This window comes from Streptomyces sp. NPDC043867, assembly GCF_056435845.1.
This window is the reverse complement of record NZ_JBWKDS010000010.1, coordinates 147,849-205,519: the sequence shown is the minus strand read 5'-3', so window position 1 is coordinate 205,519 and position 57,671 is coordinate 147,849. Positions and strand designations below refer to the sequence as shown.

General features: G+C 72.1%; 45 protein-coding genes and 1 tRNA gene (2 of these 46 cut by a window edge). 18 read left to right on the top strand and 28 right to left on the bottom strand.

Going from position 1 to position 57,671, the window contains the following annotated elements; genetic code table 11:
- Both AC069T_RS13130 and AC069T_RS13125 read left to right on the top strand, forming a co-directional pair.
- Positions 1-1,003, top strand: the 3' portion of a protein-coding gene (locus tag AC069T_RS13130) for a HAMP domain-containing sensor histidine kinase (protein WP_478782802.1). The gene continues 374 nt to the left of window position 1, outside the view; the window shows 1,003 of its 1,377 coding nt (coding positions 375-1,377); the start codon falls outside the window, past its left edge; its stop codon occupies positions 1,001-1,003.
- 225 nt (positions 1,004-1,228) lie between these two features.
- Complete coding sequence (locus tag AC069T_RS13125; protein ID WP_478782801.1) at positions 1,229-2,692, top strand: glycoside hydrolase family 18 protein; 1,464 nt, start codon at positions 1,229-1,231, stop codon at positions 2,690-2,692.
- Positions 2,693-2,855: 163 nt separating this feature from the next.
- Here the strand turns inward: AC069T_RS13125 and AC069T_RS13120 are convergent, their stop codons facing one another.
- The 4 genes from AC069T_RS13120 to AC069T_RS13105 form a co-directional block, all read right to left on the bottom strand.
- The gene (locus tag AC069T_RS13120; RefSeq protein WP_478782800.1) at positions 2,856-4,286 is read right to left on the bottom strand and encodes a GH1 family beta-glucosidase; all 1,431 of its coding nucleotides are present in this window, start codon (positions 4,284-4,286) and stop codon (positions 2,856-2,858) included.
- Between the two features lie 97 nt (positions 4,287-4,383).
- Positions 4,384-5,292, bottom strand: coding sequence for a carbohydrate ABC transporter permease (locus AC069T_RS13115; protein WP_478782799.1), 909 nt, complete (start codon positions 5,290-5,292; stop codon positions 4,384-4,386).
- Between the two features lie 12 nt (positions 5,293-5,304).
- Positions 5,305-6,321: a carbohydrate ABC transporter permease gene (locus tag AC069T_RS13110; protein ID WP_478782829.1), complete on the bottom strand. Its 1,017-nt coding sequence runs from the start codon at positions 6,319-6,321 to the stop codon at positions 5,305-5,307.
- A gap of 5 nt (positions 6,322-6,326) precedes the next feature.
- Entirely contained in the window at positions 6,327-7,646 is a 1,320-nt protein-coding gene (locus AC069T_RS13105) for an ABC transporter substrate-binding protein (RefSeq protein ID WP_478782798.1), read from the bottom strand.
- 327 nt (positions 7,647-7,973) lie between these two features.
- Here AC069T_RS13105 and AC069T_RS13100 point away from each other — a divergent pair, with 327 nt between their 5' ends.
- Positions 7,974-9,029, top strand: a complete 1,056-nt coding sequence (locus AC069T_RS13100; RefSeq protein WP_358849783.1) for a LacI family DNA-binding transcriptional regulator — start codon at positions 7,974-7,976, stop codon at positions 9,027-9,029.
- Between the two features lie 25 nt (positions 9,030-9,054).
- Positions 9,055-9,882 (top strand): protein kinase family protein, encoded by an 828-nt coding sequence (locus tag AC069T_RS13095; protein ID WP_478782797.1) that lies wholly within the window; start codon positions 9,055-9,057, stop codon positions 9,880-9,882.
- Positions 9,883-9,963: 81 nt separating this feature from the next.
- On the opposite strand, the gene AC069T_RS13090 is transcribed toward AC069T_RS13095, so the two are convergent.
- From AC069T_RS13090 to AC069T_RS13075, 4 genes are all read right to left on the bottom strand, one after another.
- Positions 9,964-10,036 (bottom strand) — tRNA-His (locus AC069T_RS13090).
- Positions 10,037-10,142: 106 nt separating this feature from the next.
- Positions 10,143-10,745: an oligoribonuclease gene (gene orn / locus AC069T_RS13085; protein WP_478782796.1), complete on the bottom strand. Its 603-nt coding sequence runs from the start codon at positions 10,743-10,745 to the stop codon at positions 10,143-10,145.
- 115 nt (positions 10,746-10,860) lie between these two features.
- The gene (locus AC069T_RS13080; protein WP_358849786.1) at positions 10,861-12,096 is read right to left on the bottom strand and encodes a helix-turn-helix domain-containing protein; all 1,236 of its coding nucleotides are present in this window, start codon (positions 12,094-12,096) and stop codon (positions 10,861-10,863) included.
- A 378-nt stretch (positions 12,097-12,474) separates the two neighbouring features.
- Positions 12,475-12,945: a hypothetical protein gene (locus tag AC069T_RS13075; protein WP_478782795.1), complete on the bottom strand. Its 471-nt coding sequence runs from the start codon at positions 12,943-12,945 to the stop codon at positions 12,475-12,477.
- 364 nt (positions 12,946-13,309) lie between these two features.
- Here AC069T_RS13075 and AC069T_RS13070 point away from each other — a divergent pair, with 364 nt between their 5' ends.
- Positions 13,310-13,837, top strand: a complete 528-nt coding sequence (locus tag AC069T_RS13070; protein WP_478782794.1) for a universal stress protein — start codon at positions 13,310-13,312, stop codon at positions 13,835-13,837.
- Positions 13,838-14,151: 314 nt separating this feature from the next.
- Here AC069T_RS13070 and glmS read toward each other — a convergent pair whose 3' ends face one another.
- Both glmS and AC069T_RS13060 read right to left on the bottom strand, forming a co-directional pair.
- Positions 14,152-15,969, bottom strand: a complete 1,818-nt coding sequence (gene glmS, locus AC069T_RS13065) for a glutamine--fructose-6-phosphate transaminase (isomerizing) (RefSeq protein WP_478782793.1) — start codon at positions 15,967-15,969, stop codon at positions 14,152-14,154.
- A gap of 78 nt (positions 15,970-16,047) precedes the next feature.
- Positions 16,048-16,305: a hypothetical protein gene (locus tag AC069T_RS13060; protein ID WP_478782828.1), complete on the bottom strand. Its 258-nt coding sequence runs from the start codon at positions 16,303-16,305 to the stop codon at positions 16,048-16,050.
- A 228-nt stretch (positions 16,306-16,533) separates the two neighbouring features.
- Here AC069T_RS13060 and AC069T_RS13055 point away from each other — a divergent pair, with 228 nt between their 5' ends.
- Entirely contained in the window at positions 16,534-18,129 is a 1,596-nt protein-coding gene (locus AC069T_RS13055; protein WP_478782792.1) for a beta-N-acetylhexosaminidase, read from the top strand.
- Positions 18,130-18,184: 55 nt separating this feature from the next.
- Here the strand turns inward: AC069T_RS13055 and AC069T_RS13050 are convergent, their stop codons facing one another.
- The 10 genes from AC069T_RS13050 to AC069T_RS13005 form a co-directional block, all read right to left on the bottom strand.
- Positions 18,185-19,957, bottom strand: a complete 1,773-nt coding sequence (locus AC069T_RS13050) for an IucA/IucC family protein (RefSeq protein WP_478782791.1) — start codon at positions 19,955-19,957, stop codon at positions 18,185-18,187.
- Positions 19,954-20,517 (bottom strand): GNAT family N-acetyltransferase, encoded by a 564-nt coding sequence (locus tag AC069T_RS13045; RefSeq protein ID WP_478782790.1) that lies wholly within the window; start codon positions 20,515-20,517, stop codon positions 19,954-19,956. Before AC069T_RS13045 ends, AC069T_RS13050 begins: the two co-directional genes overlap by 4 nt.
- Complete coding sequence (locus AC069T_RS13040) at positions 20,514-21,794, bottom strand: lysine N(6)-hydroxylase/L-ornithine N(5)-oxygenase family protein (protein ID WP_478782789.1); 1,281 nt, start codon at positions 21,792-21,794, stop codon at positions 20,514-20,516. The genes AC069T_RS13045 and AC069T_RS13040 overlap by 4 nt, the downstream gene beginning before the upstream one ends.
- The gene (gene desA / locus AC069T_RS13035; protein ID WP_478782788.1) at positions 21,778-23,220 is read right to left on the bottom strand and encodes a lysine decarboxylase DesA; all 1,443 of its coding nucleotides are present in this window, start codon (positions 23,218-23,220) and stop codon (positions 21,778-21,780) included. Before desA ends, AC069T_RS13040 begins: the two co-directional genes overlap by 17 nt.
- Before the next feature lie 164 nt (positions 23,221-23,384).
- The gene (locus tag AC069T_RS13030) at positions 23,385-24,239 is read right to left on the bottom strand and encodes a siderophore-interacting protein (protein WP_478782787.1); all 855 of its coding nucleotides are present in this window, start codon (positions 24,237-24,239) and stop codon (positions 23,385-23,387) included.
- Positions 24,240-24,312: 73 nt separating this feature from the next.
- Positions 24,313-25,359 (bottom strand): ABC transporter substrate-binding protein, encoded by a 1,047-nt coding sequence (locus AC069T_RS13025; protein WP_478782786.1) that lies wholly within the window; start codon positions 25,357-25,359, stop codon positions 24,313-24,315.
- 180 nt (positions 25,360-25,539) lie between these two features.
- Complete coding sequence (locus tag AC069T_RS13020; RefSeq protein ID WP_478782785.1) at positions 25,540-26,700, bottom strand: acyl-CoA dehydrogenase family protein; 1,161 nt, start codon at positions 26,698-26,700, stop codon at positions 25,540-25,542.
- Between the two features lie 4 nt (positions 26,701-26,704).
- On the bottom strand, positions 26,705-27,652 hold the full coding sequence (locus AC069T_RS13015; RefSeq protein WP_478782784.1) for a hydroxymethylglutaryl-CoA lyase: 948 nt from the start codon (positions 27,650-27,652) through the stop codon (positions 26,705-26,707).
- The gene (locus tag AC069T_RS13010) at positions 27,649-29,721 is read right to left on the bottom strand and encodes an acetyl/propionyl/methylcrotonyl-CoA carboxylase subunit alpha (RefSeq protein ID WP_478782783.1); all 2,073 of its coding nucleotides are present in this window, start codon (positions 29,719-29,721) and stop codon (positions 27,649-27,651) included. The genes AC069T_RS13015 and AC069T_RS13010 overlap by 4 nt, the downstream gene beginning before the upstream one ends.
- Positions 29,722-29,735: 14 nt before the next feature.
- On the bottom strand, positions 29,736-31,352 hold the full coding sequence (locus tag AC069T_RS13005; RefSeq protein ID WP_478782782.1) for a carboxyl transferase domain-containing protein: 1,617 nt from the start codon (positions 31,350-31,352) through the stop codon (positions 29,736-29,738).
- An 86-nt stretch (positions 31,353-31,438) separates the two neighbouring features.
- Here AC069T_RS13005 and AC069T_RS13000 point away from each other — a divergent pair, with 86 nt between their 5' ends.
- The 3 genes from AC069T_RS13000 to AC069T_RS12990 all read left to right on the top strand — a co-directional run bounded on the left by AC069T_RS13000 (position 31,439) and on the right by AC069T_RS12990 (position 34,214).
- Positions 31,439-32,041, top strand: coding sequence for an SACE_7040 family transcriptional regulator (locus AC069T_RS13000; RefSeq protein WP_476751384.1), 603 nt, complete (start codon positions 31,439-31,441; stop codon positions 32,039-32,041).
- A 98-nt stretch (positions 32,042-32,139) separates the two neighbouring features.
- On the top strand, positions 32,140-33,297 hold the full coding sequence (locus tag AC069T_RS12995; protein WP_478782781.1) for an acyl-CoA dehydrogenase family protein: 1,158 nt from the start codon (positions 32,140-32,142) through the stop codon (positions 33,295-33,297).
- 35 nt (positions 33,298-33,332) lie between these two features.
- Entirely contained in the window at positions 33,333-34,214 is an 882-nt protein-coding gene (locus AC069T_RS12990; protein WP_478782780.1) for an acyl-CoA thioesterase, read from the top strand.
- A gap of 152 nt (positions 34,215-34,366) precedes the next feature.
- Here the strand turns inward: AC069T_RS12990 and AC069T_RS12985 are convergent, their stop codons facing one another.
- Positions 34,367-35,155: a phosphatase gene (locus AC069T_RS12985; protein WP_478782779.1), complete on the bottom strand. Its 789-nt coding sequence runs from the start codon at positions 35,153-35,155 to the stop codon at positions 34,367-34,369.
- A 95-nt stretch (positions 35,156-35,250) separates the two neighbouring features.
- Positions 35,251-37,050, bottom strand: coding sequence for a PucR family transcriptional regulator (locus AC069T_RS12980; RefSeq protein ID WP_478782778.1), 1,800 nt, complete (start codon positions 37,048-37,050; stop codon positions 35,251-35,253).
- 277 nt (positions 37,051-37,327) lie between these two features.
- Here AC069T_RS12980 and speB point away from each other — a divergent pair, with 277 nt between their 5' ends.
- Both speB and AC069T_RS12970 read left to right on the top strand, forming a co-directional pair.
- Positions 37,328-38,299 (top strand): agmatinase, encoded by a 972-nt coding sequence (gene speB, locus AC069T_RS12975; protein ID WP_478782777.1) that lies wholly within the window; start codon positions 37,328-37,330, stop codon positions 38,297-38,299.
- On the top strand, positions 38,296-39,987 hold the full coding sequence (locus tag AC069T_RS12970) for a thiamine pyrophosphate-binding protein (protein WP_478782776.1): 1,692 nt from the start codon (positions 38,296-38,298) through the stop codon (positions 39,985-39,987). The genes speB and AC069T_RS12970 overlap by 4 nt, the downstream gene beginning before the upstream one ends.
- Before the next feature lie 87 nt (positions 39,988-40,074).
- Here the strand turns inward: AC069T_RS12970 and AC069T_RS12965 are convergent, their stop codons facing one another.
- Together AC069T_RS12965 and AC069T_RS12960 are read right to left on the bottom strand one after the other, a co-directional pair.
- On the bottom strand, positions 40,075-41,565 hold the full coding sequence (locus AC069T_RS12965; RefSeq protein ID WP_478782775.1) for a hypothetical protein: 1,491 nt from the start codon (positions 41,563-41,565) through the stop codon (positions 40,075-40,077).
- Positions 41,566-41,745: 180 nt separating this feature from the next.
- On the bottom strand, positions 41,746-42,549 hold the full coding sequence (locus AC069T_RS12960) for an endonuclease I family protein (RefSeq protein ID WP_478782774.1): 804 nt from the start codon (positions 42,547-42,549) through the stop codon (positions 41,746-41,748).
- A gap of 240 nt (positions 42,550-42,789) precedes the next feature.
- Between AC069T_RS12960 and AC069T_RS12955 the strand changes: the two genes are divergently transcribed.
- From AC069T_RS12955 to AC069T_RS12940, 4 genes are all read left to right on the top strand, one after another.
- Positions 42,790-43,713, top strand: coding sequence for a serine hydrolase (locus AC069T_RS12955; RefSeq protein ID WP_478782773.1), 924 nt, complete (start codon positions 42,790-42,792; stop codon positions 43,711-43,713).
- Positions 43,714-43,847: 134 nt separating this feature from the next.
- The gene (locus tag AC069T_RS12950) at positions 43,848-47,600 is read left to right on the top strand and encodes an ABC transporter ATP-binding protein (protein WP_478782772.1); all 3,753 of its coding nucleotides are present in this window, start codon (positions 43,848-43,850) and stop codon (positions 47,598-47,600) included.
- 92 nt (positions 47,601-47,692) lie between these two features.
- The gene (locus AC069T_RS12945; RefSeq protein ID WP_478782771.1) at positions 47,693-48,079 is read left to right on the top strand and encodes a hypothetical protein; all 387 of its coding nucleotides are present in this window, start codon (positions 47,693-47,695) and stop codon (positions 48,077-48,079) included.
- A 165-nt stretch (positions 48,080-48,244) separates the two neighbouring features.
- The gene (locus AC069T_RS12940; protein WP_478782770.1) at positions 48,245-49,693 is read left to right on the top strand and encodes a S28 family serine protease; all 1,449 of its coding nucleotides are present in this window, start codon (positions 48,245-48,247) and stop codon (positions 49,691-49,693) included.
- Between the two features lie 258 nt (positions 49,694-49,951).
- Here the strand turns inward: AC069T_RS12940 and AC069T_RS12935 are convergent, their stop codons facing one another.
- The gene (locus AC069T_RS12935) at positions 49,952-50,341 is read right to left on the bottom strand and encodes a MerR family transcriptional regulator (RefSeq protein ID WP_478782769.1); all 390 of its coding nucleotides are present in this window, start codon (positions 50,339-50,341) and stop codon (positions 49,952-49,954) included.
- A 139-nt stretch (positions 50,342-50,480) separates the two neighbouring features.
- On the opposite strand from AC069T_RS12935, the gene AC069T_RS12930 reads away from it, so the two are divergent.
- Positions 50,481-51,146, top strand: a complete 666-nt coding sequence (locus tag AC069T_RS12930) for a class II aldolase/adducin family protein (RefSeq protein ID WP_388783511.1) — start codon at positions 50,481-50,483, stop codon at positions 51,144-51,146.
- The gene (locus AC069T_RS12925; protein ID WP_478782768.1) at positions 51,143-51,598 is read left to right on the top strand and encodes a carboxymuconolactone decarboxylase family protein; all 456 of its coding nucleotides are present in this window, start codon (positions 51,143-51,145) and stop codon (positions 51,596-51,598) included. Before AC069T_RS12930 ends, AC069T_RS12925 begins: the two co-directional genes overlap by 4 nt.
- 331 nt (positions 51,599-51,929) lie before the next feature.
- Here AC069T_RS12925 and AC069T_RS12920 read toward each other — a convergent pair whose 3' ends face one another.
- Positions 51,930-53,780, bottom strand: coding sequence for a glycoside hydrolase family 3 protein (locus AC069T_RS12920; protein ID WP_478782767.1), 1,851 nt, complete (start codon positions 53,778-53,780; stop codon positions 51,930-51,932).
- 271 nt (positions 53,781-54,051) lie between these two features.
- Between AC069T_RS12920 and AC069T_RS12915 the strand changes: the two genes are divergently transcribed.
- The gene (locus AC069T_RS12915) at positions 54,052-56,085 is read left to right on the top strand and encodes a cell wall-binding repeat-containing protein (protein ID WP_478782766.1); all 2,034 of its coding nucleotides are present in this window, start codon (positions 54,052-54,054) and stop codon (positions 56,083-56,085) included.
- A gap of 212 nt (positions 56,086-56,297) precedes the next feature.
- On the opposite strand, the gene AC069T_RS12910 is transcribed toward AC069T_RS12915, so the two are convergent.
- Together AC069T_RS12910 and AC069T_RS12905 are read right to left on the bottom strand one after the other, a co-directional pair.
- Positions 56,298-57,098, bottom strand: coding sequence for a sugar phosphate isomerase/epimerase family protein (locus AC069T_RS12910; protein WP_478782765.1), 801 nt, complete (start codon positions 57,096-57,098; stop codon positions 56,298-56,300).
- Positions 57,099-57,479: 381 nt separating this feature from the next.
- On the bottom strand, positions 57,480-57,671 hold the final stretch of the coding sequence (locus AC069T_RS12905) for a LacI family DNA-binding transcriptional regulator (RefSeq protein ID WP_478782764.1). The gene runs 894 nt beyond the window's last position; 192 of the gene's 1,086 nt are visible here — the last part of the coding sequence; its start codon lies off the right edge, out of view; its stop codon occupies positions 57,480-57,482.

Genomic DNA, 57,671 nt, shown 5'->3' with positions numbered 1-57,671 from the left:
CTCCGGCGAGATAGCGGTCGTCGAGGTGTACGTCCCCGAGTCCGACGTCAGCAACGGCGTGGGGACGGCCTGGGCGGTGCTGGCCGCCGTCGGTGTCGCCCTCGTCATCGGCTCGGTCGCGGTCGCCGACCGCCTCGGAGTACGGATGGTGCAGCCCGCGCAGCGCCTGGTCGAGGGCGCGCACGAGCTCGGGGAGGGGAAGCTCGGCTCCCGGGTGCCGGAGGAAGGACCGACCGAACTGCGGCTGGCCGCCGTCGCGTTCAACTCCATGGCCGACCAGGTCGTCCAGCTCCTGGCGAACGAGCGGGAGCTGGCCGCCGATCTCTCCCACCGGCTGCGTACGCCCCTGACCGTGCTGCGGCTGAACACGGCCTCCCTCGGCGACGGGCCGGCCGCCGACCAGACCCGGGCCGCGGTCGCGCAGCTGGAGCGCGAGGTCGACACGATCATCCGGACGGCCCGGGAGGCCAAGCCGCAGACTGCGGCCATCGGCGCGGGCGCCGGGTGCGACGCGTCCGAGGTCGTCCGCGAGCGGATGGACTTCTGGTCGGCGCTCGCCGAGGACGAGGGCCGCAAGGTCCGGGTCGCGGGCGTCGACCGGCCGGTGCGGATACCGGTGGCCCGGGCCGACCTGGTGGCCGCGCTCGACGCGCTCCTCGGCAACGTCTTCCGGCACACCCCCGAGGGCACGGCCTTCGCGGTCGACGTGCACAACGGCGAGGACGCGGTGATCGTGCTGGTGTCGGACGCGGGCCCGGGGATCGTCGACCCGGAGGCGGCCATGGCGCGCGGCCGGGGCTCCGGCAGCGACGGGTCGACCGGACTCGGCCTCGACATCGTGCGCCGCCTCGCGGAGTCGACCGGCGGGGACGTGCGCATCGGCTCGTCCGTCCTGGGCGGCACCGAGGTGCGGATCTGGATCCAGCTGGACGGACGCGCCCCGGTCAGACGCGGCCACCGCGGCTCCGTACGGCGCCGGAGGCGCGGAGCGGGCGTGAGCTGACGCCCCCGCCGGCCGGGGCCGCCGCATCCTCGGGCGGCACGTCCGGCGGCGCCGACCGCCCCCGAACGGGCATATTGGTCTCGACCTTTAACGGTCCCCCATGCCTTCCTTAAGCGCACCCTAAGATCCCCGACCGCCGTCCGGAACAAGCGGTTTGCCCGATTCCCGATCGCTAGCGTGCTGCTCGCACCCACCCCCCGTGACACCGCGAAAGCAGGCACCACGATGAGCAGCACGCACCGGCGCAAGGTCAGTGGCAGGAACAAGGCGATAGGCGGCGTCGTCGCCGCGGCCGTGGCCGGTGGCGGCGCCTTCCTGTTCACCGGGACCGCGCAGGCTGCAGGCGTCGGCGCCGCGTACACCAGGACCAGCGACTGGACGACCGGCTACACCGCGCAGTACGTCGTCACGAACGACAGCGGCCAGGCCAGGAAGGACTGGACGCTGGAGTTCGACCTGCCCGCCGGTGCCAAGCTCAGTTCCCTGTGGAACGGCCGGTCCGAGGTGAGCGGACAGCACGTCACCGTGACGCCGCCGTCCTGGGACAAGGACGGCCTGGCCGCCGGCAAGTCGGTGACCGTCGGGTTCGTGGTGAACGGCACCGCCGACCCGACCGGCTGCCGCATCGACGACGCGACCTGCTCCGCGGACGGCGGCGCGACCCCCGAGCCCAGCGGCCGCCCGAGCGAGACGGCGACCCCCCGGCCGAGCGCCACGCCCACCAAGGACCCGAGCCCGGGCACCTCGGCCCCCACCGGCCCCGCCCCGACCCAGAGCTCCGGCAGCGGCACCACCACGAACGCCGGCTTCGCGCCCTACGTGGACACGTCCCTCTACCCCGCCTTCGACCTGGTCGCGAGCGCCTCGGCCACCGGCGTGAAGGACTACAACCTCGCCTTCGTCACCGACGGCGGCGGCTGCACCCCCAAGTGGGGCGGCGTCACCGACCTCGGCAGCGACGCGGTCGCCGCACAGATCGGTGCCCTGCGGGCCAAGGGCGGTGACGTCCGCGTCTCCTTCGGCGGCGCCGCCGGCTCGGAGCTCGCGACGACCTGCCCGTCCGCGGACGCGCTCGCGACGGCGTACGGCAAGACCGTGGACGCCTACAAGCTCACCAAGGTCGACTTCGACGTCGAGGGCGGGGCGCTGCCGAACACCGCGGCCAACACCCGCCGCGCGCAGGCCATCGCCAAGCTCCAGAAGGCCCACCCCGGCCTGGACGTCTCCTTCACCCTCCCGGTGATGCCCGAGGGCCTGACCCAGGACGGCGTGAGCCTGCTCTCCAACGCCAGGTCGAACGGCGTGACCGTCGACACCGTCAACATCATGGCGATGGACTACGGACCCGCGTACAGCGGTGACATGGGCGGTTACGCCGAGCAGGCGGCCACCGCGACCCAGGCGCAGGTCAAGGGCGTCCTCGGCCTCTCCGACAGCGCGGCGTGGCAGGCGGTCGCCGTCACCCCGATGATCGGCGTCAACGACGTCGCCGGCGAGATCTTCAAGGTCGACGACGCCACGCAGCTCGTGAACTTCGCCAAGTCGAAGGGCCTCGGCTGGCTCTCCATGTGGTCCGCGACCCGCGACAAGCAGTGTGCGGGCGGCGCGAAGAACGTCGCCGACCCCACGTGCAGCTCGGTCGTCCAGGACCAGAACGCCTTCTCCAAGGCCTTCGGCGCCTACAAGTGAGCCCCCACGCGTAGGCCCTTCCTCCACGGGGGAGAGCGCGCCCCGGCCGGACCTCCCCCCACCCGGCCGGGGCGCGCTCCGCTTCCCCCGTTCCCCCGTTCCCCCCGTTCCCCCCCGTTCCCCCCCGTTCCCCCCCGTTCCCCCGGTTCCCCCGCGGGTCGGTCTACTCGGCGGCCACCGGCGACGGCAGGGTCCCCGTCCGGGCGGCCTCCCCGTACCAGTGGGCGCTCGACTTCGGCGTACGGGCCAGGGTCGCGTAGTCCACGTAGACCGCGCCGAAGCGCTTGCCGTAGCCGTAGGACCACTCGAAGTTGTCCATCAGGGACCAGAGGTAGTAGCCGCGCACGTCGGCGCCGTCGGTGATCGCGTCGCGCACCGCGGCGAGGTGCCCGTGCAGGTAGGCGATCCGCTCGGGGTCGTGCACGCGGCCGTCGGGGTCGGGCTTGTCGTCGTACGCGGCGCCGTTCTCGGTGATGTACAGCGGCAGTCCCGGCGCCTCCCGGGTGTAGCGCATGATCAGCTCGTGCAGGCCCGTCGGGTCGATGGTCCAGCCCATCTCCGTACGCTCGCCCGGCGTCTGGTGGAAGGCGATGTCGTCCGCGGCCGGCCACGGCGAGAAGGGGCTCGCCCCGTGGCCGTCCGCGCGCGGACCGGCCGGCTCCGCCTCGGCGGCCGAGACCAGCGCCGGCGTGTAGTAGTTGAGGCCGAGCGCGTCCAGCGGCTGGTGGATCAGCTGGAGGTCGCCGTCGAGGACGTACGACCAGTCGGTGACCGACGCGGTCGCCTCGAACAGGGTCTGCGGGTAGGCGCCGTGCAGCATCGGCCCGTGGAAGACGCCGTTGGCCAGGTCGTCGATGCGCCGGACCGCGGCCAGGTCCGCCGGGTTCTGCGAAAGCGGCCTGACGACCGAGGAGTTGAGGCTCACCGCGACCGTGTTGCGGGCGGGCATCGACGCGCGAAGCGCCGAAGCGCCGAGCCCGTGCGCCAGGTTGAGGTGGTGGGCCGCCCGCAGGGATGCCGCCGCGTCCGTCCGCCCGGGGGCGTGCACGCCCGAGCCGTACCCGAGGAACGCGCTGCACCAGGGCTCGTTGAGGGTGATCCACTGCTCGACGCGGTCGCCCAGCGCCTCGCCGACGATCTGCGCGTACTCGGCGAACCGCAGCGCCGTGTCCCGCTCGGGCCAGCCGCCCGCGTCCTCCAGGTCCTGGGGAAGGTCCCAGTGGTAGAGGGTGACGGCGGGCTTGATGTCGTGCGCCAGCAGCTCGTCGACCAGCCGCCGGTAGAAGTCGAGGCCGCGCTGCACGGCGGGGCCGCGGCCGGTGGGCTGCACCCGGGACCAGGAGATGGAGAAGCGGTACGCGCTCAGCCCGAGGTCCGCCATCATCGCCACGTCGTCGCGGTAGCGGTGGTAGTGGTCCACCGCCACGTCCCCCGTCTCACCTCCCGCCGTCTTTCCGGGCGTATGGCTGAAGGTGTCCCAGATCGAGGGGGTACGGCCGTCCTCCCGCACCGCCCCCTCGATCTGGTACGCGGAGGTCGCCGCGCCCCAGAGGAAGGCGGGAGGGAAGGACACGGACGTGACGGGCTCAGGCATGGAAGCGCTCCCATAGGAGGTCGGGGAGACCGACGGAGAAGAGAAACGGGAAGGGCGGGGGCCGGGGCGGCGATGACCCGGCCCCCGGAGAGAGGGATCAGCCCTTGACGGCGCCCTGCATGATGCCGCCGACGATCTGCTTGCCGAACAGGGCGAAGACCAGCAGCAGCGGCAGGGTGCCGAGCAGCGCTCCCGCCATGATCAGGGACTGGTCGGGGGTGTAGCCCCGGCCGAGGCCGGCCACCGCGACCTGCACGGTCGGGTTGCCGGTCTGCGTCAGCACCAGGAACGGCCACAGGAAGTCGTTCCACGTCTGCACGAAGATCAGCATGCCGAGGACGGCCATCGCGGGCCGGGCCGCCGGGAACACGATGTGCCAGACCACCCGCCAGCTGCTCGCACCGTCCACCCGGGCCGCCTCGATCAGCTCGTTCGGCAGCGCCTGGATCAGGTACTGCCGCATGAAGAAGACACCGAAGGCGCTCACCAGGGACGGGAAGATCACCGCCTGGAGCTGGTCGGTCCAGTCGAGCTTGGCGACCATCATGTACAGCGGGATCACGCTGAGCTGCGGCGGGACCATCATCGTGCCGATGACGATCAGCATCATGGCGCTGCGGCCCCGGAAGTGCAGCTTGGCGAAGGCGAACCCGGCGATCGTGGACAGGAAGACGACGGTGGCCGCCGAGATGCCCGCCACGAGCGTGGTGTTGAACATGGCCTCGCCGAGATTGGCGTCACCCCAGGCGAGGTCCAGGTTCTTGAAGAGGTTGGAGCCGAACCAGAGCGGCGGCGGTGTCTGCGCCAGCCGGTTGGTGTCGCGCGAGGCGGCGATCGCCGTCCACACCAGCGGGAACAGCGAGCCGATGGTGAACAGGGCGAGGATCAGATAGGCGATCGGGCCGCCGTGCAGCTGTCCGCCCGCCCGTGCGGACTTGGGGCGCCGGGAGCGTTTCGGCTCCGCGGGCACGGCGTCGGCGGGTGGTGTCGTCAGGGTCGTCGTCACGGCCGGTTCTCCTTAACTACTGGCGCGCAGCCGGCGCGAGATGACGTAGTTGACGATCCCGATCACGATGAGGATCAAGAACATGGTCCAGGCGATGGCCGAGGCCCGCCCGAGGTGCTGGTTGACCCAGCCCTGTTCGTACAGATAGAGCCCGAGCGTCTGGAACTGGTGCTCGGCGCCGCCGGAGGCGCCCTTGTTCTGGTCGAACAGCAGCGGTTCGCCGAAGACCTGGCTCGCCCCGATCGTCGACACGACCACGGTGAACAGGATGGTCGGGCGCAGCTGCGGCAGCGTGACGTGCAGGAACTGCTTCCAGCGCGAAGCGCCGTCCAGGGCCGCGGACTCGTACAGGTCCTGCGGGATGGCCTGCATGGCCGCCAGGTAGATCAGCGCGTTGTAGCCGGTCCAGCGCCAGACGATGATCGTCGAGACGGCGATCTGCGAGGGCCACTTGTCGTTCTGCCAGTCGATGCTGTCGATGCCGACGAAGTGCAGCGACCAGTTGATCATGCCGTAGTCGCGGCCGAAGAGCAGGACGAACACCAGGGAGGCCGCGGCGATCGACGTCGCGTACGGCGCGAGCATCGCGACCCGGTAGAAGGTCGAGGCCCGCAGCTTGTAGTTGAGGATGTGGGCCAGGCCCATGGCCATCAGCAGCTGCGGGACGGTGGAGATGATGCCGATGGTCAGGGTGTTCTTCGCCGCGTTCCAGAAGAACTCGTCGTCGAAGATGCGGGTGTAGTTGCGCAGCCCCGCCCACTCCATGTCCGTGGGTGCCGTCAGCTCCACCGTGTGCAGCGACGCCCAGCCCGTGTAGATCAGCGGGAACAGGCCGAAGGCGAGGAAGAGCAGGAAGAACGGGGAGGCGAAGACGTACGGGCTCCAGCGCAGGTCCCGCTGCCAGCGGCGGGAGAGCCGGGCCCGGCGGCGGACCTCCTCCGCCGTGGGCGCACCGGCCGGAACGCGGCCGGCCGGGGCCGCGCCCCCCTCCTTGGTGGGGGGCGCGGCGGTGTCGTGCCGGGTGGCCATACCGGTCACTTCTCCAGGTTGTTGTCGATGGTCTTCGTGGCCGTCTTCCAGGCGTCCGCGGGGGACTTGCCCTTCGTCACGAGGAACACACCGTTGTCGGACAGACCCTGCTGGATGATCTGGTCCTTCGGGCCGATCACCTGGACCGGGCTGTCCTTGGCGGCCGCCGCGAAGATGGTGCCGATCGGGGCGTCACCGAAGAAGTCGTTCTTGGCGCCGGTCACCTCGGGGAGCTCGTACGCGCTCTGGGCACTCGGGAAGCTGCCCCGCTTGGCGAACAGGGTGGCCTGCTGCTTGGGCGCGGTCAGCCAGGCGGCGAGCTTGGACGCCTCCTTCACGTTCTTGCCGGCCTTCGGCACGGCCAGGAACGAGCCGCCCCAGTTCCCGCCCTTGGGCGCCTTGGCGACGTCCCACTTGCCCTTGGTGTCCTGGTTCGCCTTGGACGCGATGTAGCCGAGCATCCACGGCGGGCAGGAGACGGCCGCGAACTTGCTGTTGGCGAACGCCTGGTCCCACGTCGGCTGGAACTGCGTGAAGTTGCCGGTCAGGCCGTCCTTCGCCGCGCCCGCGGTGAGGTCGAAGGCGGACTTCACGGCTGGGTTGTCCTTGTAGATGACCTTGCCCGAGGCGTCGTAGAACTTCTCGGTCTCGCTGCCGAGGACCGCGTTCAGCAGGCCACCGGGGGAGTCGAGGAAGGTGGTGCCCTTCGGCGCCTTCTTCTTGTACTCCTTGCCGACCTCGACGAACTTGTTCCAGTCGCCGTCCCACTTCTTCGCGAGTTCCTCGCGGTCGGTGGGCAGGCCGGCCTTCTCGAACATGTCCTTGCGGTAGCAGATGGCCATGGGGCCGATGTCGGTACCGAGCCCGACCGTCTGGCCGTCCTTGGCTGTGGCCTGCTTCCACTTCCAGTCGACGAAGTCGCTCTGGTTGACCCCCGAGACCTTCGAGAGGTCCACGAGCTTGGCCGCCTGGGTGTCGACGACCTCGGCGATGTTGCCGACCTCGACGCCCTGGATGTCGGCGAGTCCGCTGCCCGTGGTGAGGTGGTTGACGAGAGCCGGGTAGTAGTTCTCGTTCCGTTCGGTGACGTTCTCCTGGATCTTGATGTCCGGGTTCAGCTTCTCGTACTCGTCGTACAGCCCGGCCTCCTTGAAGCCGAACGTGCCGAACAGGCCAAGGGAGATCGTCGTCTTGCCCTTGCCGCCGCCCGACGAGCCGGAGTCGTCATTGCCGTCGTCGGCACAGCCGGTCAGCAGCCCGGCGCCCAGCGCTGCGACGGCCGTGACGACCACCGCTCTGCGGGCGGTAAGGGTACGTGCTCGCATTGCATCCTCCTGTTGCCCTGACGTGCCGACCCCCCGGCCAACTGCATTGTTGGGCCCGTTAGTTACTCGCTGCGGCTCGGGCGGGGAACGTGCGGGATGTGTTTTGTCAGGTACCGTGGGAGCGCTCCCACAAGTGATGTGTTGAAGAGTCGTCGGTTCGCGCGGGGGTGTCAAGAGTGAGGACGCGGAGACCTGTCTTCGGTTATCGGGCTGTTAACTAATCCGGCGGACGGAGCCGTACCGGACCGTCTCAGGGCATCGCGCGGGGATCAAGACTGTTAGATTCCAGGCCAACGCGATGCGACGCGGTGTGAAGGGAGGCGGACCATGGCAGGCTACGGAGCGCGGGGCCGCAGTGGCGGACGGCCGACTCTCGAGGAGGTCGCCGCGCGGGCCGGGGTGGGCCGCGGCACGGTGTCCCGGGTGATCAACGGTTCGCCGCGGGTCAGCGACGCCACCCGCGCCGCCGTCCAGGCGGCCGTGGCGGAACTCGGCTACGTCCCGAACACGGCCGCCCGCGCGCTCGCCGCCAACCGCACCGACGCCATCGCCCTCGTGGTCCCCGAGCCGGAGACCCGCTTCTTCGCGGAGCCGTACTTCTCCGACATGCTCCGCGGCGTCGGCGCGGAGCTCTCCGAGACCGAGATGCAGCTGCTGCTGATCTTCGCGGGCAGCGACCGGGAACGGCAGCGACTGGCCCAGTACCTGGCGGCGCACCGCGTGGACGGCGTCCTGCTGGTCTCGGTGCACGCCGACGACCCGCTCCCGGACCTGCTGTCCCAGCTGGAGATCCCGGCCGTGATCAGCGGCCGCAGATCCGCGCGCGAGACGCTGCCGTCGGTGGACTCGGACAACCTCGGCGGCGGACGGGTCGCCGTCGAACACCTGGTCGCCCGGGGCCGCCGGACCATAGCCCATCTGGCCGGACGCCTGGACGTCTTCGGCGCCCAGCGCCGTATCGAGGGGTACCGCGAGGGGCTGCGCGCCGCGGGCCGCGAGGTCGACGAGGACCTGATCGTGGCCGGCGACTTCACCGAGGAGGGCGGCCGCCGGGCGATGACGGAGCTGCTCGCCCGCTGCCCCACCCTGGACGCGGTCTTCGCCGGCTCCGACGTCATGGCGGCCGGCGCCCGCCAGGTCCTGCGCGAGGCGGGCCGCCGGATACCCGACGACGTGGCGCTGGTCGGTTACGACGACTCGGCCATCGCCCGCCACATGGACCCCCCGCTGACCAGCGTGCGCCAGCCGATCGAGGAGATGGGGCGCGCCATGATCGACCTCCTGCTGGGCGAGATCGCGGACCGCAGGCCCGTCGCCTCGCGCGACCTGGAGAGCCGTCAGGTGGTCCTGCCCACGGAACTGGTGGCGCGCGCGTCGTCCTGACCTCCGGTAGGGCAAGCTGGCGTCCATGGTCCTCCATCCCTTGCTTGCAGTCGACGAAGTCTCCTCCGTGGAGCCGTATCTGGGCCGGGTGGGTGAGGTGTTCACCGCGTTCCGGGAGCAGGACTCCGGATGCGTGTCGTACGGCGTGCGCCTGCTCGACGGCGCGTGCTGGTTCGTCAAGGAAGCGGTCACCGACCGAGCCCGCCAGTCGCTCGAACGCGGCTGGGCGTTCCACCGGGCCGTACGGCACACGGCCATCGTCCCGCAGGTCCACCGGATCGCGGTGCGGGACACCTGGGCGGTGGTGATGCCCTGGCGGAAGGGCGAGGTGCTCTACCACCCCACCGCGACCGGGCAGCGCGACCGTACGAGCCCGCACACCCCCATGGCCCGCTTCCGCGCCCTGCCGACCGCCGACGTGCTGCGCGCCTTCGACCGTGTCCTGGGCGCCCACCTCGCCGTGGAGAGCGCCGGTCATGTCGCCGTCGACTTCTACGACGGGGCCCTGCTGTACGACTTCGCGGGCGGCACGGCCCACCTGGTCGACCTCGACGAGTACCGTCCGGGCCCCTTCGTGCTGGAGGAGGAGCGGCTGCCCGGCTCCCGGCGGTACATGGCGCCCGAGGAGTTCGAGCGGGGCTCCGTGATCGACGCCCGCACGACCGTCTTCACCCTGGGCCGCACCGCCCGGCTCCTCCTGGACGCCGGTGACGAGGAGCGCGCCTGGCGGGGTACGGCACCGCAGCTGGCGGTGATCGAGCGCGCGACCCGCGCGGATCCCGGAGACCGCTACGAGGACGTCGCCGCGTTCGCCGCCGCCTGGCGGGCGGCCTGCCCGGCCAAAAGCGCCTGAGGCGGGGGCCCGCACCCGAGGGCCCCCTGAAACGCAGTCAGCCGGTGACCTGTGCGAACAGGTCACCGGCTGATTGCTCAGGGTGAGTGACGGGACTTGAACCCGCGGCATCCTGGACCACAACCAGGTGCTCTACCAGCTGAGCTACACCCACCATGACCGGCGGTTCTGCGAAAGTCGCTTCACCGACCGGCCGAGAAAAAGTGTACAGGGTCCGAAGGGGTGCTCGCGCCCGCCTTTCCCGCGGGGCGGGCGGGAGGCTATTCGGCGGGCAGGACGTGCTTGGCGGCGATCTGGCGGGCGGTGTCCGAGTCGGGGCCGGGCTGCGGGACGAAGACCGCCTCGCGGTAGTAGCGCAGCTCCGCGATCGATTCCCGGATGTCGGCCAGGGCCCGGTGGTTGCCGTTCTTGTCGGGGCTGTTGAAGTACGCCCTCGGGTACCAGCGGCGGGCCAGCTCCTTGATGGAGGAGACGTCCACGATCCGGTAGTGGAGGTAGTCCTCGAGCGTCGGCATGTCCCGCAGCAGGAAGCCGCGGTCGGTGCCGACCGAGTTTCCGCACAGCGGGGCCCTGCCCGGCTCCTTGACGTGCTCCCGTACGTAGGACAGGACCTGCTCCTCGGCGTCGGCCAGCGTCGTGCCTGCGGCCAGCTCGTCGAGGAGGCCGGAGGCGGTGTGCATCGTGCGCACCACGTCCGGCATGGTCTCCAGCGCGGCGTCGGGCGGACGGATCACGATGTCCACCCCCTCGCCGAGTACGTTCAGCTCCGAGTCGGTGACCAGCGCGGCCACCTCGATGAGCGCGTCGTCGGACAGCGAGAGTCCGGTCATCTCGCAGTCGATCCACACCATGCGATCGTTCATGTGTCTTACCCTACGGCCCGCTCCGGCCCGCCGGACCGCCCGTGCACCCCGGGGGCCCGGCGGCCGGGGCGGCGGTGTGCCGGGTGGGAGCCCGAGGGCTCCCACCCGTGCGGTGCTACGGCGCGCTGCGCTGTCCCGGCAGGCTCGGGCGGCCCGCCGCGTAGAAGTCCTGGCCGTGCCTGGCCGGCTCGGTGGACAGCGAGGTGGACGGGCCGACCGAACTCGCGGCCGCCGTACGCCGGGTCTGCAGCGGGACCGGGCTCTCCTGGTGCGGTGCGGGCGCCGGTCCCGGGGATCCCGCGGAACCGTCCAGGTCCGACGGCCTGTCACCCTGCGGACGGCGCGCCCGGTAGGCGGCGCGGTACGCGGCGGGGGACGAGCCGAGCTGACGGCGGAAGTGCCCGCGCAGCGCCACCGGCGAGCGGAAGCCGCAGCGGCCCGCGACCTCGTCCACCGAGTAGTCCGACGTCTCCAGCAGCCGCTGCGCCTGGAGCACCCGCTGAGTGATCAGCCACTGCAGGGGGGCGCTGCCGGTGAGCGAGCGGAAGCGGCGGTCGAAGGTCCGGCGGCTCATGTAGGCGCGCGCGGCGAGCGTCTCCACGTCGAACTGCTCGTGGAGGTGCTCCAGCGCCCAGGCGACGACCTCCGCGAGGGGGTCGGCGCCGATCTCCTCCGGTAAAGACCGGTCGAGGTAGCGCTCCTGGCCGCCGCTCCGGCGCGGTGGGACCACCAGCCGGCGGGCGAGCGCGCCGGCCGCCTCGTTGCCGTGGTCCGTCCGCACGATGTGGAGACAGAGATCGATTCCGGCCGCGGTGCCCGCCGAGGTCAGGACGTCCCCGTCGTCCACGAACAGCTCGCGTGGGTCGACGTGCACCGACGGGTAGCGCTTGGCCAGCGTCGGCGCGTACATCCAGTGGGTGGTGGCCGGCCGGCCGTCCAGCAGCCCGGCCGCGGCCAGCACGAAGGCGCCGGTGCACAGCCCGACTATGCGGGCGCCCTCCTCGTGCGCCCGGCGCAGTGCGTCGAGTGCCTCCTCCGGTGGCGGTGAGGTGATCGACCGCCAGGCGGGCACGACGACGGTGCCTGCCCGTGAGATCGCCTCCAGCCCGTGTGGCGCGGTGAGTTCGAGGCCCCCTGTGGTCCGCAGTGGGCCTTCCTCACCCGCGCTCACCAGGAGTCGGTAGCGCGGAACTCCCGCGTCCTGGCGGTCGATGCCGAACACCGACAGCGGTATGGAGCTCTCGAAGATGGGGCCGCCGCTGAACAGCAGCACCGCGACGATCTCCTTGCGGCGTCGCCCGGAAAGCTTCCGGGCCGCGGCTTCCGGCGCGGCAGTGGAGTCGTGGCTCATACTGCTAAGCCCCCCTCGGTGGTCGCGGCTCCTCGGTTGTGTCGCTCCTGCACGTTTCCCCTTGGTCCTGCACGAGTCCCCCGCCGTAAGACAGTCATGATCGAATCTACTGCGTCCCGTGGTGCCGGCGTGACCAGTTCACCATCCGGCACATTGTCGACATGGCAACTTGGCGTGAAGCATTCGATCACGAAGCGTTGCACTCGTGAGCCGCGCAGGGAAGTGCGCCTTGTGCCGGTGGCCGGTCCCCATAGGGTGCGTGTGTCCCCGGTAAGCCCTTCCGTGCAGGTGGAACGGGGGTTGAGGGGTCGTTCGACCACGCCATGCACAGGTGAGTGAAGTTGGCTGAAAACAGGCGGGGGCGTGCGCACAAACCGGTCAGTCGACCGGCGTATTTCCCCCCGCTCGCCGGACGCCCCGGTGCGCTCCCGAACCGTTCTTCCCGTGTGCCCCGCCCGTGCCGGCGAAACCTGGGAAACCGCCCGGCCCGATGTGGCCGCCGGCCATCGCGTGCGAGCCGCCGCGGCCCCGGCCGGACTTCGCGGGGCCGACGCCCGGCGCGGCCTCCCTGCCGTGCCGCCCCCGGTGCGGGACCCGTTCCGCTGGACGCGGCCGGGCGGCGCCCCGCTCGGACTCCCGCAGCAGCATCCGGCAGACGGCGGTCACCGCCCCGAGCCCCAGCGCCGTGCCGGCCGCCCCGGCGAGCGAGGTGCCGTACAGGACGAGCACCACGGGGACCAGGACGCAGCTGAAGGCCGCCCAGCGCACCACGTCACCCGCCGTGTCCTGCGGGGGAGGCGCGGGCGGGCGCGGCCCGGCGGACTGGGGCGCGGTCTCTGGTCCGGGCACGCTGTGCTCCCTTGCGCTCCAGTGCTTCCCGTGGTCGTGGCTCACCCGGTTCAACGCCCGGCCGACCGGCCGGACACTGCCGCGGGGGGCGGAGGCCGGCCGGGGCCGCACCACCGTACGCGCGAGCGGTCCCGGAAGCACGAGGTGAACCCTGTGCAAACCGCCTGTACGGGGCAGCAACCATTGCGTTACGGGCGCCCCCTCGTGCATGCTCCCTGGAACCCCGCGCGGCAGGCGCGGAACATGGGCAGAGGAGGCGTGCCGCCGTACCCTTGGGGGTATGGGGTTGGGAAGGTGATTCCCGGACACGGCTCCGCCGCTCTCTGTTCGTCCCACCCACGAGGATCCACACGCCGAGACACTTATGGCCGGTCACGAATTCTTCGATCCCGCGGACCGCAAGCGCTCCGTCGCCGATCCCACGGCGGCCGAGCCCCTGGCGGCGAAAGAGCCACGCCATTCCTGCGATCCCGCGTTCAAGCACGGCGTCGTCGTCGGATTCGACGGCTCCACGTCCAGTGAGCGGGCGCTGGCGTACGCGATCGGCATGGCGCACCGCTCCGGCTCGGGGCTGATCATCGTGCACGTCGCCAACCGGCTGCCGACCACCGTGTGGGCGGGCTGCGAGCCCCCGGTCTTCGTCGACGTGCCGGATCACCGCACGGAGATGCTGGGGCTCGAGCTGGCCTGCGCCGAGTACCTGGCGGAGGTCCCCTGGATCCTCGTCGAGCGCGGGGGCGACATCTGCCACGAGCTGGAGGAGGTCGGGCAGGAGTACGAGGCGGACGCGATCGTCGTCGGCTCCACGCACGGCATCGTCGGACGGATCTTCGGCTCGGTGGCCGGCCGGCTCGCGAAGCGCGCCAAGCGGCCCGTCATCGTCATTCCCTAGCGCACGGCCCGTTCCGCGTACCCGGAGGCGTAACTCGCCCCCGTTCTCGGGCGGATGAGGCCCAGAACGCTCAACTCCTTTGCCCTTCGCGTGAATCCACCCCCGCACAGAGGTGTTTGTGCCCTTGTGAAGGGCATATACCGGTCGCCGGACCTTGGGACGCGCCGCCGGCCGGGGGGTGACGGCCGCCGGCCGGAGCGGGCGCGGGCCGGGGCGTTGGGCGGCCCCGACAGAGCGACCCCCTGCGCGAACGTGGCATACGCAGGGGGTCGTTCATGCTCCGGCGGGCGCAAGTCCCGCCGACGGCAGGCGGGTTACTCCACCGTGACGGACTTGGCCAGGTTGCGCGGCTTGTCGATGTCCCGGCCCAGGGCCAGTGCCGTGTGGTAGGCGAGGAGCTGGAGCGGGATGCCCATGAGGATCGGGTCGAGCTCGTCCTCGTTCTTCGGGACGACGATCGTCTGGTCGGCCTTCTCCTGCTCCTGGTGGGCCACCGCGAGGATCTTGCCGCTGCGGGCCTTGATCTCCTCGAGCGCGGCGCGGTTCTTCTCCAGCAGGTCGTCGTCCGGGACGATCGCGACGGTCGGCAGGGCGGGCTCGATCAGCGCCAGCGGGCCGTGCTTCAGCTCGGAGGCGGGGTAGGCCTCGGCGTGGATGTACGAGACCTCCTTCAGCTTCAGCGAGGCCTCGCGGGCCACCGGGTAGCCGCGCACCCGGCCGATGAAGAGCATCGAGCGGGCCTCGGCGTAGGTCTCGGCCAGCTTCTTGATCTCGTCCTCCTGCGCGAGGATCTCGGAGATCTGGCCGGGCAGCCTGCGCAGGCCCTCGATGATCCGCTTGCCGTCGCGCACCGACAGGTCGCGGGTACGGCCCAGGTGCAGGGCGAGCAGCGCGAACGCGACCGTGGTGTTGGTGAAGCACTTGGTGGACACCACGCAGACCTCGGGTCCGGCGTGCACGTACATGCCGCCGTCGGCCTCGCGGGCGATGGCCGAGCCGACCACGTTGACCACGCCGAGCACCCGGGCGCCCTTGCGCTTCAGCTCCTGGACCGCCGCCAGCACGTCGTACGTCTCACCCGACTGCGAGACCGCGACGTACAGCGTGTCGGGGTCGACGACCGCGTTGCGGTAGCGGAACTCGGAGGCGGGCTCGGCGTCCGCGGGGATGCGGGCCAGCTCCTCGATCATCTGGGCGCCGATCATGCCCGCGTGGTACGAGGTGCCGCAGCCGAGGATCTTCACGCGGCGCACGGCACGCGCCTCGCGGGCGTCCAGGTTCAGGCCGCCGAGGTGCACGGTGGAGAAGCGGTCGTCGATGCGGCCGCGCAGCACGCGGTCCACGGCGTCGGCCTGCTCGTGGATCTCCTTGTGCATGTACGTGTCGTGGCCGCCCATGTCGTACGACTCGGCCTCCCACTCCACGGTGGTCGGCTCGGCGGTCGTGCGGGTGCCCTCGGTGGTGTACGTGCGGAAGTCGTCGGCCTTGAGGGTGGCCATCTCGCCGTCGTCGAGGGTGACGATCTGGCGGGTGTGGGTGACGAGCGCGGCGACGTCCGAGGCGACGAACATCTCCTTCTCGCCGATGCCGAGGACGACGGGGGAGCCGTTGCGGGCCACCACGATGCGCTCGGGGAAGTCGGCGTGCAGGACCGCGATGCCGTAGGTGCCCTCGATCACGCGGAGCGCGTCGCGGACCTTGTCCTCGAGCTTCTCGGCCCGGGAGCGGGCGATGAGGTGGGTGAGGACCTCGGTGTCGGTCTCGGAGAGGAACTCGACGCCGTCGGCCTCCAGCTTCTTCCGCAGGTCCCCGGCGTTGTCGATGATGCCGTTGTGGACGACGGCGACCTTGCCGTCGTGGGACAGGTGCGGGTGCGCGTTCGCGTCCGAGGGGGCGCCGTGGGTGGCCCAGCGGGTGTGGGCGATGCCGGTGGTGCCCTTGAAGCGCGCCGGGACCTTGGCCTCCAGGTCGCGGACCCGGCCCTTGGCCTTGACCATCTTCAGGCCGGCCGCCTTGGGGGTCGTGACGGCGATGCCCGCCGAGTCGTAGCCCCGGTACTCCAGGCGCTGCAGGCCCTCCAGGAGCAGCGGTGCCACATCACGCCTGCCGATGTACCCGACGATTCCGCACATGCGTCTCTCGGTTCCCCTCTGTCGTTCTGCTCTGTCGTTCGTGGTGTCCGCCGGGCGTCCGGCCGCGCCGTCCCGCGGTCAGCCGTAGACGATGCGGCGCAGCTGCCTGAGCGTGAGCCCGGGCGGCGCGACCGCGCGGTACTTCAGGTCCGCCTCGATCCGTTCGAAGATCGCCGCGTTGACCAGGCCCTGGGCCTGGAGCTCGCGGTGGCGGCGCCGTACGTACTCCTCGGCCGTCTCGTCGAAGTAGGCGAGCACGTCCTGGACCACCCGGAGTGCTTCGCCCCGGTTGAGGGGCGTGGAGCGCGTCAGGTGATCAACAAGTTCCTCGTGCACCCGTTGATCCTGGATCACGCGCAGGTGATTCGCAAGAATCCTGCCCGATATCGGGCAGGCGCCTAGGGAAACACTCATGGATCGCTGTCTGCGAGCTGTTCACGATGGACGATCTCCGCCGTGACGGGGACCGTTCCACCGGTCGTGCGGGAGAGTGGTCTATACCCATCGGGGTCCGGATCGGGGAACCCCGTCGAGGCTCGTGGAGCTTCATGGAAGGGAGCGCGTGTGAGACAGCACCACAGAACGCCCCGCCTGCTCGGTACGCTGCTGCTCGTGGCGGCCGCCGGAATCTCCGTCGCCGGCGCGGCTCCTGCCGCCACCGGCACCCCTGTCACTCCGCTCGGCCGGGTGGTCCCGGCTCCCGCCTCGGTCGAGGCGAAGGGGTCGCCGTACCGCGTCACCGGCGACACCCGTATCAGGGTCGACGACTCGCGCGAGGCCCGCCGGATCGGCGAGTACCTCGCGGACGTGCTGCGGCCCTCCACCGGCTACCGGCTGCCGGTCACCTCGCGCGCCGGGGACGGCATCCGGCTCAGGCTCGGCTCCGGCTCCGCCCGCACACTGGGGGAGGGCTACCGCCTCGACAGCGGCAGGTCCGGCGTCACGATCACCGCCCGCAGGGCCGCCGGCCTCTTCCACGGCGTGCAGACCCTGCGCCAGCTCCTGCCGGCCGCCGTCGAGAAGAAGTCCGTGCAGCCCGGACCCTGGCTCGTCGCGGGCGGCACCATCAAGGACACCCCGCGCTACGGCTACCGCGGGGCGATGCTCGACGTCTCCCGGCACTTCTTCACCGTCGGCCAGGTCAAGCGCTACGTCGACGAGCTGGCGCTGTACAAGATCAACAAGCTGCATCTGCACCTCTCCGACGACCAGGGCTGGCGCATCGCCGTCGACTCCTGGCCGCGGCTGGCCGCGCACGGCGGCTCGACCCAGGTGGGCGGCGGACCAGGCGGGTACTACACCAAGGCCCAGTACCAGGAGATCGTCCGGTACGCGGCCTCGCGCCACCTCGAAGTCGTCCCGGAGATCGACCTGCCGGGGCACACCAACGCGGCGCTCGCCTCGTACGCCGAGTTGAACTGCGACGGCGTGGCGCCCCCGCTCTACACCGGCACCGAGGTCGGTTTCAGCTCGCTGTGCGTCGACAAGCCGGTGACGTACGACTTCGTGGACGACGTGATCCGTGAGCTGGCCGCGATCACCCCGGGCCGCTACCTCCACATCGGCGGCGACGAGGCGCACTCCACCAGCCACGCCGACTACGTGACCTTCATGGACCGGGTCCAGCCGGTCGTCGCCGCGTACGGAAAGACGGTGATCGGCTGGCACCAGCTGACCGGCGCCACCCCGGCGAAGGGCGCGCTGGCCCAGTACTGGGGGCTGGACGGCACGAGCGCCGCCGAGAAGGCGCGGGTCGCGCAGGCCGCGCGGAACGGGACGGGGCTGATCCTGTCCCCGGCGGACCGGATCTACCTCGACATGAAGTACACCGCGGACACGCCGCTCGGCCTGGACTGGGCGGGACTCGTCGAAGTGCGGCGGGCCTACGACTGGGATCCGGGCGGCTACCTGCCCGGCGTGCCGGCGTCGGCCGTCCGGGGTGTCGAGGCGCCGCTGTGGACCGAGACGATCCTGAACTCCGACCACATCGAGTACATGGCGTTCCCGCGCCTGCCGGGTGTCGCCGAGCTCGGCTGGTCGCCCGCCTCGACGCACGACTGGGACACCTACAAGGTGCGGCTCGCCGCGCAGGGACCGCGCTGGGACGCGCTGGGGATCGACTACTACCGGTCGCCCCAGGTGCCCTGGCCCGCCCCGTAGTCCGCCGGACGGGGGTGGGGCCCGGGAGGACCGTCTCCCGGGCCCCACCCGGCTCTCACCGGCCCGCGATCGGGTTCCTCAGCGTGCCGACGAGCTGGAGCGCGCCCGACGGGTCGGCGAGGTCCACCATCTGCCTGTTGTCGCGCAGCTGGAGCCGGTTGAGGCAGGACAGCGCGAACTCCGGTGCGAACATGTCGTACTGCCGGAACCTGTCGGCGAGTTCGGGCGTCGCCTCCTGGTACTCCCGGACGCACTCGGCGACCGTCCGCCAGAAGGCGTCCTCGTCGAGAACGCCCTCGGCGGCGAGGTTCGCCGCGAGGAAGCGGAAGAAGCAGTCGAAGACGTCCGTGAAGATCGACAGCAGCTTCTTGTCCTCGGGGACCTCCACCCGGATCCGCTCGACCGCCGGCGGCAGTACCGCGTCCGGGTCCATGACCGCGATCTCCTCGGCGATGTCCTTGTAGATCGCGCGCCGTACGGCGCCGTCCGCGAGAACCAGGATGACGTTCTCGCCGTGCGGCATGTAGACGAGGTCGTACGCGTAGAAGCTGTGCAGCAGCGGCGTGAGGTAGGCCCGCAGATAGCCGCGCAGCCACTCCACGGGCGTGAGCCCGGACCGTTCGATCAGCGCGGCGGCGAAGGACGCGCCCTCGTGGTCGACGTGCAGGAGCGAGGCCATCGTCGCCAGCGACTCGCCCTCCCGGAGCGAGGTCACCGGGCTCTCGCGCCACAGCGCGGCGAGCATCTTGCGGTACGGGGAGTAGCGGTCGGTGGCGGCCTCGTACTCCAGGTGCCGGTAGCCGACCGCGGCCCGCTCCCGGATGATCGACAGGCCCGTGGACTTCAGCACCGGGTCGTTCTCCACGAGCTGGGCGAGCCAGTCGTTGATGGCCGGGGTCGCCTCCATGTAGGCCGCGGAGAGCCCGCGCATGAAGCCCATGTTGAGGACCGAGAGCGCGGTCTTCACGTAGTGCTTCTCCGGGGCGCTCCGGTTGAAGAACGTCCGGATCGACTGCTGGGCCAGGTACTCGTCGTCGCCCTCGCCGAGGCAGACGAGGTGACGCCGGGCGACCTCGGCCGCGAAGGTCACGGACAGTTTGTTCCACCACTGCCAGGGGTGGACGGGGATGAAGAGGTAGTCGGCCGGATCGAGGCCCTCGGCGGTGAGTACCGCGTGGAAGCGCCCGACCGTCGCCTCGCCCAGCTCGGCCCGCACGAAGGACTCGTACTCGATGCCGGCGCCCGCGGTGAAGGCGGCCCGCGAGCGGTGTGCGGCCAGCCACACCAGCCGCACGGGGCTCGCGGTCTCCGGCGCGTACGAGAGGTACTCGTGCACCCCGAAGCCGAGGCGCCCGTTGTTGGCGACGAAGCAGGGGTGGCCCTCGGTCATCCCTGTCTCGATGGCCTGGAAGCCGCTGCGCGCCAGTTCGGCGGAGCGGAGCTGCGGCTTGGTGAGCTTGAAGCAGGTGCCGGAGAGGGTGGAGGAGATCTCCTCCAGGTAGACCGGCAGGACCTCGTCGCTCAGACCCAGCGACGACTTCAGCTCGATGCAGAAGTCGAGAGCGGCCAGCGGGAGTTCGGTGCCGTCGCGGTGGCGGGTGAGGGAGGCGGCGTCCACCTGCCAGTGGTCGAGCGAGCGGCGCCGGGCGGTGAAGCCGTAGCGGGTGAGGCCGTCGTCGCTGTGGACGGTGTAGCGGTCCCCGCCCGCCGGTTCCGGCGTGATCAGCCGCTCGTGGGCGAACTCGGCGAGCGCCTTGCGGATCAGCAGGCGGTTCGCCTCGGCCCAGCGCTCGGGCGAGAGGTGGGCCACCGCGTCGGACAGCGTCATGTCGTCACTCCTCGGACGGCGGCGAGGACCGCCGCCTCACGGGCCGTCAGGTACTGCTCGCGAGTGCAGAAGCTCAGCAGGGCCCTCTTCTCCGGCTTGTCGATCTCGCGCTCGGGGACGAAGCCGACCGCCGCGTTCAGCGCGTGCACGGCCGTGTTGGACACGTCGGGCTCGACCACGACCCGCCGGATGCGCGGGTCGGCGAACAGCTCGTCCATCACCGCGGTGATCACCGATCGCGTGAACCCGTGCACGGGCGTGTCCGTCGGCGGCACCAGGAAGTGCATGCCGACGTCACCCGGCTCCGGCTCGTACAGGCCGACGAGCTCCACGTACCGCGGGTCGTAGCGCTCCATCAGGAACGCCGGCTCACCGTCACGCAGTCCGAGGAACGCGTCGTGGTGCTCGTGCGCGGCGATCGCCATGTACTCGCGCTCCACGTCCTGGAGTGCGGCGTCCTGCATCATCCAGAAGGCCGCCTTGGGATGCGTGACCCAGCGGTGCAGCAGTTCCGCGTCCTCCAGGGGGTCGAGCGGACGGAAGGTGAAGGGGGTGCTCATACGGCGAACTCCTGGAACGCGATGGTCTTCTCGACCGGGTAGTACTCGGTGCCGAGCAGCTCCCTGATGATGTACGCGTTGCGGTACGCGCCCATGCCGAGGTCGGGGCTCGTGATGCTGTGGGTGTGCACGCCGGCGTTCTGCAGGAAGACCCCGCCGCCGGTGACGTCGATGGCGTAGTTGCGGGCCACGTCGAAGTTGTTCCGGGAGTCGTAGCGCAGCCGGTCGCGGACCGGCTTGAGGAACTCCGGCTCGGCGTACTTGTAGCCGGTGGCCAGGATCAGGCCCTCGCTGGTCAGCTCGTAGTCCTTCTGCTGCTCCTCCTGGCGCAGTCCCAGCGTGTACGTGCCGTCCTGGTAAGTAGCCTTCTGGAGCGAGGAGTTGGTGAGCAGCCGGGTGGGGACCGGGCCGCCTACCCTCTTCTGGTAGAGCAGGTCGAATATCGCGTCGATCAGCTCGCCGTCGATGCCCTTGAACAGGCCCTTCTGCTCCGACTGGAGGCGGTAGCGGGTCGGCTCGGGCAGCGCGTGGAAGTAGTCGATGTACTCCGGGGAGGTCATCTCCAGGGTCAGCTTGGTGTATTCGAGCGGGAAGAAGCGCGGTGAGCGCGTCACCCAGTTCAGCCGGTAGCCGTGGACGTCGATCTCGCTCAGCAGGTCGTAGTAGATCTCGGCGGCGGACTGCCCGCTGCCGACGAGGGTGATCGACTCCTTCCGCTGCAGCTCCTGCTTGTGCTGCACGTAGCGGGAGTTGTGGAGCAAGTCGCCCCCGAGGCCGGCGCAGGCCTCGGGGATGTACGGGGGAGTCCCGGTGCCCAGGACCAGGCGGCGGGCGCGGAACGTCTCGTCGCCCTCCGTGCGGACGACGTACACCTCGGCGCCCTCGTCCCAGGTGACCTCCGTGACCGTGGTGCCGAAGCGGATGCTGCTCAGCTTCGATGCGGCCCAGCGGCAGTAGTCGTCGTACTCGACCCGCAGCGGGTAGAAGTTCTCGCGGATGTAGAACGAGTACAGCCGGCCCGCTTCCTTCAGGTAGTTGAGGAAGGAGTACGGGGACGTCGGGTCGGCGAGGGTGACCAGGTCCGACATGAACGGGGTCTGGAGGTGCGCGCCCTCCAGGAACATCCCGGAGTGCCACTCGAAGTCCGGCTTGGACTCCAGGAACACCCCGTCCAGTTCGGTGATCGGTTCGGTGAGGCAGGCGAGGCCGAGATTGAAGGGGCCGAGGCCGATCCCCACGAAGTCGTGCACACGGGCGGATTCAGCAAGCGCGGTCAAGGGACTCTCCCAGGTACTGCTCGGCGTGGCCGGCGATCAGACCGAGTACGGCGGCGATGTCGTCGGCCGTGGTCTCGGGGTTGAGCAACGTGAACTTCAGGTAGTGGCGGCCGCCGACCTTGGTGCCCGCGACCACGGCGTCGCCGGAGGCGAACAGCGCCTTGCGGGCGTACAGGTTGGCGCGGTCGATCTCGGCCGGGTCGGTGACGGCCGCCGGGATGTAGCGGAAGACGAGGGTGGAGAGGGAGGGCCGCACGACCACGTCGAAGCGCGGGTCGGCGGCGAGGAGTTCCCAGCCGTCGGCGGCCAGGTCGCAGACCTCGTCGAAGAGCTGTCCGATCCCGTCGGCGCCCATCACGCGCAGTGTCATCCACAGCTTGAGGGCGTCGAAGCGGCGGGTGGTCTGCAGGGACTTGTCGACCTGGTTGGGGATGCGCTCCAGCACCATGCGGCGGGGGTTGAGGTACTCGGCGTGGTAGGTGGCGTGCCGCAGCGTGGCCGCGTCGCGGACCAGCACCGCGGACGAACTCACCGGCTGGAAGAAGGACTTGTGGTAGTCGACGGTGACCGAGTCGGCGCGCTCGATGCCGGTGAGCCGGTCCCGGTTCTTCAGGGAGGTGAGCAGCCCGCAGCCGTAGGCCGCGTCCACGTGCATCCAGGCGCCGTACTGGGCGCACAGCTCGGCGATCTCGGGCAGCGGGTCGATGGAGCCGAAGTCGGTGCTGCCCGCGGTGGCGACGACCGCCATGGGGATCAGGCCCTCGCGCTTGCAGCGCTCCAGCTCGTGGGCGAGCGCGACGGTCTGCATCCGCTTGTCGTGGTCGACCGGGACGGAGACGACGCTGTCGGCGCCGAGGCCCAGGAGTTTGGCGGACTTCCTGACGCTGAAATGGCTGACCTCGGAGGCGAAGATGCGCAGGGCGCCGAGATCGTCGCCCTTGGCCTCCTCGCGGGCCAGCAGCAGCGCCTGGAGGTTGGACTGCGTGCCGCCGCTGGTGAACACGCCGTCTGCGGCCGGTCCGAGGCCGATGCGCTCGGCGGTCCAGTCGACGAGCCTGCGTTCGATGAGGGTGCCGCCGGCCGACTGGTCCCAGGTGTCCAGCGAGGAGTTGACGGCGGACAGGACCGCCTCGCCGAGCAACGCCGGTATGACGACAGGGCAGTTGAGGTGCGCGAGGTATCGGGGGTGGTGGAAGTAGACCGCGTCCCGGAGGTAGACCTCCTCCAGCTCGTCGAGCACCGCGGTGGTGTCGTGCAGCGGGCGGTCCAGGTCGATCCGCTCGATCCGGGGAGCGAGGGCGTCGACCGTGGTGCCGGTGAACGGACGGTCGGTGGTGGCGAGTTTGGCCGCCACCCGCTCGACTCCTTCAATCACGGAGCGGCGATACCGGTCCGCGGTCGTGTCATTGAGCAGGTGCGAGCGCATGTGGGGGTCCTCCGTGCGGGAGAGTCCGAGCGGGACGGGAGCGGAGCGGGACAAGAAGAGGGGCGAGATCGCGCGTTCAGCTTAGGTTAGCCTAACCTAACTCGATCGTGCGACCCCGCCCCACCTGCGCTTTCAGTGGCGCAGGCCTCGGTCCGTCCCGGACGTCACTCCTGCTCGCGCAGCTGTTCCTCGGTCAGTCCGCGCCGCCAGTAGCCCACGAACGTGACCCGCCTGCGATCGATCCCGCGCTCGTGCACCAGATGGCGGCGCAGCTCCCTCACGCAGCCGGACTCGCCCGCGATCCACGCGTACGGAGCCCGCGCGGCGGGGAGTTCGGCGTCCCGGATCGCGTCGAGGGCGGCGGGGGACCCGTCGTGGCGCACCAGCCAGGTGATCTCGGCGTCCGCCGCGGTCGCCACGTCCTGGATGTCCCCGGCGTGCGGGACGTCCAGCCAGACGCGGGCGCGCATGCCCGCAGGCAGCGTTTCCAGGATGGCCGAGACGGCGGGTACGGCCGTCTCGTCGCCCCACATGACCACCAGGTCCGTGTCCTCCGGCGGCCGGAAGCGGATCGCCCGGTTGTCCTCGGTCGCCGGACCGAGCAGCAGGACGCGGTCACCGGCCGCGGCGCCCGCCGCCCACCGCGAGGCGGGACCCGCGGGGGTGGCCGCCTCCGGTGCCACGCCGTGCAGCGCGAAGTCGATGTCGATCTCGGTGGTACGGCCCAGGGCGTCGCTGCGCAGCCCCCGCAGCGTGTACGACCGCATCACCGCCCGTACGTCGTCGGGGAGTTCGCGCCAGCCCTGCCACCAGTTGTCACCGAGTCCGACCGGTACGGCGGGCTCGGACTGGCCCGGCTGCGGCAGGAAGAGCGACAGGCTCTGGTCGCGGCCGTCGGAGAGGAAGGCGTGCAGGTCGGGGCCCGTGAAGGTGACCCGGAGCAGGGACGGGCCGAGCCGCCTCGTCCGTGCGACCTGGAGGGAGAAGAAGCGGAACGGGGCGGCCACGGCCGTTGTCATGGGTGCTCCTGAGTCGTCGTCAGGGGGGCGGTCGCCGTCCGGGCGGCCGGACGGTGCGGCCGCCCGGTGCGGGTCAGCTGACCTTCTTGGCCTTCTCGATGGCCGCCGCGAGGTCTTCGAGGATCGGGGCGCACTTGTCGTACGAGAAGATCGGCTCGGTGACGCGGGGGATGACCTGGCCCGCCTTGACGGCCGGGAGCTTCTTCCAGGTCGCCTCGGTGATGTCGGCCGGCTGGATGGTCGCGGAGCGGTTGTCCATCATGATGATGTCCGCGTCGTATTTGTCGACGTTCTCCCAGCTGAGGTTCTCGAACCAGCCGCCGCTGGCCTTCAGCGTCTTGGCCGGGGGCTCGACGAGGTTCACGCCGAGCGCCTTGAAGTACTCCAGGTCCACGGAGAGGTTGGAGCCGGAGACGTAGAAGATGTCCTGGCTCGCGGAGCCGATCAGGACCTTGATGTCCGGGTTGGCCCTGGCGGCCGAGCGCAGTTTGGCGGCCGCGTCCTCGAAGCGCTTCTTCGCCTTGGTGACCTTGGCGGACTTCACGTCGGCGCCCAGCGACCCGGCGAGCTCCAGCATCCGCTCCAGGGGCCCGGTCAGCTGGCGGTCGTAGACGGAGATGCCGACGCTCGGGGCGCCGACCTTGAGGATCGTGCTCTTGGACTCCGCGGGGACGTACCAGAGGGTGCCCGCGTCGTCGAACATCGTGGAGATGAGGACGTCGGGCGCGAGGGCCGCGTACTTCTCGATGTTGAACTGGCCGTACTCGTTGCCGAGGATCGTCAGCTTGCTGATGTCCATGTCGCCGGCCTGGACGTCCTTGCCGTGCTTGGTCTTCGTCGGGCCGAAGACGCCCTTGACCTCGACGCCGTAGTCGTACAGCGCGGCGGCGACGCCGGTGAACGCGACGATGTTCGCCGGGGTCCTGTCGGCCTTGGCGGTCTGGCCGCGGTCGTCCTTGAAGGACCAGGGACCGGACTTCGACGCCGTCGACGAGCTGCCCGAACCACCGCTTTTCGCGTCGTCGTCGCCGCACGCGGCGAGCGCGGCGCCCAGGCCGAGGGCGCCGCCCGCGGCGAGGATGCCGCGGCGGGAGAGGAGGTTGGCACGGGGCTTGGGCATGAGTGTGGCTGCTTTCGGCACGGGGCGGAGCGCCCGCCGGACAAGTTCGAAGGTAGGTTAGCCTAACCTCACAACTTGTCCAGGGGGCGGGGCGTTCCGCGACCGCGGGCACCGGCGAACGCGACCGGCGGACCGCCCGCGCGGGGTGCGATCCGCCGTCTTCCGCCCGCCGGGGCGGGGTCAGCCCGCGAGGCCCAGTTCCCGGGCGATCAGCATCCGCTGCACCTCGCTCGTGCCCTCACCGATCTCCAGGATCTTGGAGTCGCGCCACATCCGGGCGACCGGATACTCGTTCATGAAGCCGTACCCGCCGTGGATCTGCGTGGCGTCGCGCGCGTTGTCGACGGCGACCGTGGACGAGTAGAGCTTGGCGAGCGCGGCCTCCTTCTTGAAGGGGTCGCCGCTGACCAGCCGGGACGCCGCGTCGCGCCAGGCGAGGCGGGCCGTGTGCGCCTTCATCTCCATGTCGGCGATCTTGAACTGGATCGCCTGGTACGCCCCGATGTTCCGCCCGAACGCGTGCCGCTCCTTGGCGTACTTCACCGACTCGTCCACGCAGCCCTGGGCGAGCCCCGTCCCGAGGGCCGAGATCGCGATCCGGCCCTCGTCGAGGATCCGCAGGAACTGCGCGTAGCCGCGGCCCTCTTCACCGAGCAGGTTCGTGCGGGGGACCCGGACGTCGGCGAAGGACAGCTCGCGGGTGTCGGAGGCGTTCCAGCCGACCTTCGAGTACGGGGCGGCCACCGTGAAGCCGGAGGTGCCGGACGGCACGATGATCGCGGAGATCCGCGGGCGGCCGTCCGCCTTGCGCCCGGTGACGGCCGTGACCGTCACCAACCCCGTGATGTCCGTACCGGAGTTGGTGATGAAGCACTTGGTGCCGTTGATCACCCATTCGTCGGTGTCCTCGTCGAGCCGGGCCGTCGTCCGCGTCGCGCCCGCGTCGGAGCCGCCGTCGGGCTCGGTCAGGCCGAACGCGCCCAGGATCTCCCCGGAGCACAGCCGCGGGAGCCACTCGGCCTTCTGCTCGGGCGTGCCGAAGACGTGGAGGGGCATCGCGCCGAGCGAGACGCCGGCCTCCAGCGTGATGGCCACCGAGGAGTCCACGCGGGCCAGTTCCTCCAGGGCGATGCCGAGGGCCAGGTAGTCGCCGCCCATGCCGCCGTACTCCTCCGGGAACGGCAGGCCGAACAGCCCCATGCGGCCCATCTCCCGCACGATCTCGTACGGGAACTCGTGCCGCTCGTAGAAGTCACCGATCTTCGGCGCGACGACATCGTGCGCGAACTCCTCGACCGTGCGCCGGAGTTCTTCGAGTTCGGGGGAGAGGCGGTGGTCCATGGGGTCACTGCTCCTTGTGGGAGAGGGCTCTGACGGTGCGGGAGGGGCTGGGTCGGCCCAGTTGTCCGGCCATCCACACGCTCGTGGCGGTGAGGCGGCCGAGGTCGACACCGGTCTCGATGCCGAGGCCCTGGAGCATCCACACCAGGTCCTCGGTGGCGAGATTGCCGGTGGCGGACTTGGCGTACGGGCAGCCGCCGAGGCCGCCCGCGGAGGCGTCGACCGTCGTGACGCCGTGCTGGAGGGCGGCCAGGGTGTTGGCGAGCGCCTGGCCGTACGTGTCGTGGAAGTGCACGCCGAGCGCGCTCACCGGGACGCCCGCCTCCTGGAGCGCGGCGAGCAGCGCCAGCACGTGCCCCGGCGTCGCCACGCCGATGGTGTCCCCGAGGCTCAGCTCGTCGCAGCCCAGGTCGAGCAGGGCACGGCAGACGCGCACGACCTGCGGGACGGGCACGGGCCCCTCCCAGGGGTCGCCGAAGCACATGGACAGATAGCCGCGGACGTGGAGCTGCTCGCCGCGCGCCCGCTCGACCACCGGTGCGAACATGGCGAGCGCCTCGTCGACCGTGCGGTTGAGGTTGGCGCGGGCGAAGGACTCGGTGGCACTGGCGAAGACGGCGACGTGACGGGCGCCGAGGGCCAGGGCGCGGTCGAGTCCCCGCGCGTTCGGCACCAGCACGGGCAGGGCGACGGGCAGGTCGCGGACGAGCGGGAACAGCTGCTCGGCGTCCGCGAGTTGGGGCACCCACTTCGGGTGCACGAAGCTGGTCGCCTCGACGGTGGTGAGACCCGCTCCGGCGAGACGCCGGACGAACTCCGCCTTGACCTCGGTGGGGACGGTCGCCTTCTCGTTCTGCAGTCCGTCGCGCGCGCCGACCTCGTGGATCCGCACCCGCGCGGGCAGACCCCGCGCAGGTACGGCCATGGGCAGGCCGGGTGGGGGTGTGGTCATGACCTCTCCTCCGGTGCCGGGGCGGCGGCGCCCACCGGGGAAGCCTGTGCCGGGGCGGTGCCCGGCGCGGGCGTCCGTGCCGGAGCGGCGCCCCGGGGCATACGGGCCGGGGCCGCGTCCGCCGGGGGCGTCTGTGCCGGGGCCGTGTCCGCCGGGGTGACGACCGCCAGGACCTGGTCCATGGCGACGGTCGAACCCGGCGTGACGTCCAGTTCGCTGACGGTGCCCGCGTGCGGCGCGGAGACGACGTGCTCCATCTTCATCGCCTCGACCACCAACAGGCTCTGTCCGGCGCTCACCTCGTCTCCGACGGCCACCTTCACGACCGTCACCGTGCCCGGCATGGGGGCGGTGAGCGAGTCGGCGCCCGCGTGGCCGGCACCGGTGAGGGAGGCGGCCACGGGGTCGTGGTCGCGCACCTGCCAGGCGTCCCCGTCGCGGCCGATCCAGTCGCCGGCGCGGTGGAAGGTGTGGCGGACGCCGTCCAGGGTCACGGAGACCCGGTCGGCGGTGACCGAACGGCTGCCGCGCGGGCGGTGGGTGACGGGTTCGAGGCCCGGCACCCGCAGGGGGAAGGCGAGCGGGGCGGGCTCGCCGCCCAGCCGCCATCCGGTGGGCACCGAGAACGGGTCGGTCCAGCCGGCGCGCTCGGGCGCGAGGGCGTCGAGACGGATCGCCGCCGCGGCCTCGTACACCTCCTCCGGCACGCCGTCCGGGATCAGGGACTCCGCCTCCCGCTCGACCAGACCCGTGTCCAGCTCGCCCGACACGACGGCCGGGTGGGCCAGCAGCCGCCGCAGGAACCCGGCGTTGGTCTGCACGCCGAGCGTGACCGTTCCGGCGAGGGCGGCCCGCAGCCTGCGCAGCGCCGTGGCCCGGTCGGGGCCGTACGCGATGACCTTGGACAGCATCGGGTCGTACAGGCTGCCGACCTCAGTGCCCTCGGAGAGGCCCGAGTCGGTGCGCACGCCGTCGCCCCGGGGCTCGCGCAGGGACAGCACCGTGCCGCCCGAGGGCAGGAAGCCGCGGGCCGGGTCCTCGGCGCAGATCCGTGCCTCGACCGCGTGCCCGGTGAGGGAGATGTCCTGCTGCCCGAACGGCAGCGGCTCGCCCGCCGCGACGCGCAGCTGCCACTCGACCAGGTCGAGGCCGGTGACCAGCTCGGTCACCGGGTGCTCCACCTGGAGGCGGGTGTTCATCTCCATGAAGTAGTACGAGGACGGGTCGCCGCCGGGGACGATGAACTCGACCGTGCCCGCGCCGCGGTAGCCGCAGGACCGGGCCGCCTGGACGGCCGCCTCGCCCATCGAGGCGCGGGTGTCCTCGTCCAGGAGCACGCTCGGCGCCTCCTCGATGATCTTCTGGTGGCGGCGCTGGAGGGAGCACTCGCGCTCGCCCAGGTGCACCACGTGGCCGTGGCCGTCCGCGAGGACCTGGATCTCGATGTGCCGGGGGCGGTCGATCCAGCGCTCGACGAGGAGGGTGTCGTCGCCGAAGGAGGCGCGGGCCTCGCGGCGGGCGGCGGCGATCTCGTCGGCGAGCAGGGCCTCCTCGCGCACCAGCCGCATGCCCTTGCCGCCGCCGCCCGCGGACGGCTTCAGCAGGACGGGCATGCCGATCTCACGTGCCGCGTCGGCGAGCTGGGCGTCGGTGAGCCCGCTGCCCGAGGAGCCGGGGACGACCGGGACGCCCGCCGCCTGCACGGTCTCCTTGGCGCGGATCTTGTCGCCCATGAGGTCGATCGCGGAGGCGGGCGGGCCGATGAAGACCAGCCCGGCGTCCGCGCAGGCCTGGGCGAACGCGGCGTTCTCGGCGAGGAAGCCGTAGCCGGGGTGGACGGCCTGCGCCCCCGTCCGCGCGGCCGCCGCCAGCAGCCGGGCGGCGGACAGATAGCTCTCGGCGGCCGGCGCCGGACCGATCCGGACGGCCGTGTCGGCCTCCCGGACGTGCCGGGCGTCCGCGTCGGCGTCGGAGAAGACGGCCACCGAGCGCACGCCCAGGGCCCGCAGCGTACGGATGACCCGGACGGCGATCTCGCCGCGGTTGGCCACAAGTACCGTGTCGAACATCGTCAGGGGTCCCCTCACATCCGGAAGACGCCGAAGCCGGGATCACCCAGCGGGGCGTTGGCACACGCGGTCAGGGCGAGGCCCAGTACCTGGCGGGTCTCCATCGGGTCGATCACGCCGTCGTCCCAGAGCCTGGCGGTCGCGTAGTAGGCGTTCCCCTGCTGCTCGTACTGGGCGCGGATCGGGTCCTTGAAGGCCTCTTCCTCCTCCGCGGGCCAGGACTCGCCGCGGGCCTCCGCCTGGTCGCGCTTGACGGTGGCGAGGACGGACGCGGCCTGCTCGCCGCCCATCACGGAGATCTTGGCGTTCGGCCACATCCACAGGAAGCGGGGGGAGTACGCCCGGCCGCACATCGAGTAGTTGCCCGCGCCGTACGAGCCGCCGATGACCACGGTCAGCTTGGGCACGCGCGTGCAGGCGACCGCCGTGACCATCTTGGCGCCGTGCTTGGCGATGCCCCCGGCCTCGTACTGGCGGCCGACCATGAACCCGGAGATGTTCTGCAGGAACAGCAGCGGGATGCCGCGCTGGTCGCACAGCTCGATGAAGTGGGCGCCCTTCTGCGCGGACTCGGAGAAGAGGATGCCGTTGTTGGCGACGATGCCGACCGGGTGCCCGTGGATCCGGGCGAAGCCGGTCACCAGGGTCTGCCCGAACTCCGCCTTGAACTCGGCGAAGCGCGAGCCGTCGACCACGCGCGCGATGACCTCACGCACGTCGTACGGAGTGCGGGAGTCCACCGGCACCGCGCCGTACAGCCCGGCCGGGTCCACCTTGGGCTCCACGGCCGGCTCGACCGTCCAGGGCAGTGCCCCGCGCGCGGGGAGCGTCGCGGCGATGGTCCTGACGATGCGCAGCGCGTGCGCGTCGTCCTCCGCGAGGTGGTCGGTCACGCCGGAGACGCGGGAGTGGACCTCGCCGCCGCCCAGCTCCTCCGCGGTGACCACCTCGCCGGTGGCCGCCTTCACCAGGGGCGGACCGCCGAGGAAGATCGTGCCCTGACCGCGCACGATGACGGCCTCGTCGCTCATCGCTGGGACGTACGCGCCGCCCGCCGTGCAGGAGCCGAGGACCGCGGCGATCTGCGGGATGCCGGCACCCGACATCCGCGCCTGGTTGTAGAAGATCCGCCCGAAGTGCTCGCGGTCGGGGAAGACCTCGTCCTGCATGGGCAGGAACGCGCCGCCCGAGTCGACCAGGTAGACGCACGGGAGGCGGTTCTCCAGGGCCACCTCCTGGGCGCGCAGGTGCTTCTTCACCGTCATCGGGTAGTACGTGCCGCCCTTGACCGTGGCGTCGTTGGCGACGACCACGCACTCGCGGCCGCTCACCCGCCCGATCCCGGCGATCACGCCCGCCGCCGGTGCCGCGCCGCCGTACATCCCCTCGGCTGCGAGCGGCGCGAGCTCCAGGAAGGGCGAGCCCGGGTCCAGGAGGGCGTCCACCCGGTCGCGGGGCAGCAGCTTGCCGCGCGCGGTGTGCCGGTCCCTGGCCCGCTCACCACCGCCGAGCCGGGCCGCGGCGAGCCTTCGCCGCAGCTCCTCGCCCAGTGCGTGGTGCGCCGCCTCGTTGGCCCGCCAGGCCTCCGACGCGGGATCGGCCGCGCTCGTCAGCTCCGGTGCCTCGTGCATCCTGCGGTCCCCTCACCTTGTTAATGAGCGTTAACGCATTTCCTCCAGGTTAACGAGCGCTAACCTCCCTGTCTAGAATCGTTCTCATGGCCACCAGAACCGACGCCCCCACCCGTCGCGAGCAGATCCTCAGGGAGGCCGCCCGGCTGTTCGCCGAGCGCGGCTTCCACGGCGTCGGGGTGGACGAGATAGGGGCCGCGGTCGGCATCAGCGGCCCCGGTCTGTACCGGCACTTCGCGGGCAAGGACGCGATGCTCGCCGAGCTGCTGGTGGGGATCAGCGGCCAGCTGCTCACCGGCGGCAGGCGCCGGGTCGCCGAGGCCCGGGGCGGCTCGGAGGCGGTCCTCGACTCGCTGATCGAGGGGCACATCGACTTCGCGCTCGACGACCGCCCATTGATCACCCTGCACGACCGTGAGCTGGACCGCCTCCGGGACAGCGACCGCAAGCTCGTGCGCCAGCTCCAGCGGCAGTACGTCGAGCTGTGGGTGGAGGTCGTCCGCGAGGTCTACCCGGACCTGGCCGAGCCCGCGGCGCGCTCGGCCGTGCACTCGGTCTTCGGGCTCCTGAACTCCACGCCCCACCTGGGCCGCCCCGGTGCCCTGCCGGGCCGCGGGGTCACCGCCGAGCTGCTGCACCGGATGGCGCGGGGCGCCTTCGGGGCGGCCGGAGCGGCCCCCGGGGCGTGACGAGCGTCATGGGGCGGCCGGTCTGGACGACCGTCGTGACCGCCGGGTAACGTGATATCTGAGCAAGCGCTTAGATATCCCAGACGGAGGTGGCGGCGGTGCGCCGTACGGTGTTCAACGAGGATCACGAGGCGTTCCGGGAGACCCTCCGGGCCTTCATCGAGGCCGAGGTCGTACCCGTCTACGACGAGTGGTTCGCCGCGGGCCAGGCACCGCGCGACTTCTACTACAAGCTCGCCGAGCTGGGTATCTTCGGCATCCGCGTCGACGAGGAGTACGGCGGCGCCGGCATCGACTCGTACAAGTTCGAAGCCGTCATGTACGAGGAGACCTCCCGCGCCGGCGTGCAGTTCGGCGGCTCAGGCGTGCACGTGCTGCTCGGCCTGCCGTACCTCAAGACGCTCGCCACCGACGAGCAGAAGAAGCGCTTCCTGCCGAAGTTCGTCTCCGGCGAGGAGATGTGGGCCCTCGCGATGACCGAGCCGGGCACCGGCTCCGACCTCGCGGGCATGAAGACCACCGCCAAGCTCTCCGAGGACGGCACGCACTACGTCCTCAACGGCTCCAAGACGTTCATCACCGGCGGCGTGCACGCCGACCGGGTGATCGTCTGCGCCCGCACCGACGCGCCGAGCGCCGAGGACCGCCGCCACGGCATCTCCCTCTTCGCCGTGGACACCAAGTCCGAGGGCTACTCCATCGGCCGCAAGCTCGACAAGCTGGGCCTGAAGACCTCCGACACCGCCGAGCTGGCCTTCGTCGACGTGAAGGTCCCCGTCGAGGACCTCCTCGGCGAGGAGAACAAGGGCTTCTCCTACCTCGGCCACAACCTCGCGTCCGAGCGCTGGGGCATCGCCTTCGGCGCCTACGCGCAGGCCGCCGCGGCCGTCCGGTTCGCCAAGCAGTACGTCCAGGAGCGCACCGTCTTCGGCAAGCCCGTCGCCTCCTTCCAGAACACCAAGTTCGAGCTGGCCGCCTGCCAGGCCGAGGTGGACGCCGCGCAGGCCGTCGCCGACCGTGCCCTGGAGGCCCTCGACGCGGGCGAGCTGACCCCGGCCGAGGCCGCGTCCGCGAAGCTGTTCTGCACCGAGGTCGCGCACCGCGTCATCGACCGCTGCCTCCAGCTGCACGGCGGCTACGGCTTCATGAACGAGTACCCGATCGCCCGCCTGTACGCCGACAACCGCGTCAACCGCATCTACGGCGGCACCAGCGAGATCATGAAGACGATCATCGCCAAGGACATGGGTCTGTAAGGCACGCGAAAAAAGTTCACGGTACAACTGACCCCATGAGTCAGGCACTTGAGTCCCTGCTCGATCTGCTCGACCTCGAGCGGATCGAGCAGGACATCTTCCGCGGCCAGTCACGGTCCGCCGTCGTCCCGCGCGTCTTCGGCGGACAGGTGGCGGCGCAGGCACTGGTCGCCGCGGGCCGCACGGTCCCCGGGGACCGGATCGCCCACTCCCTGCACGCGTACTTCCTGCGCGCCGGGGACCCGGGGGCGCCGATCGTCTACACCGTCGACCGGATCCGCGACGGGCGCTCCTTCACCACCCGCCGCGTCGTCGCCGTCCAGCACGGACAGCCGATCTTCCATCTCTCCGCGTCCTTCCAGACGCACGAGGAGGGCATGGAGCACCAGGCCCCCATGCCGCCGGCCCCGGACCCCGAGACACTGCCCACCGCGGCCGAGATGCTCCCGCGCTACGCCGACGTCTTCACCGAACCCGGGGTGGCGGAGCGTCTCCTCGAGGCACGCGAGGCCGTCGACCTGCGCTACGTCGACGCCCCGCCCTTCGGCAGCGTCGGCGAGGCCCGCGAGCCCCGCTCCCAGGTGTGGTTCCGCACCAACGGCAAGCTCGGCGGCGCCATCGACGAACCCCTCCTGCACGTCTGCCTCGCCACGTACGTCTCCGACATGACGCTCCTGGACTCGGTGCTGCTCCCGCACGGGCGCGGCGGCTGGGCGATCGGGGACGTCGTCGGGGCCTCCCTGGACCACGCGATGTGGTTCCACCGGCCGTTCCGCGCCGACGAATGGCTCCTGTACGACCAGGAGTCCCCGTCCGCGTCCGGCGGCCGCGGGCTCGGGCAGGCCAGGATCTACACGCAGGACGGCCGGCTGGCCATCTCGGTGATCCAGGAGGGCGTGGTCCGCGTTCCCAGGTGAGACCGGGCCCCAGGGGCGCGGCGCGGGAGCGGCGGCCGGCCGGCGCAGAGCACGGTCGCCGTGACCGGCCGCGTGTACCGGGACCCGGCACCGGGGTGCGCCCCGCCGGGGTGCGCCCCGCGCCGGGAGGGGCCCGTGGCCGCGGCCCGGTGCTACACCAGACCCGCCGCGTTCAGCAGGTACGCCGTCATCGGGTCGTAGTGGCGCGGGCTGGTGACGTGGTCGTCGAGGGGGATCGTCACCTGGACCGTGCCCTCGGCCTCGGCCAGGAAGAGGGCGGGGTCGTTGCAGTCGGCGTAGCCCATGGAGTCGATGCCGGACTGGCCCGCGCAGCCCGCCCAGCCGTGGTCGGCGACGACCAGGTCGGGCAGCGGGCGGCCGTCGCGCTCGAGACCGTTCAGGATGGCGCGCATGGGCTCGCCCGAGTGGGTGTGCCAGAGCGAGGCCCCGTGCTCCAGGACCGCCACGTCCGCGAACTGGAAGACGTACCCCTCGTCCGTCTGGAGTCCCGCCGGGATGACGACGATCTCGCAGCCCGCGGTGCGCAGGGCGTCGGCGGTCGCGCGGTGCACGTCGAGCAGGCCGCCGGGGTGACCGGTGGCGAAGAGGACCCGCTGCCTTCCCGCGGCGGCCTTGCGCAGCCGGGCCGCCATCCGGTCCAGGGCGTCGACGGTCAGCTCGGGGTCGATGGTGTCCTGGCCGTAGCGGTACTCCGGGTCGTCGTTCACGCCGCACCGCTCCGCCATCACCGCGAGCACGTCCTGCTCGTCGTTCCAGCGGTCGCCGAGTTCGAGTCCGAGCCAGTAGTTGCGGTCGCCGTTCGCGAGCTTGCGGTAGTGGGAGAGGTTGTTCTCGCGGGGTGTGGCGACATCGCCCGCGATACGGGTCCGTACGAGGTGGTCGACGAGCTCGGCGCGGCTGGGGGTCCCGGGTATCGGCATGCCTCCCATTGTGCCGGGGGGTCCCGTCCGGGGCGCCGGTGTCCCGGACCCTGGGACGTGCGTCACTCGCCGCGCGACGCCGGTGACCTCCTTCCTCACCCCTCCCGCAGCGCGAACCACAGCTCCATCCGTACGTCGGGGTCGTCGAGGTCCGCCGCCAGCAGTGCCGCGCACCGCGTGACGCGCTGGCGCACGGTGTTGCGGTGCACGGACAGCGCGACCGCCGTGCGGTCCCAGCTCCCGTGCAGGGAGAGCCAGGTGCGCAGGGTCTCGGTGAGGGCGGGGGTCGCGGCGATGGGGGCGAGCAGGGTCCGTGCGTGCGCCCGGGCGTCGGCCGCGGGGACCAGGTCCGCGAGCGCGGGGCGCTCCCCGTGGCGCACCAGGGCCGTGCGGGTGGCTCTGGCGCGGGCCAGGGCGCGGGCGGCCTGGGTGTCCGCCGCGGCCCACCCGTCCGGGGCGGCGGGGGCGCTGACCCCGCAGGTCCAGCCGGGCTGCGGGGCCGGTTCCCGGCCGGCCGGGACGAGGACGCGTACGACGTCGTCGCCCACGTCGACGAGCGTGGAACCGAGCGCGGCGCCCAGCGCGGAGGCCGCGACGGCGTCCGGCGCGGGAGCGTCTCCGGCGGGCCGGGCGTGCACCACGACGAGGCGCTCGGCGCCGAGCAGCGGCGCCACCTCCTCGGGAGTCGCCCCGAGCAGCAGCCGGACCAGGGCCGCCGAGCGGGCCGCCCCGGTCCCGCTCTGGTGCTCCCCGGTGAGGAGCGACAGCAGGACGGCGGCCACCGAGGCGATGGTGTGGTCACCGGGGGCACGCCTGGCCCCGGCGACCCCGAGGACGAAGCCCTGGCCGGCCCCGAGGGCGTAGGCGGCCAGGTGGACGCCGCCCACGGTGTCGGCGGCGGACGAGGGACCCGGCGGGACCGCGCCCCCCGTTCGCCCGCTCGGCCGCACCACCCCGGCCAGCTCCCGCAGCGCCCGCACGACCGTGCCCCCGGGGTCCGCCGCCCCGGGTACGGAACCCGCCGGACGGGGGCCGGGTGCCGCCGCGCGCTGTGCGGCCTCCCCCGGACGGGCCCCGGGTGCCGCCGTGCCCTGTGCGGACCCCGCCGGACGGGCCCCGGGTGCCGCCGTGCCCTGTGCGGACCCCGCCGGACGGGCCCCGGGAGCCGCCGCGCCGGATGCCGGGGCCTGTGCGCCGGGTGCCGGGTCGGCCGCGCCGGGCGCCGCCGTGCGCGGGGCGGACCGCGCGGGTGTGTCCGGGGACGTGTCCGGTGCCGGGGTGGTCGCCGGGGTCCGCGGGACGCGTCCCGCGGTGGCCAGCTCCCGGCCCTCGGGGCCGTACAGGGCCGCCCAGCCGTCGGTGTGCCGGGCGAGCCGGCGCAGCACGGCCGGGACCGGGTCGGGCCGGGCGGCCGCCGCGGCGAGACTCTGCTGCGCCTCCGTGACCCGGCGCAGCTCCGCCAGCCGGGCCTGGGCCATCAGCTGCCAGACCGCGCGGGCCACCCCCGAGAACGTGGTCTGCGGCGGCACCTCCAGCAGGGGCAGCGCGTACGTCTCGCAGGCGGCGACCAGCGCGGGCGGGACCGTGTCGTGCACCGGCGCCAGGCCGAAACCCAGGGCCGCCCCGCCCGCGGCGACGATCCGCGACACGTAGCCGTCGAAGTACGCGCCGGACTCCGCATCGTCCGGGACGTGCACCCCCGCGGTCAGCAGCAGCTCGCCGCCCAGCAGATACGGGTACGGGTCGGCCATCTCCGAGGTGTGCGCCCAGTGGATCGCGGTGCCGGGGCCGGCCGGGCCCGCGATCTGGCGCAGTCCCAGGTCGTCCCGGGCGAGGAGCGCGCCGAGCGGCACCGGCGGGGTCGGCGGGACGGGCGGGGCGGACGGGTCCGGCATGGTGGACGTTTCCTCCATCCGGAGCGGGTTCGGTGGATGAAAAGTACACTTCGCAGTCGCTCCCGGGCCACCTAGGGTCGGAGCCGTCGGCAGCCGCGGGCACGGGCGGGACGTCCCCGCGAGCCGCCGCCGCAGCGCCGGCCGCGTCCCCGTCGTACGACACGCCGCTGACGGGTGCGCGTGGCTCCGAACCCTTGTCCGAACGCGGGCGGGATTCCCAGTAGAGTCGTATCCGTTGTACATACGCGACGAAGCGTAGGAAAGAGAGCACTTCACCATGAGCAGCACCGAGACGCCCCGCGGGCCCGTCGACTCCTCCCGCATCCCGCGGTACGCCGGACCCGCGACCTTCGCCCGGCTGCCGCGCCTCGACGAGGTCGGCTCCGCCGACGTCGCCGTGGTCGGCGTCCCGTTCGACTCGGGCGTCTCGTACCGGCCGGGCGCCCGCTTCGGCGGCAACGCGATCCGCGAGGCGTCGCGGCTCCTGCGCCCCTACAACCCGGCGCAGGACGCCTCGCCCTTCGCCCTCGCGCAGGTCGCCGACGCCGGCGACATCGCCGCGAACCCGTTCAACATCAACGAGGCCGTGGAGACCGTCGAGGCGGCGGCGGACGAGTTGCTCGGCACCGGCGCCCGCCTGATGACCCTCGGCGGCGACCACACCATCGCGCTGCCGCTGCTGCGCTCGGTCGCCAAGAAGCACGGCCCGGTCGCCCTGCTCCACTTCGACGCCCACCTGGACACCTGGGACACCTACTTCGGCGCCGAGTACACGCACGGCACCCCGTTCCGCCGGGCCGTCGAGGAGGGCATCCTCGACACCGAGGCGCTCTCCCACGTCGGCACCCGCGGCCCGCTGTACGGCAAGCAGGACCTGACCGACGACGAGAAGATGGGCTTCGGCATCGTCACCTCGGCGGACATCTACCGCCGCGGCGCCGACGAGGTCGCCGACCAGCTGCGCCAGCGCATCGGGGACCGCCCGCTGTACATCTCGATCGACATCGACTGCCTCGACCCGGCGCACGCCCCCGGCACCGGCACCCCCGAGGCCGGCGGCATGACCTCGCGCGAGCTGCTGGAGATCCTGCGCGGCCTGTCGTCCTGCCACCTGGTCTCCGCGGACGTCGTCGAGGTCGCGCCCGCCTACGACCACGCCGAGATCACCGCGGTCGCCGCGTCCCACACGGCGTACGAGCTGACGACGATCATGTCCCGCCAGATCGCCCAGGAGAAGGCGGCGAAGTGACCCACGACCACGACCAGGACCTGCGGCCGACCGCGGCGCAGACCGAGGCGGCCCTCAACCCGCCGCCGGGCCGCATCGGCGGGGACCTGGTCGTGGAGACCCTCGCCGGCCTCGGCGCGACGACCGTGTTCGGACTGCCCGGCCAGCACGCGCTGGGCATCTTCGACGCCCTGCGCCGCTCGTCCCTGCGCTACGTCGGGCTGCGCGTCGAGAACAACGCGGGGTTCGCGGCGGACGCGTACGGCCGGATCACGGGCGAGGCGGCGCCACTGCTGCTGTCGACGGGCCCCGGCGCGCTGACCTCGCTGGCCGCGCTCCAGGAGGCGGCCGCCGCCTCCGCCCCCGTCCTCGCGATCGGCAGCCAGGTCCCGGCCGCGGGACTGGGCGGCGGCCGCCACGGCTATCTGCACGAACTCACCGACCAGCAGGCCTCGTTCCGGGGCGTGGTGAAGTCCGTGCACACGGTCCGTACGCAGTCGCAGATCCCGTCGGCGATCGCCGCGGCGTGGGAGTCGGCGCTGACGGCACCGCACGGCCCGGTGTGGGTGGAGATCCCGCAGGACGTGCTGCTGGCCGAGGCCCGGCTGCCGGTGGTGACCGCGATGGACGCGACGCCCGAGGACGTCGTCCCGCGCCCCGAGCTGACGGCGCTCGCGGCCGACCTGCTGTCGCGCGCCGAGTGCCCGGCGATCATCGCGGGCGGCGGCGTCGTACGGGCGGACGCGTCCGGGAAGCTGAGGGCGCTGGCGGAGAGGCTGGACGCGCCGGTCGTCACCACCTTCGGCGGCAAGGGCGCCTTCCCCTGGACGCACCCCCTCTCGCTCCGGTCCTGGCTGGAGGACCGGCACACCACCGACTTCCTGGAGGACGCGGACGTCCTGCTGGTCGTCGGCTCGGGCCTCGGTGAACTGTCCTCGAACTACCACACGTTCCGGCCCCGGGGGCGGGTCGTCCAGATCGAGGCGGACCTCGGCAAGCTGGAGGCCAACCACCCCGCCCTGGGCATCCACGCCGACGCCCGCCTGGCGCTGTCGGCGCTGCTGGAGACGGTGGACGCGCGCACCGACCCGACGGCCCCCGACCGGGTGCGCGGCGTGCTGGAGAAGGTGGGCGAGCGCATCGCCGCCCAGGAACTCACCCTGGAGCAGGACGTGCTGGCGTCCGTGCGCCGGGCCCTGCCGGACGACTCCCCGTCCTTCTGGGACATGACGATCCTGGCCTACTGGGCCTGGTCCGCCTTCGACGCCCGCCGGCCCAACACCATGCACTCCGCGCAGGGTTCGGGCGGCCTCGGCTACGGATTCCCGGCGGCGCTGGGCGCGGCGGCGGCCGACCCGACCCGGCCGGTCCTCGCGGTCTCCGGTGACGGCGGCGCGCTGTACTCGGTCGCCGAGCTGGCCACGGCGAAGCAGTACGGCCTGAACGTCACCTGGCTGATCGTCGACGACGGCGGCTACGGCATCCTGCGCGCGTACATGACGGACGCGTTCGGCGAGGCCACGGCCGCGGCCACCGAGCTGGCCCGCCCCGACTTCGTCGCGCTCGCCGAGTCCTTCGGCGTCCCGGGCGTGCGGACGAGCCCCGGGACGCTGGAGGCGGACCTCGCGACGGCGCTCGCGGCCCCCGGTCCCTCGGTGGTCGTGCTCCCGGCGCTGCTGCGGATGTTCGCGCCGACGCACCTGGGCTGACCCGGGCCGACGGGGGGCGGGAACGCGGAAGCGCCGGGGAGCGCGGCGTCCGCACTCCCCGGCGCTGTTCTCGTCCGGCCGGGCCGGTCAGCGCAGGGACGAGCCGAACAGGGCCTTCATATAGGGAGCCGGGATCGTCCTCGGGCCGAACGCGAGGGCGGACGTGGTGGTCAGGCCGGTCGTGGTGCCGCGCAGGATCCAGACCGCTCCGGCGGAGGCGTTCTCGGCCGTGGAGGACGCGGCGAGGTCGGGACGGCCGTTGCCGTCGACGTCCAGCAGCGCGGTGCTCACGCCGAACCGGTCGTCCGTCTCGGCGACTCCGGGCACCCCGGCGGTGTCCTGGTGGAACACCTGGGTCCCCGCGCCCGTGACGCCGGTCGGGCCGCCGTGGACCAGCGCGACCGAGCCGGCGTCGGCCACCTCCTTGACGTCCTCGCCGGCGATGCCGAGCGCGATGTCCGCGTAGCCGTCGCCCGTGACGTCGGCGACCGAGACCGAGGTGCCGAGTCCGTCGCCCTCCTCCTCGGCGCCGGGGAAGCCGGGCAGGTCCTGGTCGAAGGTCTGCACCCGCGTCTCGGACAGGCCGGAGGCCGAGCCGAACGCGACCTGCGCCTTGTGGTTCCAGCCGCCGACGCCGACCACGACGTCGTCGTAACCGTCGTGATCGATGTCCCCGACGCCGGTGCCCACGCCTTCGCGGCTGGTGTCCGCCCCGGGGGCCCGGCCCTTGACGAAGCCCGAAGTGCCGCCGTACAGCAGCCGGTTGCCCCACACGCCGTCACCCTCGTAGCGCCACTGGACGAGGTCGTCCCTGCCGTCGCCGTTGATGTCGCCCACCTGGCCGGAGGACACGGGGCCGGTGATCGACGAGGGGCCGTCCTCGCAGCCGGCGCCGGTGGCGCACGCGGCGTCGTCCTCCTCGTAGCCCCACCATCCGGACCTGTCCAGGATGTTCAGCACGGCGGCGGGCTTCCCGGCACGGGAGAGCGGTCCCTTCCACAGGGCTGCGGGCGCGCCCTGGGGGTCGTCGCCCCCGACGGACCGCGCGGCGAACAGGGCCAGGTCGGTGGTGCCGTCGCCGTCGAAGTCACCGGCCTGGGGCGCGGCTCCGTACCCGGCGAGGGCGGTGCCGCCGGTGAGGCCGGAGGCGGAGCCCCACAGGACGACCGAGCCCGCCGTGCCGCCGGATATCACGAGGTCGCTGAAGCCGTCCTTGTCCAGGTCGCCCTTGGTGAAGGCCGCACCGAACCGCTGGTTGGCGATGGCGGCGCCGGGAACCCCGCTGGTGGAGCGGCTGACGATCTTCTTGTGCGCGGCGGACGCGCCGTCGGCGGAGCCGTACATGACGGCCACGTAGCCCGCCTTGGCCTGGCTCGACACCGTCGCGCCCGGGGCGCCGACGACGAGGTCGGCGTAGCCGTCCCCGTTGAAGTCGTCCCGGGCGTCGGCCGATCCGGTGGCGGCCTGGGCGGAGGCACCGGTCAGGGCCCAGGTGCCGATCCCGCCGGCCAGCAGCGTGACGGCGGTCAGGGGCGCGGTCAGGCGTGCGGAGCGGGTCCTGCGTCGTGCTCGTGACATCGGGCGCCTTTCGTCGTTCCTGGGACGCGGTGGTCCGACGCGTCCAGGGAGTGCGACTCGGGCGGGACGTCACTGGTTGTACGCCCTGAGGCCATTCCTTTGTCACCTGCCGGTGGCCGGGGACACCGGACGCCGCCTGAACTCCCTTTGTCTCTGAGGGAGTTCAGGCGGCTACGTCGGCTACCAGATCGCCTCGACCCATTCCGGGTGGTCGATGAACGGGTTGCGGTTGTGCTGGTAGGTGTCGTAGATGACCTGGTTGCGCTTCTCCTCGAAGGCGCTCGGCGGGTCCTCGTCGTTCCACTGCTTGAGCACGGCGAGCCTGCCGATGTAGGGGTTGCTGCCGTTGCTGACGCTCTCGTTGGGTTCGAGGTCGGCGAAGCCGTCGCCGCCGTCGTAGCGCACGGCCATGTAGAGGATCATGCGGGCCACGTCGCCCTTGTCCGCGTCGCGCGGCTCGAAGGAGTCGGAGTCGGTGAGGCTGCCGCCCCCGCCGCTGACCGTGCTGCCGCCGTTGTCGAAGTCCTTGTTGCCGCGGATGCTGTTGACCTGGACGTCCGCGGGGCGCAGGTGGTGCAGGTCCGTGCCGGGACCGGTCACCTCGCCGAAGTCGCCGTGGGACTTGGCCCAGGTGTGCTCGCGGTTCCAGTCACCGAGGTCGCCGCCGTTGAGGGACTTGGCGCGCGAGACTCCGCTGTACAGCAGGATCACGTTGTTGCTGTTGTTCGGGTCCTGGTCGGTGACCTTGAGCGCGTTCCAGACCGCGGTGTACGAGATCTTGCTCTGGCTGCTGATGATGGTGTGCAGCGAGGACTTGAGGCTCGAACCGGTCTTGCCGACCGCGTTCTTGTAGTACGTGGTGTCGTACGCCGTCGTCGTGGCGCTCGCGGGGGAGGCGGTCACCGTCGGCACGGTGAGCGCCACGAGCACGGCGGAGGTGGACAGCGCCAGCGTCTTCCAGCGGCGAATGTGCGTGGCGGGCATGTGGGGACGTCCGATCTACGCGGGTTGATTGAGCGGGCAATCGGGAGCGTGACATGGACATGCGCTTTATGGGGTGAACGAGATGTGTCCGTTGCGTGTCGGAACCGGGCAGGTGCCCTCCGGCCGCCGCGCGACCGCCCGCTCTGCGCGGCTCGTACAACTTTTCGCGCCCCTGCGTGGTCAAGGGGGGCGAGTGTGCAGGGGGCGCACTCGTATCGCCTCATGGGATGGGAAGCCTTCATGACTCACCGGATATCCGGGCGCGCCCGCGTGCTCGCGGCCGGCATCGGCATCGGCGTGCTCGTACCGCTGGCCGCCGCCGCCGCGCCGGCCGCCGCCGCGCCGGCGCAGGTCACCTGCACGTCGGACCGCGCCGGCCTGGCCGAGAAGCTCCAGCGCGACATCACGGCCGCGCTGGCCGGCCGCAAGGGCACCATCGCCGTCGGGCTCCGCGACCGTACGACCGGCACCACCTGCACCCTGCGGAGCACGTCCGCCTTCGACTCCGCCAGCGTCGTCAAGGTGACCGTGCTCGCCACGCTGCTGTGGGACGCCAAGAAGCACAACCGCTACCTCACGGACCACGAGGCCGACCTGGCCACGGCCATGATCACCCAGTCGGACAACGCGGCCACCAGCACCCTGTGGCGCCAGCTCGGCACGACGAAGATCAAGGGCTTCCTCACCGCCGCCGGCATGACCCAGACCAAGCCGGGCGCCGACGGCTACTGGGGCCTGACCCAGATCACCGTGCGCGACGAACAGAAGCTGCTCGCGCTGCTCACCGCCAAGAACTCCGTGCTGAGCGACAACTCCCGCGCCTACGTCCTGAAGCTGATGGGCAAGGTCGTCTCCTCGCAGCGCTGGGGCACCCCGGCCGGCGCCCCCTCCTCGGTCGCCGTGCACGTCAAGAACGGCTGGCTGTCGCGGTCCACGTACGGCTGGCGCGTCCACAGTGTCGGCACCTTCGACGGCGCGGGACACGACTACACGATCTCGGTCCTCACCCACGGCAACAGCACCATGGACTACGGCGTCGCCACCATCCAGGGCGTGGCCAGGGCCATCCACAGGGACCTGGTGCCGACCGCCCCCGCCGCGCAGCGCTACACGCCGACGGACACCCCGCGGGAGGCCTTCCCGGCGGTCCCGTCCGGCGGCTGACGCCCGCACCTTCCCGCCGCCCGGCGGTGCGCCTGCCACGCACCGCGGGGACGGGAAATGTTGCGGAGGGATGAAATCCGCTCCGATCCGCGTTGGTGCCTTCCGGTGGAAGCGGATCTACGGAAGGCATCTGCGTGGCAGCGGAACAGGGCGGGGCGGGGGAGCCCGGCTGGGTGCGGCGACTGGCCGGGTACGCCTGGCGCTACCCCAAGGACGTCGTGCTCGCGCTCGGCTCCTCCCTCGGCGGCATGGCCGTCATGGCGCTGGTACCGCTCGTCACCAAGGTGATCATCGACGACGTCGTGGGGGACCACACCAGGGACATGGCCCCCTGGGCGGGCGCCCTGATCGGTGCCGCCGTCCTCGTCTACGTGATGACGTACATCCGGCGCTACTACGGCGGCCGGCTCGCCCTGCACGTCCAGCACGACCTGCGCACCGACATGTACGGGACGATCACCCGGCTCGACGGCCGGCGTCAGGACGAGCTGTCCACCGGACAGGTCGTGGGACGCGCCACCAGCGACCTCCAGCTGATCCAGGGCCTGCTCTTCATGCTGCCCATGACCATCGGCAACCTCCTGCTCTTCCTGATCTCGCTCGGGATCATGGCCGCGCTGTCCCTGCCGCTCACCGGCGTCGCGCTCGCCGTCGCCCCCGCCCTCTGGTTCGTCGCCAGGCGCAGCCGTACCAGGCTGCACCCCGCCACCTGGTACGCGCAGGCCCAGGCCGCCGCCGTCGCCGGGGTGGTCGACGGCGCCGTCAGCGGCGTCCGGGTGGTGAAGGGCTTCGGTCAGGAGGACCAGGAGACCGGGAAGCTGCGGGAGGTGGGGCGCAGGCTCTTCGCCGGCCGGATGCGCACCATCAGGCTCAACTCCCGGTACACCCCCGCGCTCCAGGCCGTGCCCGCGCTCGGCCAGGTCGCGATGCTCGCCCTCGGCGGTCTGCTCGCGGTGCGCGGACAGATCACCCTGGGCACCTTCGTCGCGTTCTCGTCCTACCTCGCCCAGCTCGTCGGCCCCGTGCGGATGCTCGCCGTGGTCCTCACCGTCGGACAGCAGGCCCGCGCCGGCGCCGAGCGCGTCCTGGAGCTGATCGACACCGAGCCGTCCATCGAGGACGGCACGAAGACCCTGCCCGCCGACGCGCCCGCCACCGTCGAGTTCGACGACGTGTCCTTCGGCTACGAGGAGGGGCGCCCCGTCCTCGACGGCCTCTCCTTCGAGATCCGCCCCGGCGAGACCCTCGCCGTCGTCGGCTCCTCCGGGTCCGGCAAGTCCACGGTCTCGCTGCTGCTGCCGCGCTTCTACGACGTGACGCGCGGCGCCGTCCTCGTCGGCGGCCACGACGTCCGCGAGCTGACGCAGGAGTCGCTGCGCGCCGCGATCGGACTGGTCCCCGAGGACTCCTTCCTCTTCTCCGACACCGTCCGCGCCAACATCGCCTACGGCCGCCCCGGCGCCACCCAGGAGGAGATCGAGGCCGCGGCCCGCGCCGCCCAGGCCGACCGCTTCATCGCCGAGCTGCCGGACGGGTACGACACCACCGTCGGCGAGCACGGACTGACCCTCTCCGGCGGCCAGCGCCAGCGGATGGCCCTCGCCCGCGCCCTCCTCACCGACCCGCGGCTGCTCGTCCTCGACGACGCCACCTCCGCCGTGGACGCTCGCGTCGAGCACGAGATCCACGAAGCCCTCGCGCACGTCATGCGGGGCCGCACCACCCTCCTCATCGCCCACCGCCGCTCCACCCTCAACCTCGCCGACCGCATCGCCGTGCTCGACGGCGGCCGGCTCGCCGACCTCGGCACGCACGAGGAGCTCCAGAAGCGCTCGGCCCTGTACCGGCGGCTGCTCACCGACCCGGACGAACTCGGCGGCGTCTCACCCGGGCACGCCGGGCCCGCCGCCGTGCGGGAGGACACCTCCGTACGCGACGAGCTCGACGCGGAGTTCGACGCCGAACGGGGCGTCACCCCGCACCTGTGGACCGGCGACCGCGAGCCGAAGGACCACGCGATCGCCGGGATGCCCGCCACCCCCGGACTCCTCGCGCAGGTCGAGGCGCTGCCCCCGGCCACCGACACCCCCGGCATCGACGAGGCGCGCGCGGTCACGCCCGAGGAGTCGTACGGGCTGCGCCGGCTGCTGCGCGGCTTCGGGCTGCCCCTGCTGGTGAGCCTCGGGCTCGTCGCCGTCGACGCGGGCATGGGACTGCTGCTGCCGGTGCTGATCCGGCACGGCATCGACGAGGGCGTCTCGCGGCTCGCCCGCGGCGCGGTGTGGACGGCCGCCGGGCTCGCCCTGCTCACCGTGCTCGTCCAGTGGGCGGCACAGATCGCCGAGACCCGGATGACCGGGCGCACGGGCGAGCGGGTCCTGTACTCGCTCCGGCTGAAGATCTTCGCGCAGCTCCAGCGGCTCGGACTCGACTACTACGAGCGCGAGCTGACCGGCCGGATCATGACCCGGATGACGACGGACGTGGACGCGCTGTCCACCTTCCTGCAGACCGGCCTGGTCACCGCCTTCGTCTCCGTCGTCACCTTCTTCGGCATCATGGGCGCGCTGCTGGTGATCGACGTGCAGCTGGCCCTGGTCGTCTTCGCGACGCTGCCGCCGCTGGTCGTCGGCACCTTCTTCTTCCGCCGGGCGAGCGTGAAGGCGTACGAACTCGCCCGCGAGCGCGTCTCGGTGGTCAACGCCGACCTCCAGGAGTCCGTCTCCGGGCTGCGGATCCTCCAGGCCTTCCGGCGCGAGGAGACCGGCCGGAAGCGGTTCGCGGACGGCAGCGACAGCTACCGGCAGGCGCGCATCCGCGGACAGCGGCTGATCTCCGTGTACTTCCCGTTCGTGCAGCTGCTGTCCTCGGTGGCCGCGGCGGCCGTCCTGATCGTGGGCGCCCGCCGGGTGGACGCGGGCACGCTGACGACCGGCGCCCTGGTCGCCTACCTGCTGTACATCGACCTGTTCTTCGCGCCCGTGCAGCAGCTCTCCCAGGTCTTCGACGGCTACCAGCAGGCGACCGTCTCGCTCGGCCGCATCCAGGAGCTGCTCCGCGAGCCGACCTCCACGAAGACCGCCGCCGAGCCGCTCGAAGTCCTGTCCCTGCGCGGGGAGATCGCCTTCGAGGACGTCGACTTCGCCTACGGCGACAACGAGGAGGCGCTGAGCGGCGTCACGCTGGCCATTCCCGCCGGCCAGACCGTCGCCTTCGTCGGCGAGACCGGCGCGGGCAAGTCGACCCTGGTGAAGCTGGTGGCCCGCTTCTACGACCCGACGGGCGGGCGCGTCACGGTGGACGGCACCGACCTGCGCGCCCTCGACCTCACCTCCTACCGCCACCGGCTGGGAGTCGTCCCGCAGGAGGCGTACCTCTTCCAGGGCACGGTCCGCGACGCCATCGCCTACGGCCGTCCCGACGCCACCGACGCCGAGGTGGAGGCCGCGGCCCGCGCGGTCGGCGCGCACGACATGATCGCCACGCTCGACGGAGGCTATCTGCACGAGGTCGCCGAGCGCGGCCGCAACCTGTCGGCGGGCCAGCGCCAGCTGATCGCGCTCGCCCGGGCCGAACTCGTCGACCCGGACGTCCTGCTCCTCGACGAGGCCACCGCCGCGCTGGACCTGGCCACCGAGGCCCTGGTCAACCAGGCGACCGACCGGATCGCGGGCCGTCGTACGACCCTGGTCGTGGCCCACCGGCTGACCACGGCCGCCCGCGCCGACCGGGTCGTGGTGATGGACCACGGTCAGGTCGCCGAGGACGGCACCCACGAGGAACTCCTGCTGCTGGACGGGCGGTACGCCGAGCTGTGGCGCACCTTCACCGGCACGCAGGAGCCGGGGGAGGCGGAGTCCGGGAAGCCGGTCCGCTCCACGGCCTGACCCGGCGGTACCGGGGCTCCCGGCCGCGCAACCATCCGACGTACGTCCTGCGTCCGTACACCAGTACGCTGATGGCTGCGGGAGGGACGACAGTGGACAGTGGTGCGATACGCCGGCGGCTGGCGCTCGGCACGGCCGTGCTGACCGCGTCCGGGCTGCTCGCCCTCGCCGTCCCGGGCAGCGCGGAGGCCGCCTCCTACTGTTCCGGGCGCAAGGTCCGGACGCTGCCCTTCACCACCGGCTCCGTGCAGGTCTACAAGCGGAGCGGCTACGTGTGCGCGGTGACGTTCCCCAAGAAGCGGGGCGCCGCCAAGTCGATGTCGGTGAGCGTGCAGGCACGCGGCAGCCGGCCCGTCGCCGACCGCGGGCGCTACACGCACCACGCCGGCCCGGTGACCGTGCACGCCGGACGCCGCTGCGTGTGGGTCAAGGGCTCCGTCGGCGCGGGCTCGGTGAGCTCGGGCTGGATCCTGTGCTGAACCGGCCCTGACCCCCGCCCACGGGGCCCGCTCCGGCCCCGATGCGTGGGCCGATAGGGTCCGATCCCCGACATTTCCAGCAGGCCGCCCCAACATCCCCTGGTGCACCGGGTGTTGCTCCGCTAGGTTCCGGCGGACATCCGCGTATTTCCCAGGGGAGGGTGCATGCGCAAGGCGCTCAGATGGCTGCTGGCGCTCACGGTGCTGATCGGCACGTTGAGCACGGCCGGGGCGGCCACCGCCGCCCAGCCGGAGGCCACCGCCTCCACCGGCACCACCGGTGAGGACATCAAGGACCAGCTGCTCGCGATACCCGGCATGAGCCTGGTCGAGGAGAAGCCGTACACCGGGTACCGCTTCTTCGTCCTCACGTACACCCAGCCCGTCGACCACCGGCACCCGTCCAAGGGCACGTTCCAGCAGCGCGTCACCGTGCTGCACAAGGACACCTCGCGCCCGACGGTCTTCTACACCGGCGGCTACAACGTCTCCACGAACCCGGGCCGCCGCGAGCCGACCCAGATCGTCGACGGCAACCAGGTCTCGATGGAGTACCGCTTCTTCACACCGTCCCGTCCCGCCCCGGCCGACTGGAGCAAGCTGGACATCTGGCAGGCCGCCAGCGACCAGCACCGCATCTTCGAGGCCCTCAAGCCGCTCTACGGCAAGAAGTGGCTCTCCACGGGCGGCTCCAAGGGCGGCATGACCGCCACGTACTACGAGCGCTTCTACCCGCGCGACATGGACGGCGTCGTCGCGTACGTCGCCCCGAACGACGTGGTCAACGACGAGGACTCCGCCTACGACCGCTTCTTCCAGAACGTCGGCACCAAGGAGTGCCGCGACCGTCTGAACGCGGTGCAGCGCGAGGCGCTCGTCCGCCGCGAGCCGCTGGAGAAGAAGTACGAGGACCTCGCGGCCGCCGAGGGCTACACCTTCACCACCATCGGCGGCCTGGACCGGGCGTACGAGGCGGTCGTCCTCGACTACGTCTGGGGCTTCTGGCAGTACAGCCTGCTGTCCGACTGCGACGGCATCCCCGCGGACGCCGCGCACGCCACCGACGACGAGATCTGGACGTCCGTGGACACGATCTCCGGCTTCTCCGCCTACACGGACCAGGGCCTGACCACGTACACGCCGTACTACTACCAGGCCGGTACGCAGCTCGGTGCGCCCACGATCCACTTCCCGTACATCGAGAAGAAGTTCATCCGCTACGGGTACCAGCCCCCGCGCAACTTCGTGCCGCGCGACATCTCCATGAGGTTCCAGCCGTGGGCGATGCGCGACGTCGACACCTGGGTGCGGCACAACGCCCGCCACATGCTGTTCGTCTACGGCGAGAACGACCCGTGGGGCGCCGAGCGCTTCCGGCTCGGAGCGGGCGCGCGTGACGCGTACGTCATGACGGCACCGGGGCTGAACCACGGCGCCAACGTCGCGGGTCTCGTCGCCGACGAGAAGGCGTTCGCCACCGCGCGCATCCTGGACTGGGCGGGAGTCGCCTCGGCGGCCGTCCGGGCGGACCCGTCGGAGGCGAAGCCGCTGGCGAGGTTCGACGCCAGGCTGGACAGGCGGGACGTCGAGCGCGAGCCCGCGCTGCGGCCGTAACACCCGCGCCGCGCCCGCCCGTCCACCGCGACGGGCGGGCGCGGCCCACCGGTCCGGCGCCGTCGGACCGGACCTGTGCCCGGCGGCGGTCGGACAGTCCGGTGGGGACTTTTTGGACGCGCCCCGCGCCATCGTCGCCGAGCTCGCACGCGAACGCCGTCACCCACAGCCGGGTGCCGGGACGGGGTTCCGGCTGGAGTTGCTCGCGCGTCCGGGCCTGTTGCGAGGTGGTGCAGGCGGAGGTCTTGTGGGCCGGGACTACGGCGCGGCCGGGGCACTCGTCTCCCAGGCGGCCATCTGCTCGCGGAACTTGGGGCAACTGACGATGTCCTCCTCGCCGCACTGCAGGGCGTGGACCAGAAGCTGATGGGCGTGGCCGAGGTCGATCACGCGCTGCTCGACCTCGGCGATCTTTGCGCGGATCATGGCCTGCCTACGCGGTTGGTCCCCCTGGAACTCGCCGATCTCCGCCAGGGTCAGCCCCGCCTGCTGGCACTTGCGCAGGACCACGATCCGCTGCGCGGCCTCCGGCGGGTAGCGCCGCTGCCCGCTCTCGCGCTCGGGCGTGGGCAGCAGGCCGTGGCGTTCCCAGAACCGGATGGCCGACGCCGGCACCCCGGTGATCTCCGCGAGCTGTCCGATGGTCATGCGCACGCAGCCGCTCCTCTCGTTCCCGCCCGCTCCGGCCACCGGCCGCTTGACTTGAACCTGAGTTTAAGTTGAAGAGTGAGGTACGCGAGCACGGCGGCGATCGAGAGCCGCCGGCAGCGGACTTCGGAGGTGCCGGATGGCAACCACACAAGTGGCGAACGAACGAGCGAACGAGCTGGTCGCAGCGGCGGAGGCGCTCTTCACGGCGGGGGTGATGTCCCATTCGGGGCACGCCAACCTCAGCGCTCGGCTCGACGCCGACAGCTTCCTGCTGACGCCGGGATTCGTCCGCGGGCTGCGCCCCGAGGACCTGGCGGCCGTCAGCCTCGACGGGCGGGTCCTGGAAGGGGAGCTGCGGTCCGTCAGCGCCGAGATCATCTCCATGCACAGCGCCGTCTACCGGGCCCGCCCGCACGTGGGCGCCGTCATCCACACCCACTCGCCCTCCGCGACGGCCTTCGCCGTCGCCCACCGGCCGCTGCCGTGCCGGACCGAGCCGATGCTGCGCTTCGGGCAGCCCGAGGAAGTCCCGGTGGTGCCTTGGGGGCCGCGCGGGTCCGACGTGTCCGTGCGCGGCATCGTCGATGTCCTCGAACAGCGCCCCACGACCTCGGCGGCCCTGCTGGCCAACCACGGCCTCATCGTTTTCGGTCCGGACTCGGTGGGGACCGCCCACCTGGTGGTGGCCATCGAGGAGAGCGCCGAGGCGGAGATCGCGGCGGCGGCGATCGGCGGGGCCGTGGACTTCCCGGAGGGCGCCTTGGCCGCCGTACGCGCCTCGATCGCCCGGGTCGCGTCATGACCGACCACGCGACGGCCGACAACGCGACAGCCGGCGACGCGGCGGCCGACGAGACGACCGTCGACGACGCCCTCGCCCGGCGCGCCGAGGCGGTGCGCGCCCGCTACCGTTCCACCCTCGGAGGCGTTCCGGGCGGTGTGCGGGACCGGCTGCGCCTGGCGCGGGACTTCGACCGGCTGCCCACCGAGGAGGCACTCGCGGCGCTGCGGCACATCGTGCTGACCGAAAACCCGCTCGGCGCGCGCGTGCAGCAACTCGTCCACTTCGGCCAACTCCTGTCCCTGGGCCGGGAACACCCCGCCCGCATCCATGCCCAGGGCGCCCTCCACGCCGGCGCCACCGTCGTCGACCTCATCGGAGTCGCCGAAACCGCACTCATCACCTCGGGTGTCCCGGCGTACGCCTTGGGTACGGAGATCGTCATCGACCTCCTGGCGACCACCGGCCCCTGACACTGGCGCGAGCGGGTAACCCGGGCGATAGGACGACCGCCTTCCAGAACTTCCTGGGCCAGCACGGGATCCCCCGGCCGAGGTCTTGGCGGTCCGCCAGAGACTGAGCAGACGACACCAAGATCCCCGACAGGCCCTAGTGCCGCGTCAGCCGAGGTTCGCCCCGTCGCGACGCCCGGCACGCACTCTCGCCGCACCGGCCGAAAGCCCAAGTACCTCCAGTACGAGGACTTCCGGCCGGCACTCCCCCCAGCCTTCGGCCGGGGGGACCCCCAGAGCACGCACCGGACGCCGCTCCTTGACGGGCAAACCTTGGCTGACACGGCACTAGCTAGTACGACAGCCCGTACCCGACGGGGTACAGCACCTGCGCCGGGTCGTCCGCCCGCTGCACGGGCACCGGCAGCTTCCCGGTGGGGGACACCGCACCCGCGATGACCCGTGCCGCCGCGCGCAGTTCGACGTCCGTCCAGGAGTACGCGGCCAGACACGCGCCGACGTCAGGGAGCTGGGCCACGTCGTACGGGTTGCGGATGGCGACGGCGATCACCGGGACACCGGTCGCGATCAGCTGCCCGACCAGCTTCTTCTGGGCACTGGTCGCCGTCACGTTGTACGTGCCGACCACCACGGCGTCCTTGCCCGCGGCCGCCGCCACCGCCCGGTCGACGGTCGCCTGCGAGGGCGCCGTGCCGGTGGACAGCGCGGTCGCCGAGAAGCCGAGCCCGCTGAGCGCCGTGGCCAGCACGGTCGTCGGAGGCCCGTCGGAACCGGACGGCGAGGCCGGGTCGGCGCCCACGACGAGGACGTTCCCGTGGGTGCGCCGGGACAGCGGAAGCAGGCCCTCCTTGTTGACCAGCAGGGTCGTCGTGCGGTTCGCGATCCGGTCGGCCGCCCTGAGGTGCGCCGGGGTGCCGACCGTGCGCTCGACGGCGGAGTCGGGGACGTAGGCGTCCTTGAGGAGGCCGAGCCTGGCCTTCAGGCGCAGGATGCGCAGGACCGACTCGTCGAGCCGGGCCTCGGTCAGCTCGCCGCCCCGGACGGCCGCGAGCACCGCGTTCCACGCGACGTCCAGGGACGGCGGATTGAGCAGCTGGTCGACGCCCGCCTTCAGCGCGAGCACCGGGACCCGCTCGTCGCCGTACTTCGTGCGAACCCCCTCCATGCCCAGCGAGTCCGTCACCACCACGCCGTCGTAACCGAGTTCGCCGCGCAGGATGCCGGTGAGGATCGGGTGGGAGAGGGTGGCGGGGTCGCCGGCCGGGTCGAGCGCCGGGACCATGATGTGCGCGGTCATGATGGAGTCGATGCCGGCCAGGATCGCCGCCCGGAACGGCACTGCGTCCAGCTCGGACCACAGCTCGCGGCTGTGCCCGATGACCGGGAAACCGGTGTGGCTGTCGACGGCGGTGTCCCCGTGCCCGGGGAAGTGCTTGGCGGTCGCCGCGACCCCGGCACTCTGATAGCCCCTCACCTGGGCGGCGACCAGCCCCGCGACCGCGTCCGGGTCGGCGCCGAAGGACCGTACGCCGATGACCGGGTTGGCGGGGTTCACGTTCACGTCGGCGACCGGCGCGTAGTCCTGGCGGATGCCGAGCGCGCGCAGCTCCGCGCCCGCGATGCGGCCGGCCGTGCGGGCGTCCTCCCGCGACCCCCCGGCCCCGAGCGCCATCGCGCCGGGGAAGAGCGTCGCGGGCTTGCCCACGCGTGCCACTATCCCGTGCTCCTGGTCCGTGGAGATGAGGACCGGCAGTCCGCGCGGCAGCCCGAGCGAGGCCTTCTGGATGCCGTCCGACAGGTCCGCGATCTGCTGCGGGCTGCGGGTGTTGTGCGCCCAGGCGAAGTAGATGACGCCGCCGACGCGGTACTTGGCGACCAGTTCCGCGGCCGTCCTGACGCCGATCTCCTTGAGGTTGGCGTCGATGTCGGCCTGGTCCGGCGCGGTGGCCGAGTGACCGTACACCCGCATCACGAAGAGCTGGCCGACCTTCTCCTCCAGGGTCATCCGGGAGATGAGGGTGCGCAGCTTCCTGTCGTCGTGCGGTGCGCCGGCGGCGGCGTACGCGCTGCCTCCGGCGGCGAGGGCGGCGGTGACGCCCGCCGTGGCGGTGAGAACGGAACGTCTGGACGGTTGTGCGGTGCTTCCCGTGCCGGAGTCGCGCACGAGCGCTCCTTCCCTCATGAAGGAAACTTCCGAGGAGTCACGAATATCCGGGAAGTTTCTTCCAGTCAAGGGTGTGCACAGTAACCGGGAAGGGGCCGTCACCGGCCCGGTCGGAGCGGGGCGCGCCGGTGACGGCGTGCTGTCGGCGGCAGGCGGGGCCGGTGGAAACGTGTTCCGTTCCGATCGTCCGGGCGGCTAGAGTGACGCCGCTGTCGTGGAGGAACGTGAGGTTTCCGTTCCGCGCCGGGGAGGTGAACGACAGCCCTTTTCATCACTCTTGTGGGGGCACATGAAGATTCGCAGACGCCGCGTGCTCGCGGCACTGGGCACCGCCGTCGCCGTGGCGGCCGGCATGGCCACCGCGCCCGGCGCGGCAGCGGCAGATCCCGTGACGTGGCAGGCCGCGGACGGCAGGCTGATGGTCCTCAACGGCGCACGCAACGTCCTCCAGACGACCCAGCCCGGCAGCGGCGCCTACACCGACTTCGTCGCCGACGCGAAGCAGCCGTCCTGGTCACCCGACGGCAGCCGGGTCGCGTACGTGAAGGACAACCGCGTCGAGACCCGCCGCTACACCGGCTCCACCCTGGTCAAGATCCAGGAACGGGGCTCGATGACCAGCGTGGGCGACCCGACGTTCCTGTACAGCGGCAGCGCCGTCGTCTACTCCGGCGGCGGCCGCCTGCGCTGGGCGCCCTCGGACGGCTCCCGCTACGCCGAGCCGCTGTTCTCCACCGCGCAGGACGGCTGCGACCGCAAGCCGAGCGCGTCCGTCAACGGCCTGGTCGCCTTCGTCCGCACCGGCGACACCTGCGGTTCGCCGACCGGCTCGGCGGTCTGGCTCTACGACGACACCACCGGCGGCTTCACGAAGCTCGCCGACGCCGGCGACGACCCCGCCGTCTCGCCCGACGGCACCCGGGTCGCCTTCGTGCGCGACGGCCGGCTGTTCGTGGTCGGCGTCGACGGCACCGGGGAGCGCCAGTTCACCTTCGACGACGACGCGCACGCCCCGGCCTGGTCGCCCACCGGCACCCGGATCGTCGTCACCAACGGGACCGACGAGGACGTCGCCGTCCCCCGCATCGTGGACGTCGCCACCGGCGAGGTCACCCGGATGGCGCTGCCCCCGGGCACGTCGTCCGTCCTCGACCCGGCCTGGCAGCCGTTGCGCGGCCAGAGCGTCGGCCGCGTCTGGGGCGCCGACTCCTACGCCACCAACGTGGCCGCGTCCCGCTGGACCTGGAACACCGCCGGCCAGAGCCGGCCCGGCCTGATCGACGCCAGGTCGGCCGTCCTCATCAGCGACGACAGCCCCTCCTACGCCCTGACCGGCCAGAGCCTCGCCGGCCAGAGGCAGGGCCCCCTGCTGATGACGTCGAAGACCTCGCTGTCGGCCGCCGTGCAGACCGAGCTGAAGCGCACGCTGAAGCCCGGCGCCACGGTCTACCTGGTCGGCGGCACGGACATCCTGTCCAGCGCCGTCGCCGGCAAGGTCAGCTCCCTCGGCTTCACGCCGAAGCGGCTGTCCGGCACCTCGCGGTACTCCACGTCCGTGGCGGTCGCCAAGGCCGTCACCGGCGCGCCCCAGTACGTGTTCATCGCCACCGGCACCGACTACCACTCCGCGATGGCCGCCTCCGCGGCGGCCGGTGCCCTCGGGTACGGCGGCAAGGGCACCGTCGTCCTCAACGACGGCAGCACGCTGTCGTCATCGGTGACGTCCTACCTCAACTCCGTCGACCCCGACGAGACCCTGGTCGTCCCGGTCGGCGCCTCGGCGAAGTACGCGCTCACGCACACGTACTTCTCCCACTGGCCCGACACCTACACGTACTACCCGGTCAGCGGAAGCGGCCACGACGGCACGTCCGCCGCGCTCGCCCGGTTCTGGTGGAGCGCCCCGCCCGCGGTGGGCCTCGCCTGGTCGGACAGCTGGCGCGGCGGTGTCTCCGCGAGCACCGGCATGCTCTCGTACGGCCCCGTCCTGTGGACCGACGAGACGACGCTGCCGGAGGCCGACGCGGCCTACCTGCGCGAGCAGGCGGCCGGGGTCAACACCGTCATCGCCTTCGGCGGGACGGGGTCGGTCTCCGCGGCCGGGCTGACCGCGGCGGGGTCCGCCATCGGTGCGGGCAGTTCGCTGGTGAAGTACACCCCGTACTACAACGGGGACGTCCCGCAGCAGACGGCGCAGAAGTCCCCGCTGTCGGCGCGGCGCGACGCGGGCGGGGCCGACGTGGCCGCGCCGCGGGGCGGGAGCGGTGCCGCGGGGCCGCGTCCGGATCTGGACGCGGTGCGCACCACCAACAAGGAGCGGTAGCCGCGCGGGAGACCGGGTGGGAGGCGCGGACGGGGTACGCCGTCCGCGCTGTCCGGGTACGGTCCGGGTCCGCGCGGTCCAGGTACGGTCCGGGTCCGCGCGGTCCGGGTACGGTCCGGGTCCGCGCGGTCCGGGTACGGTCCCGGTCCGCGTGGTCCGACCGGCTCCGGGTGTCGTGTGCGCCCGGGGCCGGTCTTCTGCTTCCGGCTCCGCTACGCCGACTCGTTCAGCAGGCGGGCGAGGTGGTCGCGACCCGGGGTGAGCAGGGGCTCCAGCGGGGCCGCGGACTCGTACCACCGCTTCTCGTACTCCCAGCACAGCCAGCCGTCCCAGCCCTCGCGGGAGAGGAGCTCCACGCACTCGGTGAGCGGGAGGACGCCCGTGCCGAGGAGGAGCGGGGTCGTGTCGTCGGGGGACGCGATGTCCTTGACCTGGACGTAGCCCAGGTGCGGGGCGAGGGCGGCGTACGTGGCGGACGGCTGCTCGCCGCCCAGCCAGGTGTGCATGACGTCCCAGAGCGCGCCGACCTGGCGGTGGCCGACCGGGCCCAGGACGCGGATCGCGTCGGTGCCGGTGCGGTGGGAGTCGTGGGTCTCCAGCAGGATCCGTACGCCGACGTCGGCGGCGTACTCCGCCGCCGTGCCCAGGCGCCGGGCCGCCGTCGCGTCCGCCTCGTCCGGGCTCTGGTCCCGGCCGCCGCCGGGGAAGACCCGGACGAAGGGGGCGCCCAGGTCCCTGGCCAGCTCCAGGAGTTCCCGGATCTCGGCGAGGACGGGGGCGTCGTCGCCGGGGGCCGCGACCCGCGGGTATCCGGCGAGGCCGAGGATCTCGACGCCGGTGCCCTTGAACTCGGCGGCGACGTCCGCCCGTTCGGCGAGGGTGAGGCCGGGGTGCACCGGCTCCTCGGGGTGCACGCGAAGCTCCACGCCGTGGTAGCCGTGGGTCGCGGCGAGTCGTACGACGTCGGGGACGGGGAGTCCGGGGACGCCGAGGGTGGAGAAGGCCAGTTTCATGTGGTGCACCTCGCTAGGGACCCGGGGCCCGGCCCCGGAACAGCACGGCTTGAGCGGACCCTACCCGGATGGTGCGGGCGTTGTGCGCCTTGGCTCCGGTGGGTGGGTCGGGGCCGCGCCGGTACATCCGCCCGTTGCAGGTCGGGCGTGCACGCTGGTTACGGGGCTGAACCGGGGTGCTCTGCCCGACCTGCAACGGGCATCTGATGTACCGGCACGGCCCCTCAGGGGGGAGGGCGGGTGCGGACCGTACGGGGGTGGCGGTGCGGGCAGGGCGGGCGTCGCTGCCGGCTGCGGGTGCTCGGGGCCCCGGCGTCACCGGTCCGCACGGGAACGCGGTGAACCGGCGTACACGGCGCACGGCGGTACGCGTCGGACGTGTTACGCGCGTGGCGCCGCCGTGGAGCCGCGCACCATCAGCTCGCCGCGGACCGTCGCGACACCCCCCGGCGGCGCCTCCTCCCGGCCCATCGCGATCCGCCCCGCCCGGGCCCCCGCCTCGGACAACGGCAACCGCACGGTGGTCAGCGAGGGCACCACGTCGATGCTGAAGGGCAGGTCGTCGAACCCGGC

Bases quoted from the DNA above. Each gene is read 5' to 3' on its own strand.
- AC069T_RS13005 (WP_478782782.1), bottom strand. From the start codon at position 31,352: ATGCACGAGGCACCGGAGCTGACGAGCGCGGCCGATCCCGCGTCGGAG.
- AC069T_RS12935 (WP_478782769.1), bottom strand. From the start codon at position 50,341: ATGACCATCGGACAGCTCGCGGAGATCACCGGGGTGCCGGCGTCGGCC.
- AC069T_RS13025 (WP_478782786.1), bottom strand. From the start codon at position 25,359: ATGCCCAAGCCCCGTGCCAACCTCCTCTCCCGCCGCGGCATCCTCGCC.
- AC069T_RS12920 (WP_478782767.1), bottom strand. From the start codon at position 53,780: ATGAGGGAAGGAGCGCTCGTGCGCGACTCCGGCACGGGAAGCACCGCA.
- AC069T_RS12925 (WP_478782768.1), top strand. From the start codon at position 51,143: ATGACCGACCACGCGACGGCCGACAACGCGACAGCCGGCGACGCGGCG.
- speB (WP_478782777.1), top strand. From the start codon at position 37,328: ATGAGCAGCACCGAGACGCCCCGCGGGCCCGTCGACTCCTCCCGCATC.
- AC069T_RS12985 (WP_478782779.1), bottom strand. From the start codon at position 35,155: ATGCCGATACCCGGGACCCCCAGCCGCGCCGAGCTCGTCGACCACCTC.
- AC069T_RS12965 (WP_478782775.1), bottom strand. From the start codon at position 41,565: ATGTCACGAGCACGACGCAGGACCCGCTCCGCACGCCTGACCGCGCCC.
- AC069T_RS12930 (WP_388783511.1), top strand. From the start codon at position 50,481: ATGGCAACCACACAAGTGGCGAACGAACGAGCGAACGAGCTGGTCGCA.
- AC069T_RS13010 (WP_478782783.1), bottom strand. From the start codon at position 29,721: ATGTTCGACACGGTACTTGTGGCCAACCGCGGCGAGATCGCCGTCCGG.
- AC069T_RS13050 (WP_478782791.1), bottom strand. From the start codon at position 19,957: ATGACGCTGTCCGACGCGGTGGCCCACCTCTCGCCCGAGCGCTGGGCC.
- AC069T_RS12910 (WP_478782765.1), bottom strand. From the start codon at position 57,098: ATGAAACTGGCCTTCTCCACCCTCGGCGTCCCCGGACTCCCCGTCCCC.
- AC069T_RS13080 (WP_358849786.1), bottom strand. From the start codon at position 12,096: ATGAGCCACGACTCCACTGCCGCGCCGGAAGCCGCGGCCCGGAAGCTT.
- AC069T_RS13105 (WP_478782798.1), bottom strand. From the start codon at position 7,646: ATGCGAGCACGTACCCTTACCGCCCGCAGAGCGGTGGTCGTCACGGCC.
- AC069T_RS13125 (WP_478782801.1), top strand. From the start codon at position 1,229: ATGAGCAGCACGCACCGGCGCAAGGTCAGTGGCAGGAACAAGGCGATA.
- AC069T_RS13015 (WP_478782784.1), bottom strand. From the start codon at position 27,652: ATGACCACACCCCCACCCGGCCTGCCCATGGCCGTACCTGCGCGGGGT.
- AC069T_RS12915 (WP_478782766.1), top strand. From the start codon at position 54,052: ATGAAGATTCGCAGACGCCGCGTGCTCGCGGCACTGGGCACCGCCGTC.
- AC069T_RS12955 (WP_478782773.1), top strand. From the start codon at position 42,790: ATGACTCACCGGATATCCGGGCGCGCCCGCGTGCTCGCGGCCGGCATC.
- AC069T_RS13020 (WP_478782785.1), bottom strand. From the start codon at position 26,700: ATGGACCACCGCCTCTCCCCCGAACTCGAAGAACTCCGGCGCACGGTC.
- desA (WP_478782788.1), bottom strand. From the start codon at position 23,220: ATGCGCTCGCACCTGCTCAATGACACGACCGCGGACCGGTATCGCCGC.
- AC069T_RS13120 (WP_478782800.1), bottom strand. From the start codon at position 4,286: ATGCCTGAGCCCGTCACGTCCGTGTCCTTCCCTCCCGCCTTCCTCTGG.
- AC069T_RS13070 (WP_478782794.1), top strand. From the start codon at position 13,310: ATGGCCGGTCACGAATTCTTCGATCCCGCGGACCGCAAGCGCTCCGTC.
- AC069T_RS12990 (WP_478782780.1), top strand. From the start codon at position 33,333: ATGAGTCAGGCACTTGAGTCCCTGCTCGATCTGCTCGACCTCGAGCGG.
- AC069T_RS13095 (WP_478782797.1), top strand. From the start codon at position 9,055: ATGGTCCTCCATCCCTTGCTTGCAGTCGACGAAGTCTCCTCCGTGGAG.
- AC069T_RS13110 (WP_478782829.1), bottom strand. From the start codon at position 6,321: ATGGCCACCCGGCACGACACCGCCGCGCCCCCCACCAAGGAGGGGGGC.
- AC069T_RS13045 (WP_478782790.1), bottom strand. From the start codon at position 20,517: ATGAGCACCCCCTTCACCTTCCGTCCGCTCGACCCCCTGGAGGACGCG.
- AC069T_RS12980 (WP_478782778.1), bottom strand. From the start codon at position 37,050: ATGCCGGACCCGTCCGCCCCGCCCGTCCCGCCGACCCCGCCGGTGCCG.
- AC069T_RS13100 (WP_358849783.1), top strand. From the start codon at position 7,974: ATGGCAGGCTACGGAGCGCGGGGCCGCAGTGGCGGACGGCCGACTCTC.
- AC069T_RS13030 (WP_478782787.1), bottom strand. From the start codon at position 24,239: ATGACAACGGCCGTGGCCGCCCCGTTCCGCTTCTTCTCCCTCCAGGTC.
- AC069T_RS12960 (WP_478782774.1), bottom strand. From the start codon at position 42,549: ATGCCCGCCACGCACATTCGCCGCTGGAAGACGCTGGCGCTGTCCACC.
- AC069T_RS12940 (WP_478782770.1), top strand. From the start codon at position 48,245: ATGCGCAAGGCGCTCAGATGGCTGCTGGCGCTCACGGTGCTGATCGGC.
- glmS (WP_478782793.1), bottom strand. From the start codon at position 15,969: ATGTGCGGAATCGTCGGGTACATCGGCAGGCGTGATGTGGCACCGCTG.
- AC069T_RS13000 (WP_476751384.1), top strand. From the start codon at position 31,439: ATGGCCACCAGAACCGACGCCCCCACCCGTCGCGAGCAGATCCTCAGG.
- orn (WP_478782796.1), bottom strand. From the start codon at position 10,745: ATGAACGATCGCATGGTGTGGATCGACTGCGAGATGACCGGACTCTCG.